Below are 46,591 nucleotides of genomic sequence, written 5' to 3'. Positions count from 1 at the left end.
CTCTGGCTCTGGCTCTGGCTCTGGCTCTGGCTCTGGCTCTGGCTCTGGCTCTGGCTCTGGCTCTGGCTCTGGCTCTGGCTCTGGCTCTGGCTCTGGCTCTGGCTCTGGCTCTGGCTCTGGCTCTGGCACAGTTTCAGGCGCGGGAGGTACTCTTTCAATCTCCGCCTCAGGAGAAATCGCTGCTGGCTGCCCGCTCTCTGCCTGATCATCGAGGATCGCGTTATCGACGCCCTGTTCCAGGGCGCTGTCAGTGTCCACCTGGCCATCATTCAGGCGATCATGCTGCTCTTGTTGTTCCTGCTGGGTATCATGCTTTTTCTTGCGTTTGAAAAAACCAAACATGGGTGTCATCCGACTAAAAAGGTGAACATTGTGCCCATCCTACCACCGCCAACCGAGACTTTGGATAAGTAGCCCGCTACAATCCGCGTTATGAAACGACAACGCTCATCCCGCTCATCCACTTCCCGCTATAAGCCCACCAGGCCGTCGGGCAAATTACGCATTATCGGCGGTGATTTTCGCCGCCGCCAGCTTCCTGTACTTGATCATCCAGGGTTACGCCCAACACCGGACCGGGTACGTGAGACGCTGTTCAACTGGCTTGGCCAACACCTGTATGGCAAGCAGGTACTAGACCTGTTTGCTGGCACCGGGGCTCTGGGCATTGAGGCCCTTTCCCGTGGCGCTGCAAGTGTTACCTTTGTAGAGCGCGACCCTCGGGTTGCCACGCTGATTGGTGATAATCTAGCCACCCTGGGGGCGAGCCAGGGGCGGGTGGTAACCGCCGATGCCCAGGTATTTCTCAGCCAGCCGGGCCACCCCGTTGACCTCGTTTTTCTCGATCCTCCATTTCACCAGGGCCTTGCCGCGCCATGCTGTACCGCACTGGAGGCAGGCGGCTGGTTAGGTAACGAGGCGATGGTCTATCTGGAAACCGAATATTCAATCACTCCTCAAGTGCCCAGCAACTGGCAGCTTCACCGGGAAACCCAGGCTGGCGAAAGCACAGCACGGCTCTATCAACGCCTGCCGGTGTAAAGCGCTTGCTGCAAACGGGTAGCGGCGTTACGCTCGCCTCCCTACTATCCTATTTTATCTTTACTGGCAGGCATAATGCCTGCTGCCGTACCCCGGAGGTATGCATGAGCCTAGAGCTGTTTAACCAGTTAGAACAGAAAGTCACCGACACTGTTGAGGCGTTGGAGATGCTGAAATTGGAAAATGAAGAGCTAAGTAGCGAGAATGCTAAGTTAAAACAGGAGCACGAAGAGTGGGAGCGCCGTCTACAGGATGTGCTGAGTAAATTTGACGGTATGGACAGTACTAACGCTTCCTGACCGTTCCGTTTAACACCGACGCGACATTAACAGCGCATCCTCACGCCCGGCTGCACCTTGCACTGCCGGGTAGTAGCCTTTGCGACGACCATCCTCTGTAAATCCGTAGTGCCGGTAAAGCCGAATCGCCCGCTGATTACTCACCCGCACCTCCAGCAGCAACCGCTCGCTCTCCCACGTCTGGGCACAGGCGATAACAGCGCTCATCAGCCTGCCACCCACGCCTTTCCCCCATACTTGTGGCGCGACGCCAATGGCCTGTAGTTCGGCATCAAAAGGTAACCGGGTAATCATGGCATAGCCGACCAACGCGCTCTGCTCCCAGTAGCCCATTACGGCGGTGTCATTGTCAGCCAGCGCATCATCAAGCTGTTGCCGCGTAGCGCCACTGCCAGCCAGCGCTTCCAGATCATGCAATACAGCACTATGCGCCATTTCGAGCTGGCTAATCACGAGACGTTTGCCACTGTTCCCCCAAGGTAACCAGTTCCGGCCACAGGGTTCGCTTGGCCTTCGCAGATTGGGCGAGTTGCTCAAGAGAAGGCCCTTGCCAGACAGGTAACGCCAAGGTGTGACTCTGCCCCTGGTTGATGGCCAGCGCCTGGGCAAGGGGTGAATCTTCGTTGTTTTCCGCCGCCCCCCACCATAACACCCGTTCCAGCTGCCAGCCCTGGCGTCCAACTGCACCAGCGATAAAGGCAGCAACACCCTCTCTGGCTTCTTCCAAGGGCTCTTCAGGGGTAAAGGCATTTGCCATGGGCGGCCATTTGAAGTGCGTCACCTCCAACTTATCCCCCCTTAACACCCCCACTGCATGCATTATATTGGCGAGCAGTTGCTGCTCCAAGGGGGATATCTCGCCTTCATGGAGACTAAGCCAGCACCCACCCAAACAGATGCATGAGAGGCTAAACTGCAACGGCTCGGCAGCGGGTGCCGGATGAGGAACTGGCGTAACGGGTATATCGGCAGGTGCACTCTCAGCAATGGAAGGCTGATCAAGCAGCGCACGCACCGCAGAGGGTGATACCGTGCTCGCCGGTGCATCTGCCTTGCGTTCTACCGGTGCCTCACTGCGCGGTGGGGCAACATCATCCAACAGTGCATGCAACCGTTCCCTGGGCGGTGCAGCAGCCGGGGCGTCCTCCCACTCACACGCCTCGGTGGGTAGCGCATTGGGCAGTTGATACCGGGAACCCCATGTCATAATGCCCATGGCTTCCAGGTAATGCCGACGAATAACCTCTGGGGTCACTGGCCGCCGCCACGGCAGTTGGGGGAGTTGGGACGTTCACCGCCCCTGGCCTGCCACTCTTGTGGCGTATAAAGGTGCAACGCCAATGCATGTACAGGGCCGGAAAGTTCATCCGCTAACAGGGCATAAATCTGCTGGTGGCGCTTGACCGGCATGATGCCATCAAAGCTGTCGCTCACCAGCGTGACTTTAAAATGGGTTTCGGAGTTCGCTGGCACGTTGTGCATATGGCTTTCGTTTTCAACGTGCAGCACGTCGGGCGCGAGCGCCGCTAACTTCTGCTCTATCTGTGTCTGCAACGCCATGAGAGACCTCCTTCTTTCAGAAACCGTTTTATTGTACGCCCTTACTTGCCAACAGACGATGCCCGGCGCTCAACGAGCGCACGCTGGGCAAGTGTTATACGCGAGAGACTGACAAGCAGCGCCAGTAGCGTGGTGCCAGCACCCAGCCATAGGGTGACCTGGATAGGTGAACCCAACGCCAAGGCCGCTCCCACCAGGGCCACCCCAAACGATTGCCCCACTGTTCGGGTCGTGCTCATGACACCAGAGACATTGGAACTGCGCTCAGGGGGTAGACTACCCATCATTTCGCGATTATTCGGCGGCTGAAACAACCCAAAACCAATGCCACAGAGGGCCGTGCGCCACAAGCTGCCCGCTACCCCCGTGGACTCATCCACCAGGGCCAGCGCCACCAACCCAATAATCAGCAATATCAGCCCTGTACTTGATAGCCAACTGGGATTCACCCGGTCGGCCAAGCGTCCGGCCAGGGGGCCAACCAACATAATCGCCAGTGGCCAGGGAGTGAACAACCAGGCGGTTTCAAGGGGTGAGAAACCCATTTGCTCCTGATAGAAAAACGACAGGGCAATGAAGGTAATTCCCTGGCCAATAAACGCGAGCCCAGAAGCCGAAACGGCCAGCGTAAAGCGCTTTTCCTCAAAGACACTCAACGGCAGTAATGGGTAGGACGCCCGCTGCTGGCGCTTCACGAACAGATAGCAAGCCAGTACGGCAAACAACGCCCAGCCGGCGCTTTGCCACCACGGCGCCGCATGACCCACAGCATCCATGGTAATAAAAAAGCTTGCCAGCATCAGCATGGAAAGCAACGCTCCCAGAAAATCGAAGCTTCCCTGGCGCGGCTTATCTCTTGGCAATGCCCGGCTGGCAAGCCAGAGTGAGCAAATGCCTAGCGGCACATGCATGGCAAATAACCACGGCCAATCCGCGTAGGAGAGAATAACCCCACTTAGCGTCGGGCCAGCCGCGTACCCCCCGGCAACCACCAGGGCACTTAACCCCAGTGCACTGCCCAGGAGCCTCGAAGGAAAAATGGCCCGATAAAGCGATGGCCCAATGGAGAGTGTGGCGGCGGCCCCCAATCCCTGCATGGCGCGAAACACCAGTAATGTTTCCAAATTGCGCGATAACGCAGCGCCAAGGGAAGCGACCACAAATATTGCTATCCCGAACAGATAAAGCCGCCGACGGGTAATCAACTCGCTGATGCCAGCAAATACCAGCAGAAAGGCGGCACACACGACCTGGAACAGGTTAGTGATCCACACGGCGCGGGAGGCGGGTATATCCAGATCAGCGGCAATGGTGGGCAGGGCAAGGTTGATCATGGTGGTATCCACCACCGCCATCAACGTACCGGTAACCAGCGCCAGCACCGCCAGGGCGCGCTCTGGACCTGGCAGGCCATCATCCCCTGGCCGAGTTTCAAACAGTCGCATGAAGGGCAGTTCCTAAACAGCACCATTAAAACAGCGAAACCGGCCTGGGCCGGTTTCACGATACGCGTTGACTTAGGCAACCATTGGATAGCGGCTATACACTAATCCTGCTCATTATCCAGCAGCAGCGCATCATCAACATCCGAGATTTCCAGGGCAGTTTCGTCGTCGAGGTCAATCGCGAGATAGCTATGTTCAATACTCAGAAAATCCTGAAACAGCGACCAGTCGAGTTTTTCTGGCCATTGACGTTCGTCTTCTTCCCAGGCGCGCAGTTCGGTCTCAAGAATTTCCACATGACGTTCGCGGACAAACGTCTCAAGCGCTTCGGGGGTATCCATCTCGGGGATCAGATACACCGTGCTTTCATGTTCGACGTCGTCCAGGGTCAGGTCGTCGTCTCCCATGGTGGGTTCGAGCGCATTGATCCAGTCCACGAAGGTCTGGGTCGGCCTGACGCTCAGGGCAGAGCGATTTAGCAGTTTCATGGGATTCTCCTCGCCGTCGAAACGTTGACCATTATGGGCGCTAAATCGCGCCCTTACCAACTTTTCGTCGGCTACCACCCGGCTAGCGGCATTTAGTCTACCTCTGGACGCATGGCGGGGAACAGCAAGACGTCACGAATGGAGGGGCTGTCAGTAAACAGCATCACCAAACGGTCGATACCAATGCCCTCACCTGCCGTTGGCGGCATCCCGTACTCCAGCGCGCGAACGTAGTCGGCGTCAAAGTACATGGCCTCAAGGTCACCGGCATCTTTTTCGGCGGCCTGCTCGCGAAAGCGCTCGGCTTGATCTTCAGCGTCGTTCAGCTCCGAGAAACCATTGGCAATCTCACGGCCCCCCACGAAAAACTCAAAGCGATCAGTGACGAAAGGATTGGCATCGTTGCGGCGGGCCAGCGGGCTGACCTCAGCCGGATACTCGGTGATGAACGTTGGCTGATCCAGCTTGTGTTCGGCCACTGCTTCGAAGATCTCAGTCTGAACCTTGCCCAGTCCCCAGCTCTCCTTCACCTTAATGCCCAGTTTTGCTGCCGCAGTACGGGCAGCGTCGAGGGTGTCGAGATCCGCATCGCTGATACCGTCACCATGATCCAAAATCGCTTGGCGCAGGGTTAGACGATTAAAGGGCTTGCCGAAATCGTAGCTGGTGCCCTGGTACTCAATCGTGGTGGTGCCTAACACTTCCTGAGCCGCCGTGCGCAGCATGGCTTCGGTCATATCAAGCAGGTCGCGGTAGTCCGCATAGGCCCAGTAGAACTCCACCATGGTGAACTCAGGGTTGTGCCGCGTCGATAGCCCTTCGTTACGGAAGTTACGGTTAATCTCAAACACTTTTTCGAAGCCGCCCACCACCAGACGCTTAAGGTAAAGCTCCGGGGCAATGCGCAGATACATATCGATATCCAGCGCATTATGGTGGGTGATAAACGGGCGGGCCGCGGCGCCACCGGGAATCGGCTGGAGCATCGGCGTTTCGACTTCCATAAAGCCACGGGCTTCAAAGAACCGGCGCATGGAACTGATCACCGCAGCGCGGGTCTCAAACACCTTACGCGATTGTGGGTTCATGATCAGGTCAACGTAGCGCTGACGATAACGCGCTTCCTGGTCGGTCAGGCCGTGAAATTTGTCTGGCAGCGGGCGCAGGCTTTTGGTCAGCAGTTGCGCTTCCACCATCATGACATACAAATCGCCCTTGCCTGACTTATGCACAGGGCCACGGGCAGCGACGATATCACCAATATCCCAGCCCTTGATGTCCTCAAGCACGTCTTCCGGCAGGCCTTTCTTGTCGACATAAAGCTGAATCTGGCCAGCCACATCCTGAATCACAATAAAGGGGCCACGTTTGCGCATGACGCGCCCGGCTACCGATGCGTGGTGATCAAGCGCTTCCAGCTCCGCTTTCTCCTTTTCACCCAGCAGGTTTTGCAGTTCAACGGTCAGGCTGTCACGGCGAAAGTCGTTCGGAAAAGCGCTCTTACCCTGCTCAGCGGCACGCTCACGGCGAACCGCAAGCTTGGCGCGGCGCTCAGCGATCAGGTGGTTTTCATTGTCGAGAGAAGACGCGTCTTGGTTGGCCATCGGGCACCCTATTGATGTTCAAACGCTAAAAAAATACCAGTCCACTGATAAACCAGTGTGTTAATCAGAGGCCTCTACAAACCCTGCTTAAGGCTGGCGACGATGAATTGATCCAGATCGCCATCGAGCACTTTATCGCAGTTACTGGACTGAACGCCGGTACGCAGGTCTTTAATGCGCTGATCATCCAGTACATACGAGCGAATTTGGCTTCCCCAGCCGATATCCGCCTTGGAATCTTCCGCTTCCTGCTTGGCCGCATTGCGCTTTTGCATCTCAAACTCCCACAGCTTCGCTTTCAACTGCTTCATGGCGAAGTCGCGGTTGGCATGCTGGCTGCGCTGGTTTTGACACGCCACCACAATACCTGTCGGTTCGTGGGTAATCCGTACCGCCGAGTCGGTGGTGTTAACGTGCTGCCCCCCCGCACCACTGGAACGGTAGGTATCTACCCTCAAATCAGAGGGGTTGATCTCAACCTCAAAGCTGTCGTCGATTTCCGGCGACAGAAAGACCGACGCAAACGAGGTATGGCGGCGTCCGCCGGAGTCAAATGGGCTTTTACGCACCAGGCGATGAACGCCGGTTTCCGTGCGCAGCCAACCGAATGCATGGTCGCCCTGGATATGCAGCGATGCCGATTTGATGCCCGCCACTTCACCAGGGGAAATTTCAATGATCTCTGTTTTAAAACCGTGGCTCTCTGCCCAACGCAGGTACATGCGCAACAGAATGTTCGCCCAGTCCTGGGCTTCGGTACCGCCAGAGCCTGACTGGATATCGAGATAGGCGTTATTCTCATCCATCTCGCCCGCAAACATACGGCGAAACTCAAGCTTCTCAAGGGCAGCCTGCAGGCCATCCAGCTCTTTACGCACCTCGTCAACGGTGCCTTCGTCCTCTTCCATTTCCGCCAGTTCGAGCAGGTCACGGCTGTCTGCCAGCCCCTGATCCAACTCATCAATGGTCGCCACAATGGCTTCGAGGGAGGCACGCTCTTTACCGAGTTTTTGTGCGTAGTCCGGGTCGTTCCAGACATTGGGGTCTTCAAGCTCGCGGGAGACTTCTTCTAGCCGATCTTTACGCTCGGCATAGTCAAAGATACCCCCTAAGAACGTCTGTCCGCGCAGACAGGTCCTTGATCTGGTTGTGAATCGGGTTGGTTTCCAACATGGATCGCCCTAGCCTTGGTCAGTAAATAGCTGAGTCTCACGCGCTTTAAAACGCGACTTAAAAGAGACAGGCGCCGCTGGGGTGGCTCACGGCCTGGTGCTAAACACCAGCGCGAGCTACCCCAGCGGCGAAATTCTGAGGCCGTATTGTAACCAAACCTGACGCTTACCGCATCCATTCACCTCATGTTGGCTTAACGCGAAAAACCCGGCCTGGGCCGGGTTCGAAACCGCTGATCAAAGCTCAACAGGCCACACTCATCACACCGCCCGTTTAGAAGCGGTAAGTAAGCTGGGCACCGAAACCATGAGCTTCGTTTTTGTAGTCGGCAGAGTAGGTCGAGATAACACCCGGCACCCCATCAATCAGTTCATCAGTACGTTCCTGATCGATACTAGTCCTACGCTCGGTGAGATAGGAGTAGGCGAAATCCAGTGTTAGCGCATCGGTGGGACTCCAGCCAGCACCAACGGAGAAAATTCGACGATCATCAGAGGGAATCCGCGCACTGCGGAACTGGTCACTAGTCGGCGTGTTATCGATCGTCACACCGCTACGCAGCACCCACTGAGGGTTGAGCTGATACTCGCCACCTACGGCAAACGCCCAAGCATTAGAGTATTCCTGTTGCTCATGCGTGATGGTTTGATTCTCGCTACCAGTGACAAGAATCTCATTGAAGCGGCTCCAGCGTGTCCATGAGACCCCCGCCATGAGCTTGAGGTTGTCACTCATCTCCTGCGTCACAGAGAAGTTCACCGTCTCGGGCGTTGTAAGGTCGAGGCTCGCATTATCATCCTGGGCAACCACATCTCCTTGGCCGGCGCCAATTCCGAACGGTGGAGGATTACCTAACGAGTTATCGTTAGCGGTCGCGCGGAAGTCGCCTTCGAGGGTATAACTGACCTTGGAGCGGTAGGTCAGACCAAACGTGGTCTCCGGCACCGGCTGGTACATGATGCCAAGATTATACCCCCAAGCCTCATCATCACCCTCTACGCGCGCATCCACTTCTCCGCCCAAAGCATGTGGCACCTGACGATAAAGTTTGCCATCCACGCGGTTATAGGTGATGCCCGCACCAATCGCCCACTGATCATTGAAGCGGTAGGAGACGGTCGGCTGGGCGCTCACCACCGTCAACTCGGTGTAATTACCAAGGTTACGCCCAAGGAACCCATCCTCGTAATCGGTCTTCGAACCGAAAGGCGCATAAACGCCAAAACCAAAGGCCAAACGCTCATTCACTGGTTGAGCATAGAAAGCAAAAGGCACAAAAGTGCCAGGCACCATATCGCCTTCTGTCGTACCATCAATGGGAGTTCCATTACGCGTGGCGCTCGCGTTATCGATATCGCTATTAACGTTAAGGTACGTTCCCCCCACTGTTACCTGTGCACGGTCTAAAAACGACATGCCTGCCGGGTTACCAAATACAATGGTAGCGTCATTAATGTTGGAGCTACGCCCCGCGTGACCATAGCCCTGACCACTGACGCTCTGCTCGTTAATTTGATATCCGCCTGCATTGGCCTGGCTGGCAAACGCCACTGCTGCTACTGCGGCCGCGAGGGTAAGCTTTTTAAAGTTATTATGCATAGTGGGCCTCTCTTCCCAATGATTCAGCGGATATATCCATCCGCCTCGTTATTCTTACACCTAAGTTTTCGCCCAATGCCTGCTTTGATTCAAGGGCAAACGAACGTTTTATTTAATTTTTTGCTTATACATTAGTCGCACGACTGTTTTAAATCAGTGTTTTAGGCATTCCGGCTGAAAATTTACGCACCGCTTGACCTATGTGTGACCCAAAGGTTTTACACTATTGACAGCCAAATCCATGATGGTGAGGGTGTTATGCAGATAGCCGCTATTAAAGTTAGCGAACTGGCAAAGCGCGGTGGGGTTACCGCTGAAACCGTTCGTCATTACACCCGCGAGGGGCTGTTAGCTCCCACCCGGCACCCTGACAATGGGTACCAGCTATACTCAACCGCTGACCTGGAGCGTCTCCACTTTATTCAGCGGGCACGCAAACTCGGATTTAGCGTGGCAGAAATTCGTGACATCCTGACTCATGCGGATCAGGGCGACTCCCCCTGCCCCTTGGTGCGCGATTTTCTCGCCAACCGGCTGCCACAGATTCGCGCGCGTATCGCCGAACTGGAAGCGCTGGCCAACCGTATGGAGCAAGCGTTAGAGAGTTGGCAAGACATGCCCGATGGCACCCCCGATGGCCATAGCCTGTGCCGCCTGATTGAGAGCTTTCCCGAGGAGTCCCCATGCAGCCACAAACGCTGATCCGCACGGTACCGGGTATGAACTGCCAGGGTTGCGTAAAACGCATGCGCGAGGGAGTTCTGGTGCTGGACCCTAATGCACAGGTAGAAGGCATCCCCGCCGACAAGCGCCTGGAAGTCACCAGCACGCTGGATGACGACACGCTGGACAAAGTGCTACGCGAGGCAGGCTATCCGCCCGACCATGACGCCGAACCTGACAGTGACAACGGGCACACAGATACGACCGTCACTCCAACAAGTCAGACACCGGATATAGCCACCACTCCACAACAGCGCCTGCTGATTAGCGGCATGACCTGTGCGGGGTGTGTCAAAAGCGTCCAAAGCGCGCTGAACAACACGCCCGGCGTCACTTCTGCGTCGGTAAATTTTGGCACCCATATTGCTCAGGTGAACGGCAGTGCAGACGCTACAGCGCTCATTAAAGCAGTTGCATCGGCGGGCTATGGTGCCGAGCCCGTTGTGGATATGCGCGCAGCAGAGCGTAGCCGCGAAGCCCAGGAAGCACGTACCTATCGACAGCGGCTGCGGGGCAGCATACTGTCACTCGCGCTCGCCATACCGCTAATGCTGAGCATGTTTGTCTACCATCCCCACCCAATAGGGGGTGGCCGCCTGTACTGGCTGGTGATTGGTATTCTCACACTGGGTATTCTGGCTTTTCCTGGGCGGCACTTTTTTACCAACGCCTGGAAGCAGCTGAGGCTCCATCAGGCCAATATGGATACATTGGTCGCCATGGGAACCGGTACCGCCTGGCTCTATTCGATGATGGTTGTTGTATTTGCCCCTTGGTTGCCAGGTGTCGCTCATGGCATCTACTTCGAAGCATCGGCGATGGTGACTGGGCTGATTTTACTGGGCAACGCCCTTGAGCTACGTGCTCGCGGTCGCACCAGCAGTGCTTTAAAACGGCTGCTCGACCTACAGGAAAAAACCGCCCGGGTGATTCGCAATGGCCAGGAGCAGGAAGTACCCATTGACGACGTTACTCTGGATGATCATGTTCGCGTACGCCCAGGCGAGCGGCTGCCTGTCGATGGCGTCGTGCTCAACGGCCAAAGCTATATCGACGAGTCCATGCTCACCGGCGAGCCACTACCCGTTCACAAATCTTCTGACGACGAGGTAAGCGCGGGCACCGTTAACGGCAACGGCAGCCTGGTCTATCGTGCCACCCGCGTGGGCACCGATACCCGCCTGGGGCGTATTACTGAACAGGTGGCCAGCGCGCAAAACTCTCGCCCACCGATTGGTGAACTGGCCGATAAAGTCTCTGGGATTTTTGTGCCTTCGGTGATGATTATCGCCGTTCTGACCGCACTGGGCTGGTTTAACTTCGGGCCCGAGCCTATCGTGATTCATATGCTGGTCACCGCCACCACGGTACTGATTATCGCCTGTCCCTGTGCCCTGGGGTTGGCAACGCCGATCTCCACCATGATAGGGGTAGGCAAAGCCGCCGAATATGGTGCGCTGGTACGTAGCGGTGAAGCACTGCAAACCGCCAGCCGCTTGACCACACTGGTGGTGGATAAAACGGGCACATTGACTGAGGGAAAACCTCGCGTTACTGATGCTATCGTTATCCATCCGGATAGCGTGCAGGTAATGAGCTGGGTCGCAGCGTTAGAACATCGCTCAGAGCACCCATTAGCCACCGCACTAACCGCTTATACAGAGGAAAGCAGTACACAACCGGCTGAACTTACTCACTTTGAAAGCGTTACCGGTGGTGGTGTTACCGGCCAGACCCAGGCCGGTGAAGCACTGCTGTTGGGGAATGCCCGCCTGCTGGAGCAGTCTGGCGTGGATCTTTCACCGGCTCAGGAGCGCGTACACCAGTTGGAGGCTCAGGCTCGCTCGTTGGTGTACCTCGCGGTTAATGGTGAGCTTGCCGCGCTATTCGGAGTAAGCGACCCGCTACGCGCGGATGCTGCGGCAGCGGTAAAACGCCTGCAGGATGATGGTTTAACGGTTGTGATGCTCACCGGTGATAACGAGCACACAGCCGCCGCCGTGGCCCGGGAAGTGGGTATCCGCGATTTCAGGGCCGGCATGACGCCGGATGAGAAGCACGCAGAAATTGAGCGCCGCCAGCAGGCAGGGGAAGTGGTGGGTATGGTGGGCGACGGAATTAACGATGCTCCGGCACTGGCCAGGGCCAATGTAGGGTTCGCGATCGGCCAGGGAACAGATATCGCCATGGAGAGCGCAGGGATTACGCTAATGCGCAGTTCACTGCACGGCGTGGCCACGGCCATTGAGCTAAGCCGCACCACGCTCACTAATATCAAGCAGAACCTGGTGGGCGCCTTTGGGTATAACGTGCTGTGCATCCCCATTGCCGCAGGCGTGCTCTACCCATTTACCGGCATGTTGCTATCGCCGATTATTGCAGGAGTGGCAATGTCGCTTTCGTCCATCACTGTGGTCAGCAATGCCAATCGCCTGCGGTTATGGAAGCCCACCCAGCAGGAGGTCTTATGAGCGTACTCATCAACCTCGCCGGCATCGGCCTGATTGCCCTGATCATCTGGTGGTTCTGGCTTAGCTGACCCCAATATAGCGCCCTGGCTTATGGTTCAGGGCAATAATCAGATTGAGTGTGAGCGCGCCCAGCACTGAATAGCCCACACGGTCCCAAGGCAGTTGGGTAAGCGCCACCAGCAAAATCAGCGCATCAATGCCCAACTGCACATAGCCTGCCCGCAGGCCGTGCTTATCTTGCAGATAAAGCACCAGGATATTGATGCCGCCAAGGCTTGTGCGGTGGCGAAATAGCATCAACATGCCAATGCCTATCAGCGCCCCACCCATCAGTGCGGCATAAAGCGAGGGTACATCCGCAAAGATCACCCAGCGCTGAGTCAGCTCTGAAAACAGCGATACCAACCCGATTGCCACAAAGGTGCGCAGCGTAAAGCTCCACCCCATGCGTTTGATCGCCAGGTAATAAAACGGCAGGTTAATGGCAAAAAACCAGGCACCGAACCCCCACCCTGTGAGGTAGTTCAGCAGCAGTGCCATGCCAGCCGTACTGCCGGTAAGCAGCACGGCCTGGGTGTAGAACGTGACCCCTAACGCTACAAACAGCGTGCCTAACAGCATCGCCATCACGTCCTCATAGGGTTTATGAGGGTCCTTGGGAAGATCTTCCACGCGCATAAGTACACCCTTTTTAGGATTATTTGAGTGGCTGCTGAAGCGGCCAAGGACGCGAGGATAGCGGAGAGTGTTAAACGGGGCTAGCGTGCTCCACCATCAGTTGCAGTGATTCGCGCCCACGCCAGCGGTTCCGGTTGAGTTTATAAGCACAGTGCAGCGTATCGCCAACCCCAAACGAGGGTAGCTCTCCAGGGGTAAGCGCCCGAAACCAGATCGCTTTGCTGGTGACCGCCCCCATGGATAGCTCCATCATCAAGTGCGAGCCTTCCGTGCCAACCGGGCGCAGCGCCTCAACCATAAAGCGGCCTTCAAACAGCGGTGGTTCAAACTCCCGCCCATAGGGGCCAAGCGCTTCAATATCAACCAGGGTGGCCAATGAAAGTTGCCCCGTTGATAGTTCGCCATCGGTCCACAGTCGTGGATAGAGTGGCTTGTCACCAAGTTGCTCGCCCACGGCCTGAAGAAAGGCCGCTTTAAAGGCCTCCAGGTGCTCCCGAGGCACCCCTACTCCGGCGGCTCCGCTATGCCCTCCAAAGCGCGGCAGCGCTTCAGGGGCTAACTCAAAGGTACGCTGCAACGCATTCCTCAGATGTAAACCATCAATGGAGCGCCCTGACCCCGTCAGCATATCGGGAGCGGCGGCCTGGGTGAGCACCAGCGCTGGGCGACCATAGGCCTGCACCAGACGCGAAGCAACAATACCCTGCACACCAGGGTGGCCATCTTCCAGCAGTACCACCACCGCAGGCTCGTTGGCCTCTAATGCACTGACGGCGAGATGGCGCGCCGCTTCCGCCATTTCTGCCTCAATCGCTTTGCGCGACTGGTTGTCCTGGTCCAGTACTTCAAGATGACGATTCGCCACACCGTCGCTTTCCGCGAGCATAAAGTGCAGCGCCGCATAGGGGTCGTCCAAACGGGAGCGGGCATTAATCCGCGGCCCCATTTGAAAGGCCAGGGTTTCCGCATTAAAGGGGACGCTATCCGCTCCCAAACGTGTGGCCATCGCCCTCCAACAGGCGGCATCCATCCGGTTAATCAGCGTTAACCCATGGCTGACCACCGCCCGGTTCGCTGGACTTCCCCCCAGAGAAACACAGTCCGCCACGGTGCCCAACGCGACATAGGAGAGCCACGGCGACAGCTTTGGGGTGGCCTCGGGTAGCGCTCCCCACTCAATCAGTACGCTGCGGGCCAGTGACATCAGCAACCAGGCCACCATGCATCCGGCAATGGTCTTATCCGGGTAAGCACAGTCATGACGGGTCGGGTTAACACAGGCGTAGGCAGAGGGGGGTGGGCCTTCCAACGGCAGCGCATGGTGGTCACTCACCACCACATCCATACCCGCTGCCTTTAACCGTGCGATACGCGGCTCATCGGAGCTGCCACAGTCGGCGGTAATCACCAGCGTTGGCTGTGGTTTCAGGCCCAGGGTACGCTCTACCAGCGGCAGGCTGATGCCATAGCCGTCGTGAATACGGTGGCCAATCAGGCTATGCAGTTTGTGTTCGGGCACACCAAATAACTCTACCAATGTGCGCCGAATCACCACATGAGAGGTAATACCGTCGACATCGTAGTCAGTCAGAATGCCTATGGATTCCCCTTCTGCCACCGCCTGGGCGATGCGCTCGGCAGCACGTCGTCCATCGGCCAGTTTTTCCGGATGCGCCAGATAACGCAGGCTGGGCGATACCAGCGGTGCCAGATCCCCCTGGTAGCCGGGTAGCCGTGAGGCCAGTAAGCGCGCTTGCAGCTCACTTAGGCCTTCTGCCTGGGCACGGGCATACACCTCCTCGTCCAGTGGACGAGGTTCTAAGCGGGGCCGGCTGGCGTTTCGTGTCAGCTCAATTATGTCGGCCATGACGCCTCAGCGCCGGTTATCGGCGACAAACTGCTGCACAGCGCTTAATTCAGCTGGCAACACCGTGTAGCGCTCTTCACGCTCCAGCAGATCGTCCATATGGGTGGGCAAGGGTACGCCCTGGAACCCTGCTTTTACCACGGCCTCGGCAAATTTCGCGGGATGCGCAGTGGCCAGGGTAATCACTGGAGTGACGGTATCCAGCCGGGCGCGCTCGGCGGCGCGATAGCCAGTGGCCGTATGCGGATCAAGAATCTCGCCGGTACGGTGATGGGCTTCGCGGATAACTTCCAGAATAGTGGCATCATCAACACTGTGGCTGGCAAACTTTTCACGCAGTTTGGCCAGCGGTGCATCGGCCAGTGCCGTAGGCTCTTGCTGGAAACGTTCCAGCAGCGCAGCCACGGCAGCACCATCACGGTCGTAGGCATCAAACAGTAGGCGCTCAAAGTTCGACGAGACGACAATGTCCATCGAGGGAGCGAGAGTCGCCGCCAGCTCTTTCTTGGAGAAATCATTGGCGGCCAGTGTACGGTGCAGAATATCGTTGGCGTTGGTGGCAATAATGAACTGCTTCACCGGCAGCCCCATCTTGTACGCCATGTAACCCGCAAAGACGTTGCCGAAATTAGCCGACGGCACGCAGAAGCTGACTTCCCGCTGGGGTGCACCCAGCGCCACGCCAGCAGCAACGTAGTAAACGATCTGCGCCATAATGCGCGCCCAGTTGATCGAGTTCACCGCCACCAACCGCGTTCCTTTCAGGAAGTCCTGATTGGCAAAGCTGGCTTTTACCATCGCCTGGGCATCATCAAAATTACCTTCAATGGCAATATTGAACACGTTGTCCGCCAATACCGAGGTCATCTGGCGACGCTGGACTTCCGAGACGCGGTTGTGGGGATGCAGAATAAAAATATCCAGGTTGTCACAATGACGGCAGCCTTCGATGGCCGCCGAACCGGTGTCACCCGAGGTGGCCCCCATAATCACTGCGCGCTCACCACGCTTTTTCAGGAAGTGATCCAGCAACCGCCCCAGCAGTTGTAATGCAACATCTTTGAACGCCAGCGTAGGGCCATGGAACTGCTCCAGCAAAAAATGACTGGCATCCAATTGCTTTAACGGAACCACGGCATCATGGTTAAACGTGGCATAGGCTTCGGTGACCAAGCGACGGAAGGTGTCGTCGTCTATCTCACCGTTCACGAACGGTTTCATCACCCGGAAAGCTATCTCTGCATAGGAGAGGCCAGCCATGCTGGACAACTCTTGCGCAGTGAACTCAGGCAGCGTTTCCGGAACATAGAGGCCGCCATCACTGGCCATACCGGTTAGCACCACCTCTTCGAAGGAGAGTGCGGGCGCCTGCCCGCGTGTGCTGATATAGCGCATGCGATTACTCCCCTTCATCCAGGCTTTCAACACGAATACGGGTGACAGGACCCGCAATGTCCGCCATGGCTTCAATCTCACGGATAGCTTCGTTCATCTGCTTCTCTTTAGTACGGTGAGTCAGCAGGATGATCGGTACCAGTTCGCCTTCGGTAGCCTCCTTCTGAATCAGTGCCTCAATGGAGATCCCCTGTTCAGCAAGAATCGTGGCCACCCGAGCCAGCACCCCAGGGCGGTCTACCGCGAGCAGACGCAGGTAATAGGCCGTAATGATGTCTTCCATCGGCATGATGGGAAGTTGGCTGACATCCTCATCAATACCGCTAAATGCCAGGTACGGCACCCGGTAGTGGTGATCAGTCGCAATATCACGGGCAACATCCAGCAGGTCAGCCACAACCGCCGATGCTGTCGGCTCAGCGCCGGCGCCAGCGCCGTAGTAAAGCGTTGGGCCAACCGCATCACCCATGATGGCGATGGCATTTTTAACCCCATGCACATTGGCCAGCAGGCGCTCTTTGGGAATTAGCGTGGGATGCACCCGAAGCTCCAACCCCTGGTCGGTACGCTTGGAGATACCCAGGTGCTTAATGACGTACCCCAGATTATTGGCCTGCTCGACATCTTCGGCGGTAATCCGCGAGATACCTTCGGTAAAGGCTTTTTCAAACTGTAGCGGTACACCGTAGGCAATCGATGCCAGGATGGTCAGCTTATGGGCAGCATCAATGCCTTCCACATCAAAGGTGGGGTCTGCTTCGGCATAGCCCAGCGCCTGCGCTTCGGCCAGTACATCTTCAAAGGCACGGCCTTCATCACGCATATGGGTGAGAATAAAGTTACCGGTGCCGTTAATGATGCCCGCTACCCACTCGATGCGGTTAGCCCCCAGGCCTTCCCGCAACGATTTAATGACGGGAATACCGCCCGCTACGGCGGCTTCAAAAGCCACGATGACGCCTTTTTCATGGGCGGCACGGAAAATTTCGTTACCGTGTACAGCAATCAGCGCCTTGTTGGCGGTCACTACGTGCTTACCGTTTTCAATCGCGGTCAACACCAGTTCCCGTGCGATGTCGTAACCACCAATTAACTCAACCAGAACGTCCACATTCGGGTTAGTTGCCACTTCAAAAACATCAGAGGTAGCGTTGATGCCGGTAATATCGCAGTCAGGGTGAATACTGCGGTGGGCAACCTGTTCAATCACAATCGGGCGGCCTGCTCGACGGCTAATATCGTCAGCATTACGCGTTAACACGTTAAACGTTCCGCCGCCGACCGTACCTAACCCACAAATGCCTACTCTTACCGGTTTCAAAATACTTCCCCTCTCCGTTGGGCACCCGTAAGTGCCGCCTCTTAAATCAGTGTCACAGCGTTGTCGTTCGTCACAGCAGATGACGTTATTCGTCTTCCAAGCCTAACATGGCAGCGAGCCGCTCGGGGGGTACAAACCCTGGTACCATTTGGCCATTGGGCAGCACAATAGCGGGGGTTCCCTGCACGCCTATTGCCATGCCCAATTCATACTGCTCAGCAACCGGATTGTCGCAGCTCGCGGTAGCCTCCAGCGCCTGACCTTGCTTCGCCTGGTTCATGGCTTCACTACGGTTATCTGAGCACCATACCTGTTTCAACGTATTGGCTGCAGCACTGTTCACACCGGCTCTGGGAAAGGCCATATAGTGCACTGCGATACCCCGCTCGTTAAGCTCTGGCACCGTTTCATGCAGCTGTACACAGTACGGACAGGTTGGGTCAGTAAATACCACGACAGTCGCTTTTGGCACTCCCACTCCCTGGAAGACAACCCGGTCACTATCCGGCACCGCAGCCAGCGCCGCTACCCGTTCCTGATTGCGTGCCTGCTCGGTTAAATTGACCAGACCATTATCCGCGTTTTGATAGAGGTCCCCTACCAAAAAATGGCTGCCATCCGCATTGGAGTAAAACGATTCACCGTTCTCCAGGCGGACGTGGTAAAGCCCCTCCATCGGTGTTGCACTAACTTGCTCAACCGGCATCGGCTGACCATTGACACTTAAATTTTCGGCTAACCGTTCAGCAATGACATCGGCACTGGCAAGCGTGGGCAGCAGGGCCCCTGCTGCCACCAGCCAGGGAGCAAGTAACTTTAAAACCGGGGCTTTACCTGGAGAAGGCGTCGAACATTGGCGCATTATAACTTCAACCTCGCGGGTGGTGTTCTGCATGTAGATGTTCCAGGCGTGCCTGGGCAACATGCGTGTAAATTTGCGTTGTGGACAGGTCGCTATGACCTAACAGCAGCTGTACGACCCGCAAATTGGCCCCATGATTCAATAAATGCGTGGCAAATGCATGGCGCAGCGTATGCGGCGACAGTGGTCGCGAGATGCCAGCGGTGAGGGCATGAGCTTTGATTCGATGCCAAAACGTTTGCCTCGTCATGGCTTTATCCGCCCGTCCCGGAAACAGGGCTGGTCGCGTAGGGTCCTGCATCAGTGCAGGCCTGGCGGTTTTTATGTAGTGGGCCAGCCACTCGGCCGCCTCTTCCCCCATGGGCACCAGGCGGTCTTTATCACCTTTACCACGAACACGGACGACCCCCTGGCGTAAATTCACTGCGTCACCGCTTAGCCCAACCAGCTCTGACACCCGCAGCCCACAGGCATACAGCAGTTCAAGCATGGTGCGGTCACGCACCCCCAGTGGCGTACTGATGTCAGGGGCGAGCAACAGCCGCTCAACCTCTTCCTCCTCCAGCGTATTGGGCAAACTTGGCCGTACACGTGGCAACGTAACATCAGCGAGGGGGTCGCTGGCAATATGCCCATATAGCCGGGCCCAACGGTAAAAACTACGCAACGAAGAAAGCAGGCGGGCATTACTGCGCAGTTGGTAGCCCTGCTCCCGACGCAACTCCAGCCATTCATTAAAACGCTTGGGCGAGGGAGTTAACAGCGACTCACCATATTGCTCAAGCTGTCTCTCCCACGCGCTTAAATCGCGCCGATAAGCCGTTAACGTATGATCGCTGACTCCTTGCTCCAGCCATAGGGCATCCAAAAAGGCATCGATAACGCTCATAGGCTAACGGTCTCTTAAACAGGGCAACAGCGTAATAGTCAAAAACCCCGCCCCGCAAAGCGGTGACGGGGTCTTGGTATCCGAGCGCAGAGCGCTCGTGAAAAGCGGCGATTAAGCCAGCTTTTCCTTGATACGCGCTGACTTGCCGCTGCGCTCGCGCAGGTAGTACAGCTTGGCTTGACGCACGTCACCGCGACGCTTGACTTCGATAGAGTCAACCAGCGGGCTGTAGGTCTGGAAGGTACGCTCAACGCCAACACCGTGGGAAATTTTACGCACGGTGAAAGCGGAGTTCAGGCCACGGTTACGTTTACCGATCACCACACCTTCAAATGCCTGCAGACGCTCGCGGCTGCCTTCCTTTACTTTTACCTGAACAACCACCGTGTCGCCCGGTGCAAAAGCAGGAATCTCTTTGGTCATTTGCTCGGCTTCGATCGCCTGGATCACCTTGTTCTTGCTGCTCATCTTCATACTCCTAAATAACGTAATGGCCTGCCACGCAGTTGTGGAAGGGGCAAACCGTGATCCCGGCGCTCGAAGCGAGCTACGCGGGAGTCGTTATGGGTGACACAGGTACGTAGGCTACTCGCCTTTTCCGCCCTGCACCGCCGCTCTGATCTACTTGTTCTGAACTGCTTGTTCTGAACTATTTGGTAGCCAGAGCGTGCTCCTCGATAAACTCGTCTAGAAGCCGCTGCTGCTCGGCATTCAGCTGCCTGTCTGCCAATAAATCAGGGCGGCGCTGCCATGTCCGGCCTAGCGACTGCTTTAACCGCCAGCGCTTAATGGCTGCATGATTACCGCTGAGCAGCACATCTGGCACTTGGCGCCCGTCAATTACTTCTGGACGGGTATAGTGCGGGCAGTCTAGCAGACCGTCATTAAACGAGTCTTCGATAGCGGAGTCCTGATGCCCCAATACACCGGGTATCAGCCTTGCCGCTGCGTCAATCAGCACCATGGCAGGCAGCTCACCACCACTCAACACATAGTCACCGATTGACCACTCTTCATCGATGTCACTTTCCACCACACGCTCATCAATCCCTTCATAGCGCCCGGCCACTACCACCAGTGGGCCTGCTGAGGCCAACGTCTTTACCCCCTGCTGATCCAGCTTACGCCCCTGAGGGGAAAGATAGATCACCGTTGGCACCAGGCCTGTCGCCTGCTGGGCTCGTTGCCGAGCATCGAGGATAGCGGCACGCAGCGTGTCTACCTTCATCAGCATTCCAGGACCACCGCCATAAGGGCGATCATCCACGCTGCGGTGGCGGTCGGTGGCGTAATCGCGTGGGTTCCAAAACTCCAGGGCAATCCGCTGCTTCTCGACAGCCCGACCCACCACGCCTTGCTGCGTAATGGCATCAAACATTTCGGGAAACAACGACACCACGCCAATCCACATCGCGGGCGCTACCGCCTGACTGCCTTCTTCACCGCTGGCCGCGATATCGGCTGCATCAGTTTCGGTGTGTTTGTTCAAAACTCAGGGTCCCAATTAACGACCATGCGGCCATCGTCGAGGCTGATATCAACAATCACATCGTCGGGCAAAAAGGGTAACAGTCGCTCGCGCTTGTCGATCGCGTCATTATCACCACGCACCACCATGACATCGTTTGCGCCGGTTTCAAACAGGTAGCTGACCTGCCCTAACCGTTCGCCTGACTGAGTGAACACCGTTAAGCCTTCAAGCTCATGCCAGTAATACTCATCGCCGGAAAGCACCGGCAGCGCATCTTTCGGCAGGAGAATGTCCGTTTGCGCCAGCGCTTCTGCTGCCGTTCGGTCATCCACGCCTTTTAGCTGCACCACAAGACCTTTGCCTTGCCGACGCCCCTGAACAACGGCCATGCGCGTTAGGCTTTCGCCCTGGCGCACCCACCATTCCGGGTAGTCCAAAATGCTGTCCATGGGGCTGGTGTAGGCGTATACCTTTAGCCAACCTTTAACCCCGTGAGGGCTGGTTAGCTTACCAAGCACCACATGTGCGTCGTCTATATGGCTAGTTTCAAAACGCGTCATCGACGACAGCTCCAGCTCTAACAGCACCTATTACCTAAGCGCCTATTACCTAAGCACTTATCACACAGCAACAGACTTACGCCTGTTTACGTGCTTCTTTAACCAGCTCAGCAACACGACCAGATAACTGGGCGCCTTGGCTCTGCCAGTGAGTAACACGATCCAGATCAACGCGCAGACGCTCTTCCTGGCCACGGGCAACCGGGTTGAAGAAGCCGATACGCTCAATGAAACGGCCATCACGGGCGTTGCGAGAGTCAGTAACAGTCAGGTGATAAAAGGGACGCTTTTTGGCGCCACCACGTGCCAAACGAATGGTAACCATACGATAACTATCCTTCGGTTGAGGTTACGAGAGTGTGAAATAGCGCATACCGCTAGCAGAACACTCATCATGCTGTTTTCTTGGTACAGAGCCCACTTAAACGTCAGTCACGCAAGTCATTGCCGCCATACCAGCAGAACCTTCAGCAAGGGAACTGACACTATGTTTGCACATATTTTGCCAACACCCGCGCATGAAGAGGCCGCATTCTACGCAAATGCGACCGGCTTGGAAAGCCTGACAGCCAGAAAACTCATAGCTCGTCAACCAGCCCGTCAACCTTGCCAAGCGTGCCCAGAGGCGGCTAACCGCCATTTAGCGCCAAGGCAAACCGCCTGGACCACCCATGCCGCCCATACCACCAGGGCCTCCGGGACCGCCAGGGCCACCGCCACCCATCATCCCGGACATACCGCGCATCATTTTTTGCATACCGCCTTTCTTGCCCGCCTTCTTCATCATTTTCTGCATCTGTTTATGCTGTTTCAGAAGGCGATTAAGATCGGGTACCTGCAAGCCTGCACCCGCTGCGATACGGCGTTTGCGCGACCCATTGATGATATCGGGCTTACGACGCTCTTTCGGTGTCATGGAGTTAATTAATGCTTCCAGTTTACCGAGTTCTTTCTCCGGCCCTGGGCCCTGGGCAAGCTCTGCCATTTGCCCCATGCCGGGCAACTTGCCTAACAAGCCCCCCATGCCGCCCATCTTTTTAAGCTGCTGAAGCTGGTCACGGAAATCTTCCAGATCAAAACCGTCACCCTTTTTGACTTTACTGGCTAGCTTGGCGGCTTTGTCTTTATCTACCGTGCGTTCGGCCTCTTCGATGAGCGACAACATATCGCCCATACCCAGAATACGTGAGGCGACACGATCCGGGTGGAAGGGTTCCAAGGCATCAACCTTCTCACCCACCCCCATAAACTTAATGGGTTTGCCGGTAATGTGGCGTACCGAAAGCGCTGCACCACCACGGGCATCACCATCCGCCTTGGTGAGGATCACCCCAGTCAGCGGCAGCGCATCATGAAACGCTTTTGCTGTATTGACCGCATCCTGGCCGGTCATGGCATCAACAACAAACAGCGTCTCCTGGGGCTCAATCGCTTTATGCAGCGCCTGGATTTCAGCCATCATCGCTTCGTCGATCGCTAACCGACCAGCGGTATCCACCAGCACCACATCGTGGAACTGAATTTTGGCGTGTTTGATCGCAGCCGTCGCAATATCCACTGGCTTTTGATCAGAGCGGGACGGGAAGAAGTCAACCTGCACTTCTTTAGCAAGCGTCTCAAGCTGGTCGATAGCCGCCGGGCGATATACGTCCGCCGACACCACCAGTACTTTTTTCTTTTCGCGCTCACGCAGGTAGCGGGCCAGTTTAGCCACCGAGGTGGTTTTACCCGCCCCCTGCAAGCCCGCCATCAGTACCACTGCTGGCGAGCCTTTCAGCGTCAGACCTTCGTTGGCCTCGCCCATAATCGCTTCCAGCTCTTGCTGGACGATTTTGACAAACTGCTGCCCAGGCGAGAGGCTTTTGGAAACCTCCTGGCCCACCGCACGCTCACGCACCCGCTCGATAAATGCTTTCACTACCGGCAGCGCAACGTCTGCCTCAAGCAGTGCCTTGCGCACTTCACGCAGGGTGTCTTTAATATTGTCGTCAGTAAGCCGTGCCTGGCCTTTAATCGACTTCAGCGTCTGGGAAAGACGCTCGCTCAGATTCTGAAACATGGGGCCTCTGCCTCCGTCGCTGTCGCCGGGCATATATACCGGACTTGTGTGGGGCGATTATACGCGCTCACGGCGTGAGTCTCCATGGGCACCCTATTGGCTATCGATGGCTGTGCGACACCGCCGTGATTGGTTATAGTAGGCTATACGCTCTAGTTTGATCGATTTTCACAGCAACGCGCTGCAAGGCGCACGGATAGCATCATGCAGGCGCTCCCTTTCGCCACGATCGCTTTGATACTTTATGTTGCCGCTGCCATTTGGCAGGGCATGACACTCTTTCGCCGGGTGCCTCCCCGCCAGGGTATGGTGCGTTTGCTCGCCGCCCTGGGGCTGTTACTGCACATCCCGGTGGTGATTCAGTTAGTGAGTGAGGCGCCGGGGCTACTCCCGGGCTTTACCACGAGCGTGACCCTATTGATGGCAGTCGCAGTTAATGTGGTGCTTGTCGCCAGTCTGTTCAAGCCTGTCCTGAATGCGGGCATCGTGCTGTTCCCCATCGCGGGCATTGCTCTCATTTTTGCCACATGGCTACCTAATCAAGGCAGCTATGGGGGCCTTACGCCAGGTATTCTCCTGCATGCCGTAAGCTCTGCGCTGGCCTTCGCTGTACTGGCGATTGCAGCGGTTCAGGCTGTACTGGTGGGGCTGCAAAACCAGGCATTACGCCACCATCATATCCGCGGTATCGTGCAGTCACTGCCCCCGCTTACCACCATGGAACGGGTGCTGTTTGAACTGGTGTGGGCCGGCATTTTGCTCCTTACGCTATCCATTGCCAGTGGACTTATCTTCCTTGATAACCTGTTTGCCCAACATCTGGCTCATAAGACCGTGCTTTCGCTGGGTGCGTGGGTAATTTTCACCACCTTGCTGGTTGGCCGTTATCGATTTGGCTGGCGTGGTATGCGTGCAGTGCGCTGGACGCTCGGCGGCTGTCTTTTATTGATGCTGGCCTATTTTGGCAGTAAGTTTGTACTGGAAATTTTACTTAATCGCTAGGCTTGCAGACTTGGCGATATTGCTCCTGAGGCTGCTGATCTTGACACGTTTCTTCCATACTTCTACAAATCGATCCTCATACGCCATAAAGGAACTTTAGACTTGAGCGACGACTTCCCTCTGGGGTTACTGTTCAGCCTGCTAGCCTTACTCATACTTCTATCTGCCTTCTTCTCCAGTTCTGAAACGGGCATGATGTCGATAAACCGCTACCGGCTAAGCCATCAGGCCAATAGCGGTGACCGCAGAGCCAAGCGCGTCATGCGGCTACTTACTCGCCCGGATCGGCTGATAGGCGTCATTCTTATTGGCAATAATTTCGTTAATAACCTCGCTGCGTCTATCGCTACCATCATCGCTATTCACTTTTTTGGCGATGTCTCCGGCCCAGCAATCTCCACTATACTATTGACCATTACGATTCTTATTTTTGCCGAAGTCACCCCCAAAACCTACGCTGCCATCAAGCCCGAACGCATTGCCTACCCCACTTCCATGGCCCTTGAGCCACTGCTAAAACTGCTTTATCCCCTTGTATGGCTTGTGAATGTGCTATCCAACGGATTGTTACGCCTAATGGGCGTAAAAAGCGTTGAGAACGGTGGCGACAACCTTACCCGGGATGAATTACGTACGGTGGTACACGAGGCAGGAACGCTTATTCCCTACCGCCATCGGGCGATGCTGCTGTCGATTCTGGATCTTGAGAACGTCACGGTGAACGACATTATGGTGCCCCGACACGAAGTGCTCGGTATCGACCTGGATGATCCACTTGACGATATCCTGGCTCAGATTCGCACCAGTCAGCACACCCGCCTGCCGGTATACAAAGGTGATATCAACAACATTATTGGCATGCTACATTTGCGCAATGCCGCCCGTTTTTTGTCCCGCAGTGAAGTCACCAAAGCAGCGATTGTACAAGAGGCCAGAGAACCCTACTTTATTCCGGAATCGACACCACTGCACACCCAATTGCTTAACTTTCAGAAGCAGAAACGACGCATTGGCATCGTGGTGGATGAATACGGTGATGTGGAAGGGTTGGTCACACTGGAAGATATTCTGGAAGAGATTGTGGGTGAGTTCACCACTGATGTGTCAGAAGACGAAGAGATTCATCAACAGGACGATGGTAGCCATGTCATTGAAGGCACCGCCAACATTCGCGAAATCAATAAAATGCTCGGCTGGCAACTTCCCACCGATGGCCCAAAGACGCTGAACGGTTTGATTCTTGAGCACCTGGAGGCCTTTCCAGAAGGCCCTGCCTGCCTGCAAATTGGCAATATACGTATGGAAATTCTGGAAATCAGGGACAACCTGATCACGTCAGCACGCTGCTGGCAAAAACTTCGTCTGACCCGTCGCTAAAATCTAGCTAACGGTGGGCGATCTCATTGTCACCTGCCGCTTTAAGCGCCCGAACACGCGCCTCCAGATAGCGTCGTAATGCCATTTCTTCCGCCTCCTGGGCCATGACCGCCGGGCCAAAATGCAGACTTACCGGGGCGCGGAAGCGGGAAGGCCATTTTTTAAGCGCCTTACCACCATAGTGGGACGTCCACGATCCCCACAGTCCTGCCAGACCAGCAGGAACCACTGGCACGTTATCACGGGCCAGAATGGTTTCCAGACCGCGGCGAAAAGTGTGAATCTCGCCATCTGGCGTTAGCCTACCCTCTGGGAATACCATGACAATTTCACCCTGCCGCAGCGCTTCACTCACATCATCCAGGGCACGTCGCAAGGCACCGGGGCTGTGCCGCTCAGACTCAATAGGAATGGCCCCTACCAGTTGAAACCACCATTTGAGCCAGCGTGACTCAAAGATGGGCTGATCCATAACAAAGCGTAGTGGCCTTGGACTCGCACCGCCCAATACCAGAGCATCCATAAAACTAACGTGATTACAGACAACCAACGCTGCCCCCTTGTTTGGCAAATGGTGTCGACCATGCACATGGAGCCGATAACAAAGGCGCATCGCTACATAGATCAGGCTACGCAGCACATGACGGACGGTCTTAACCCTCCATGTCACGTCACCGCCCCCTGGTGGCGCAGGCCTGCCAGGACAGTACTCATTAACTGATCAAGTAACTCATCCACTTTAAGCTGCTGCCCCTGCCAGTAGCCCAGTCGCTCATTTAATCCCAGCTGTACCAAACCGTGCACACTGCCCCATAACGTGCGGCCCAGGCGCCGGGCCTCCAGGTCATCCAGCGCGGGCTGATAGCACTTGAGCGATGTCTCAACCTGAGTGAAGAGCGCTTCGATCAGATCACTCTGACGCTGATTCAGTTCACCCTCCTGAGCCAGGGGGTAATCAAACAACAACTGCCACCGGTAGCAATCCTGTTCAGCAAAACGCCAGTAGGCGTGCGCAAGGGAGCGCAGCCATGGCTCCGGATCATCTTCTGCCAGACTGGTGATGGTATGCTGCAAGCGTGCTAACGTTTCAACGTTAACGTACTGCAATAAGTTGTTAAAGCTGCCATACAGTTTTAGCAGCGTGCTGGGCGCGCAGCCCACCTCTCTGGCCAGAGCACGTAGTGATAGACCATGGACTGGCTGTTTAGCCAACCACTCATCACAAGCGTGCATGACCTGCGCATGGAGGGCATCGGGCGCATGCTGTCTAGGACGGGCCATGGCGATCTCTTCGGGTCAACGGCAAACAGGAAAGAATGCCTCATCGCGCTTTTGCGTGAGCAAGGGGTAATATAGGATACCTCAAATCGAACACTGTTTTCGACACTAAAGCGCTACATTTAACGTATTCTTGTTCCCCCCCGCCATCCCACTATATTTTCCGGCTATTTCGCATAAGGAGTACAGGCATGACGGGACGCCTACACGTGCAACGTCTACCACTTTCCCGCCTTGTGCCATCACTCAATAGCGTGGAAGAGTTAATTGAGTCACCCAACCTGGCACCTCGCCAGCCTGTTTCGGCAATCCGCTTTGAGCAGGGAGAGCTCCGTCTACAGTCGCTCTTTTGGGGCTTGACCCCGCCATGGCTTAAGGTGCTTGACCACGCTCCCCACTGTGCCCGGGCGGAAACGCTGGGCAAACGGGCCATGTTTCATGAAGCGTTTAGTGTCAGGCGCTGTGTGATTCCGGTCAGCGGGTTTTACGTCTGGAAGCTGCAACCACGCAGCAAGCAGCCTTATCTGGTCACTCAAGTCAACCGTGGTCCTCTACTACTGGGAGCGCTGTGGTGCCGTTACCACACCACGCTGACCACCTTTACCGACTCTACCGCACTGATCAGCGTACCTGCTAACGCCTTCATATCGCCACTGGCTGACCGCCTGCCAGTGATTATTTCCCCGGACGCATTAACGCGCTGGCTGGATCCAACCACTGAGCTGCCTTCACTGGATTCACTATTAACACCCGCGCCTTTGGAACTGTTAGGCGCTTTTCCGGTATCAAAGCAAGTCAATAACCCTGCCTATCAATCATCATCCTGCGCTCACCCTTTAGGGCCGATGCTGCGATGGGCCGTGTCACAGGAGCCGTAATATTGCGACCGAATAAACTAATGCTCACCTTCTCTTTTACGCAACGAGCCGTTATTGGCATTGTGGTAAGTATCGCTTGGAGCGTGCCTGGCGCTTTTGCCGAGGACACACCCATTGCCGATATTACGACGCCAATCGTGAGCCCCTATGATAGCCGCGACTATCGTGTACTTACCCTGGAAAACGGTCTGAGTGCTTTACTGGTCAGTGATCCTGAGGCAGATAAAGCCGCCGCTTCCATGAACGTACGTGTCGGCAGCGCCCAGGATCCTGACGACCTGCAGGGGCTGGCGCACTTTCTGGAGCATATGCTGTTCCTGGGCACAGAACCCTATCCTGAGTCCGATGCGTATCAGCGCTATATTTCAGATAACGCCGGTTCCCATAACGCGTTTACAGCACAGCAGGACACCAACTACTTTTTTGACATCGAACCCTCCGCCCTACCGGGCGCACTGGACCGCTTTAGTGAGTTTTTCCTGTCACCACTCTTTAATGCCGACCACCTGGAAAGTGAGCGTAACATCGTTCATTCCGAGTATATGGCCCGCATCCGCGATGAGTCGCGCCGCGAAAACGATGTGCTGAACCAACTACTCAATCCTGAAAATGCAACGACGGGCTTTGCCGTTGGAAGCCGTGAAACCCTCGCTAACCCGCCAGAGGGAGAAGCGACCCTGCGGGAACGTGTCATCGACTTTTATCACCGTTACTATGACGCCAATGTGATGAATCTGGCTATCGTGGCCCCCCAACCCCTCGACACTCTCGAAGAGTGGGTGGTGGAACGGTTTGCGGATATTCCGGATAACGGCCTTGAGGTGCCGGTTATTGACGCGCCACTGGTGAATGCCGATACGTTGCCGCGCTATATAGAGCGTCAGTCACTGCAGGACCGCCGCCAGCTACGCTTCTATTTTCCCATCCCCGACCCTACGGACGAGTACCGTACCAAGCCGACACAACTGATTTCACACCTACTGGGTGATGAAGGCGACGGTAGCCTGCTGGCGGTATTGCGTGAAGCGGGCTTGGCAGATGCGCTCTCGGCAGGTGTTGGGCGCGGCGACGGCAAAGATGCACTGTTTACGGTTTCCATCAGCCTGACGCCGGCAGGCGCTGAGCGACTGGACGATATTGAAGCTACACTCTTTGCCGCCATTGAGCAGATACGTGACGATGGCATGGCGGCGTGGCGCTACGATGAGCAAAAGAGCCTTAGCGAGCAGGCTTTCCGCTTTCAACAGCATGGCGCACCCCAACAGGAAGCAACGCGTTTGGCAATGAGCCTATCCCGCTATCCGGTTGAAGACGTGCAGTATGCGCCTTACCGTATGGACGGTATGGATAGCGAGCGCCAACAGGTCTATCTGGATGCACTCACCCCAGATAATATGCTGCGCTTTTACTCCGCCGCAGACGTAGAGAGCGACACCCTTTCCCCTTGGTTTAACACCCAATGGAAAGAGCAGCTTTCAAGCGAGCCAGGCCGTGCACTTGGCGGGTTGGCGCTACCAGAACCAAACCCCTTTATCGCCAACGACTTAACACTACAGTCCGGCCAGGACGACCAGCCACACTTATTGGTAGAGACGCCAACGTTTACCGCCTGGCATATGCAGGATGCCCGCTTTAATACCCCAAGCGTTGAATGGCGTGTCAGCCTACAGCACCCCAGTTCCAGCTATTCAGCAGAAGAAGCCGTGCTAACGCGGTTACTGGCGAGTTGGCTGAATGATAGCCTGAATGAGTCCCTCTACCCCGCCTGGCTGGCCGGGCAATCGTTTAGTGCTTACCCACACGCACGGGGCATGACACTCTCCTTCTCCGGATGGCGTGATGGCCAAACCCCACTGATTGAGCAGGCCATTGAGCAGTTGAAAACCGCCGATATTTCTGCGAGCGCCTTTGAACGCGTGCGCTACCAGCTACAGCGGGAGTGGCGCAATGCTCCACAGGCGTCGCTTTATGGGCAGGCCAGTCGCGCCCTGGGTGAGGCACTGCTCACACCGCAGTGGTCCAATGCAGAACTGTTCAACGCCAGCCAGCGGCTGGAGCGCCAGCATTTGGAGCACTTCCGTAAACGGTTCTTGAATGGCTTGTATGTGGACGCCATGGCGGTGGGCAACCTGGATGAGGAACTGGCACGTGAACAGGCGGGCATCGTTCGTGATGCGCTGACGCCTCGCCTGACTCGAGGAGACATAGCCGAGTTAACACCCTTAGCCGTCAGCAGTGAGGCTGAAACACTTCATCCCCACAGCACCCGGGAAGAGTCACTGGTCATGCGTTACCTGCAAGGCCGTAATCAAACCGCCAAAGAGCAGGCCACTATCAGTGTGATTGCCCAGTGGCTGAATACCCCGTTCTACCAGCAACTGCGTACTGAAGAGCAGCTAGGCTATGTCGTTAATGCAGGCTACCTGCCACTGCTGGAAGCACCAGGCGTCGCACTGGTTGTTCAGTCTCCTGACACCGATAGCGATACAATCGCCGAACGCATGGATGCCTTTATGGAAATGGCTGGTGAGCGGCTTGAGCAACTAACGGATGAAGCGTTAGCACCTAATCGCCAAGCCGTACATGATCGGCTACGCCAACGAGACACCAGCCTACAGGGCATGGCTAACCGCCTCTGGCAGGCCACGGCATTGGATGATATCCGCTTTGACCGCCAAGAACAGCTGGCAAAACTAGCCCTTGAGGTAAGCATAGAGGATATCCAGTCGCTCTGGCCCTCCCTACTGTCACGCCAGTTGGACATTCGTTTTAACCCAGGCGACTCGCCTAGCAATATTGCCGCCTATCGCGAAGCGTTAGCCCCGTTGGCAAAGACGGCCGATGAACATTAAGTGATGACTGGCCGGCTCAGGCATCAAATGCCTGGGCCGGCATGATGGCCTCAACATACATCACCAATTCCTCCAGGACCTGTCTCTCACGATCCGTTAGTGATTGCTGATTATAACGTTCAATTTCCCGCGCAAAGGCTTTCAATGTAAAGCCAGCCAACGCCGGGTCATTGATACGCATCCACCGGAATGCCTCCCACTGCTTGCGCTCTTCTCCCTCCAGCGTTTCTGGATAGCTGCGAGCCCGATAGCGGAATAGCATCTCCTCCAAACGCGGGTCCTGGAAGGCAAACCGCTGCCCCACCAGAGCCCATGGATCCATTGCCCGCACCCGCTCCATCTGCTTTCGATCTGCCGCAGAAAAGAAGCTGCCGGAATAAAGCATTAAATCGGGGTCCTGGGGCGTATCCTGGTAAGCCGCGCTAAATACCTCCGCCACTTTTTGCGCCACACCGCTGGCTTCACGGAGGGTTTTCCAATGACGGCGGCATGCACTCACATCCAGCCCGAGCCGCTCGACAATCACGCCATACTCCCCTTTCTGCGGGCCCTCAACATCTTTTAACGCAGAAGCGGGAAACACCACGGGACAGCGGTTGATATGGATCACTTTAAGCGGAATGCGCGTTTCACCTTCGGAGAGGTCCTGCTGGCTGACAAACACCCGCTCACGAATCTGCTCCGCGCTCATTGTCAGCATATCGCCCGGATCAACACTTAAATCGTAAACGATGACGCCGTTAGGGTTTGTGGGGTGCTCAGCCAACGGCATGACAAGCGCACTACAACCACGACTGGCAGGATAGCGACGGGAGATATGCAAAAGCGGCTTGGCACTGGGCAAATCCAGCTGATTGGAAACTGCACGCTTACCACGCAAGCCTAATAAGTAATTAAACAGCTTTGGATTACACGCCTTTAACAAACGTGCCAGCGCAATGGTGGCACGCACATCCGCCACCGCATCATGGGCGCCCTCATGGGCAATGCCGTTGGCAGCAGTGAGGTGCTCAAGCTTAAAGCTGGGCGCGCCATCATCTCTTAACGGCCACTCAATACCAGCAGGGCGAAGCGCATAGAAAGCACGTACAACGTCAATCAGATCCCAGCGGGAGTTACCGTTTTGCCACTCACGGGCGTAAGGGTCGAGCAGGTTACGGTAAAACAGGTGGCGGGATACTTCATCATCAAAGCGCAGGCTGTTATAGCCCACAACACACGTTCCAGGCTCGCTCATATAGGTCTGAACCTGGTGTGCAAATTCTGCCTCAGGCAGCCCTTTGCGCCGGGCTTTTTGAGGCGTAATACCAGTGATGAGGCAGGCGACAGGATGCGGAAGGTAGTCGTCAGAAGGTTTGCAATAAAGCTCTATCGGTTCGCCAATTTCGTTCAGTTCGGCATCCGTTCGCAAGGCAGCAAACTGAGCGGGCCGATCCCGGCGGGGGTCAGCTCCAAAGGTCTCGTAATCATGCCAAAGAAAACTGGCAGGGGCGGCATTATGTGGCGCCATGTACTAGGTCTCCCATGAACTTACATCCCCATAAACAGGCATTCTGATGGGCATAAAAGTTCAAGCCTAGCACACCCGCGGCACCTCACGCCGCCACTCTGTCAACCTCCTTGTGCCACTTAGCTCTTGGGCAGGGTAACGTTCAGCTCAAGTACAGAGCAGTTGTCTTCGCTGTCCAAAGAGATTTGTATGGCGTCGTCATCCACGTGGACATAACGACGTATCACTTCCAGCAGTTCGCGCTCAAGCAACGGCATGTAGTCGGGCTGACCACGCTGACTGCGCTGATGCGCCACGATGATTTGCAAACGTTCTTTGGCCACCGAGGCGGATTTCTTGCGCTCACGCTTCAAGAACTCCAGCAGTTTCATCGACGACTACCCCCAAACATACGACTTAACAGACTCTTACGCTGCATTTCATGAAAACGCAGCGGCATATCTTCCCCTAACAGCCGAGAAACGGTGTCTGTATACGCCTGACCTGCATCGCTGGCTTCATCGTGGGTAACCGGTATGCCCTGGTTGGAAGCACGCAGCACTGCCTCCGATTCAGGAATCAGGCCCAGCAAGTCAATGGCAAGAATTTCGCGAATATCATCCAGGGTCAGCATGTCGCCGGATGTCACGCGGTATGGGTTATAACGGGTAATCAGCAGGTGTTCTTTAACGGGGTCCCGGCTCTGTTCCGCACGCTGGGTTTTAGAACCGAGCAAACCCAATATGCGATCAGAGTCACGCACGGACGACACTTCAGGATTGGTGACCACAATCGCCTCGTCGGCAAAGTACATCGCAAGCTGAGCGCCCCGCTCTATCCCTGCTGGCGAATCGCACAGGATAAAGTCAAAGTCCTCTTTTAGCTGCTCAAGTATCTGCTCAACACCCTCTTGGGTCAGTGCATCTTTATCACGGGTTTGCGAAGCCGGTAGAATAAATAGATTTTCTACCCGTTTATCACGGATCAATGCCTGGTTGAGGCCAGCTTCACCCTGAATAACGTTAACCAGGTCGTAAACCACCCGACGCTCACATCCCATAATAAGATCGAGGTTACGCAGCCCAACATCAAAATCAATCACCACTGTTTTTTTGCCGCGTAAAGCAAGCCCAGTCGAGATAGCGGCTGCGCTGGTAGTTTTACCGACCCCCCCTTTACCTGAGGTCACTACAATAATTTTGGCCAAGAGTCACTTCCTTCTTGAAGTCGTTCACCGCGAGCGCGTATCAACGTCGCTTCGCGCATAACGGGAACATCAATGTCATCAACACACGGCACACTGTAACGTATAGCACTTGCGGCGTCGCTACGCATGAGGCATCAACATACGCGCATGGGGATTACCCCAGTGGCTTGATTTCAAGCTGCTCTTTTTTAAAATGCACCTCTGCGGCACGGCCGAGCAGTTGCGAATCAATATCTTCCAGCCGCTTATAGTTACCCGCCACAGAAAGCAGCTCTGCCTCTAATTCACGGCAGTAAATACCTGCTTGGGTATTACCATGAATACCGGCCAGCGCGCGTCCACGCAACGCACCATAAACGTGAATACTGCCAGCGGCCAGCACTTCCGCTCCCGCATTAACCGCGCCAATAACCACCAGATCGCCCTCTGCAGCACTCACCTGCTGGCCCGAACGCACCGTTCCCCGGAACAGCCGTGTGGCTACCGCAGCACCTTCCGGCAGCGACGGTTCTGCCGTTTCATTTGCCGCTTCAGGTTCAGTGGTACGGCTAACGCTCTCCAGCATTCTGGCCCGCCCCTCCTCCACGGGTGCAAACCACCCCAGCCCCAATGCCCATGCCGACTGGCGCACTGGTTCAGCACCCCCGCGTACCGCCACGGGCAGCAGTTTGTGGTCACGGCACACAGCACAAATGCGCTCCAGCGCCAGGTGAGGCTCATCGAGTTTTTCCACGCTCAGCACAACCGGTGTATGCTGAAAGAAAGCGGGGGATTGCGATAATTTGCCAGCCAGCTGACGCCGTATATGCTCAGGGTCAGCACTGCTTAACTCCATGACGGTCATTGGCAGCATGCCGCCCTTGAAGGTGAAGGCTATGTCGGCACTATCGGCATTGAGGCTCATGGCCGAACTCCATGTCATGTTCAGGTAAGATATAAGGTAGCGCAATCTCGCGCCTTGCGTTGTAAAGCACCATCATTAATCGCAACGCATATTGCAAAGCTAAGCGACAGCGCCGGTGACTGCAACTGCTGATACACCGACGACTGATTTTTTTCACGCTACGCACCTCTCAGCAGGATGATCAATGCACGGACTGTTAAGACGCCTGTTCGCTCCTCGGTGGCAACACCCCGATCCCGAGGTGCGGCGTAAGGCACTCAATCAGCTAGACCCACAACAACCAGAACAGCGGGATGCGTTAACCGCCTTGGCTCAGGATAGTGATAGCAATATCCAACTGGCAGCTCTGTTAGCCCTGGACGATATCACCGGGCTTTTGGATGGCTATGCGAGATACCCGAAAAATGAGGCATGGTTTAACGCAATCTGCCAGCGTTTGACCGGTGCAGAAGGCCATATAGACCTGCGCCAGCGCCAGGAGATGGTAGCTGAGTTGTCGGAACCCCGGCTACTAAACGCTATTGCTCAGCAAGGAGACAATCTCAACCTGCGTCTATCCGCCCTCGAACAACTAAGCAATGACAACGACTTGATCCACCAGGCCTGCCACAACGGTGTGGCCGCCGTACGCCACCAGGCAGCTCAGCGCATTGAAGACGAAGAGAGCCTCAAGCGGCTGCTAAAGGAGGCGCGCCGGGATCGGCAGGTAATGCGTTTGGCTCGGGAAAAACTAACCCAGCTGCGTAATGATGCCGAGTGGCTTCATCAACAGCAATCACAACGTGAGCACCTCTTAAGCCAGTTGGAGCAGCATGCTAAAGCCCCCTGGGAGCCACTCTATGGTGGGCGTTTCCGCCACTTGGAGCGCGAGTGGCAGAACCTGAGCCACCCTCCCAGTGTTGAGCAGGAGCAGCGCTTCCACCAGGCGATGCGGGGCTGTCGCAAAACGCTCCATGACCATGAAGCCAGGGAACAGGCACATCAGCAAAGTCTGGTGCGGCGCGCAGAGGTAGAGAGCAGCCGTGATAAATTGCTGGAAGGATTAGAAGAAACGCTGAACGGCTTGTCCCATGCTGCGGAATTAACCGTTCAGGATATCGACAGCCTGCATGCACAACGCCAACTTCTGGGTCAACGCTGGCAGTCGCTGTCAGATCAACACCCTCCCAGCGAGCCAATGCAACAACGTTACTCACAGGCACTGGCCAGTTATGAGCGCTGTATGGAAGCCTGGCAACGCTGGCAAACAATTGAAACACCGCTTGAAAACGCCCTGGCCCATCATGACTACCCCACCATCACCGCACTGATGAAGCAGTGCTCCTGGCCAACGGAGTTAGCCCTTCCTGCGCTTTTAAAACGCTCCCAGGCAGTGCTCAGCGTTGACGTCACGGAAGTACCGCAACAGTCCTCTTCCCTTAGCTCCTTTAGCGCAGAGCTTGATAATTTTGAGCATCTGTTAGAGCGAGGGGAGTTTAAAAGTGCCAGCCGCCTGCACCAACGCCTTAAACCTTCGCTTGAAGCACTCACCACGCCAGACGCCAAACCCCATAAAGCGCGTCTTAAGCATCTCGGAGCACGGCTGGCGGAACTACGCGACTGGCGGGGATTTGTAGCAGGCCCCAAACGTGAGCAGCTGTGCGCCAGTATTGAGGCGCTGGCAGATGATCAGCACATGGCCGACGCGGCAGTTGATCGCCACCACCGCCAGTTAGTCAAAGAGTGGAAAGCCCTTGGCGATGCCGCCGCAAACCGTGAACAATCAGCACGTTTCCGCGCCGCTTCGGACCGTATTCATGCACGCCTGGTGCCCTGGCGCGAGCAGCTCAATCAAGAGCGTGAAGAGAATCTGCGCAGCCGTGAGCTTCTTTGTGAACAACTGGAATCTCTGCTTGACCAGCCCGCTGACGATGCCGACCCCGACATGCTGCGGGAAATCCGCGACAAGGCTCGCCAACAATGGCGCCACTACAGCCCGGTTCCCCGTGAACAGTCCGAAACGGTGGGCAGGCGTTTTGGCAAAATTCGCCACCGCCTGCAAGCACTCATTGACCAACGCGCCGAGCAAATTAGTCATCAAAAACGTGCGCTGATTGAGCAAGTGCAGATACTGCAAAACGATACGGAACAGCCACTCGCGAAGCGTATTGCACAAACCAAGCAATTGCAGCAGCAGTGGCGCCAACTCGGTCGGGCTCCCAAAGGAGAAGAGCAAATATTATGGAAGACCTTTCGCCATGCCTGCGATCAACTATTTGCCCAACGTGATGCGCATAAAAGCGAGCAGGCAGCGCGTCAGCAGCAGCAAATGGACGATATGCAGGCGCTCATTGAGCAAATGGATAGCTGGCAGCCCACCCAGGCCAGCGAGTCTGCCACGCTCGATGAATATCTCAGGCAAGTCAACCAGCTAGAGCCTCTCCCACGCAACCGGCGCAGCGATGGTATGCAACGGCGCCTAAGCGGTATTGTGCGTACCAGGCGAGAACGCTTAAGCCGACTGGCCGTCGCGGATACGGTACAACAGTGGCACGCCATTTTATCAACCGTAAACGCTCACCTCGCCGCTGACCAGCAAGCCCTGGCAGGTGGAACCGCACAGAGCGTGGATGCCGCTGAAGCATTGCCTGCTGCCTTTATCGATGCTCATCAGCAACGCAATCACAATCGTCTGACCACCCCCATGCCACTCACTGCTGAACAAACGAGGGCACTGGAGGATGATCTTGCACGCATGCGGGTACATCTTTCTCTTCTGGCACTCGGCAGCGTAAAACAGCGTGATGAGCCATTACGGCTGGCAATTCAGGTAGAGCGCTTAAACGAGGGGCTGCGTAGCGAGCGCAGTCGGGCTGATGAAATTGTTGATATCCTGGCATCACTTCTGGCCCTGGGCCCACTGCCCACTGCACTGTGGGAAAAGGAAGTGGATGAACTGGATAGCTTACTAAGCCGTTTGGCACAGGTACCACAACCCTGATTGCGCCAATATCCCCCAACGGCAGCGGGAGGCACCTAGCCTCCCGTTTGCATCTCTTCTCATAGGGATGAAACTCGTTAACGTTGCCTCAGAGTGCAACCTTTATCCCATGAACTGGCCACCGTTGATATCAATATTGGCGCCAGTAATAAACCCGGATTCCTTATCCGCCAGGAACGTCACTAAGCGACCAATCTCCTCCGGCGTGCCGTAACGTTTCACAGGAATGGTTTCACGTATGGCTTCCCTGACCTGCTCGGGAATTTTCATAATCATATCGGTGGCAATGTAGCCCGGCGAAACGGTATTAACCGTAATACCTTTGGTTGCCGTCTCCTGAGCAAGCGACATCGTCAACCCATGCATCCCGGCTTTGGCAGCCGAATAGTTCACTTGACCAAACTGCCCTTTACGGCCATTGATGGATGAAATATTAATAATTCGCCCGTAACCATGCTCCAGCATTATTTCGATAACGCTGCGGCAGGTATTAAAGACACTATTGAGATTGGTGTCGATGACTTCATACCACTGTTCATACGACATCTTTTTCATCGTGCCATCACGCGTAATGCCAGCACAATTGACCAACACACTGATTGGCCCATATTTCTCTTGAATGTCCTGGGCTCCTTCAAGGCAGGCATTGTGGTCGGAAAGGTCAACACCCGATAGCGCGATGTTGCTGTAGCCGTCGACTTGCTGGGTTTCCAGCCAGGCTTTAGCCTTGTCGGGATTACGATATCCCGCCACGACAAAATGACCCGCATCCGCCAACGAGCGACAAATTGCTGTTCCGATTCCTCCAGTTCCACCAGTTACCCAGGCGACGGGGGCTTGATTGACCATTGATTACCTCCCTGATATGACAAGCGGCTTGGACTGTAAGCACTGTTATGGCGTCGTAAGCCACTCTTGAAAAGGCGCCTTAGCGCTGCTATCACTAACAGTACCCCGCTTGTATCGTGCGACATACTGAACCGTAAGCTTTTTATTGTCTCTATTGAAAGCATAGCTTTACTCTCTCAATGTTGCAGCACGATGAAGCGTTCTACTAGCACAGCAACGTTTATCTTAAGGGTTGACTTGCCGTCAAAAATGCGTAGAATACGCCACACGTTGATGCGGGGTGGAGCAGTTTGGTAGCTCGTCGGGCTCATAACCCGAAGGTCATCGGTTCAAATCCGGTCCCCGCTACCAATATTTTGAAAGGCAGATCAGTTACTTACTGATCTGCCTTTTTTTGTGTCCACTTGCCTAATAACCGATACCCCCATAGCCCGGCAACTAACCAGGCTATTGCCTCACGGTGATGACATGGCATTTCGCCAGGTGGCTTACCTTGTGGGAAACACTGCCAATAACAACGCCCCCCCAATCGCTTAGTCCCCGGCTGCCCATCACAATCGTATCGACGCCAATCTCATTGGCGGTATCGAGAATCACCCGCACCGGATCACCTTGGGTAAGTTTTACTTCAACCTGTTGCGCACCTTGCTCTTGCGCTGCCTTAGCCGCCTGCATCAGCATCTGCTCGCCCGCTTTCTCACGCTCAGAGAGAGTGGCTTCAGCATTCACAGCACCAACACCCCATACCAGCGTAGTTGTATATGTAAGTGCCTCAGGTATATGCAACAAATAAAGTGTTGATGCATTTTTACTCAGCAGTTTACAAGCGACTAACAAAGCTTGTTTAGCATGTTCAGAGCCATCGACTGGAACTAGAATGCGCGTGTACATAGCTGATTCACTCCTCTTAATTGTGTCTTTGTTACTAAAGTCTTAGACAATATTTAGCTTTAAAACGTCTAAATACTGGTAGCGTTGTAACGCTTATTTAACTGACCTAAAAAGACCCGGAATACATTGCAAAAAGATACCGGGACAAACGTCGCGTTAAACAATGTTAATAACATCAGAATGTTGCCAGCTTGAAAGCAATGGAATGACAAATCCAATACCCTTTTAGCAGCCAATTATACCCTGGAGGTATCATGGAACTACGCCACCTCAGATACTTCTGTATTGTTGCAGAAGAGCTTAATTTTACTTGCGCTGCAGAACGTTTACATATGTCGCAGCCTCCATTATCACGCCAGATTAAGCAATTAGAACAAGAAGTGGGTGCCGAGCTGTTTGAGCGAAGTTCCCGGGGATTACGCCTAACCCCTTCCGGTGTGTTTTTCCAACAACACGCTCTACAGATATTGGAAAAAGCGGAGGCCACCATTGAGGCGACACGGCGCATGGCGCGCAGCAAACGTGCGCTATTCGGCATTGGCTTTGTACCTTCCGTATTTTACGGGCAGCTTCCAATGCTGGTGCGTGACTTACGCCAAATGGACAACGTTGAACTTGCACTGGCAGAGCTGACAACGGTACAACAAATTCAAGCCCTTAAAGCAGGCCGCATCGACATGGGCTTCGGGCGTTTACGCATTGATGACCCGGATGTTGAACAAGAGATTCTCTTCGATGAACCATTAATTGCCGCTTTACCTTGTGGTCATCCGCTAGAAGGCACCACCCCCAGCTGCGAAGAGCTGGCTCGCTATCCCCTGATTCTTTTCCCCGCCAAACCACGCCCTAGCCTCGCCGATATGGTACTGGGTATTTTCCGCCGCCAAAGCTTAAAGGTCGATGTGGTGCAGGAGGCTAACGAGGTTCAGACAGCACTTAGCCTTGTGGCTTCAGGCATTGGCATTACGCTGGTTCCTGAGCAGGTAAAACGCGTCCAGCGCGATGGCATTACCTACGTCGCCCTGGCAGATAAGAGTATTACTTCACCGGTGGTCTGCAGCCGACGGCGCGGCGAAAAGCCTTCTCCCATCATGCAGGAAGCCAATACTATTTTGGAAGTCCTCGTCGAAAACCGCCGCACTGGACGCTACCCCTAGCATTATGTCAGACCAAAGAACCGCCACGAGGCAACGGCTCTTCATGACTCACACGACAGTCGTTACTCTTGTTATTGGTTTTTACGCTTAAGTGAGGGAAAACGCCGGTGCAGAAGGTGATAAGCCAGCGCCCCCACAACCACTCCCCAAAAGGCGGAACCGAGCCCTAAAAAAGTGACGCCCGATGCGGTGGCAATGAACGTCATCACAGAGGCTTCCAGGTGGCTCTTTTCGGCAGCAAACGCACTGATATTGCTGATGATGGCCCCAATCAGCGCCAACCCTGCCAATATTGCAACGAACTCCCCAGGTAGCGAGGTAAATAGCGCCACAATGGTACCGGCAAAGGTACCGCCAATCAGGTAGAAGACTCCGTTCGCCACACCCGCAACATAGCGCTTGCCAGGGTCTTCGTGTGCTTCTTTGCTGGTGCAGATTGCTGCGGTAATCGCTGCGATCACCGTGGTGATGCCTCCGAAAAAGGCCGTGATAAACGACGTCAGACCCGCCACAGTAACAATCGGTTTGGCCGGGGTTGTGTAGCCAGCTGTGCGCAGAATTGCCATGCCAGGTAAAAACTGCCCCGTCAGGCTGACCAGCACGAGTGGAATAGCCAGGCTCAAGGTCGCGTTCCATGTCCACTCCGGGCGGATGAACTGTGGCTCGGCAAGCTGAAGAGAAACGCCCTCCAAGCTGGCGCCTTCCAAACCAACCGCTAAGGTGACACCAGTGACCAGCAACAGCACCAGACTATAGCGCGGAGTTAATCGCTTAAAGACGAGATAAGCGATAATCATACCAATCGCCAGCGCAGGCACGCTCTCCAGGGAGACAAAGACACCCACGCCAAATTGGAAGAGAATGCCTGCCATCATTGCACTGGCAATGCCTGGTGGAATCATCTGAATGATGCGGTCAAAAGAGCCTGTGATACCGATAATAAAAATAATCACCGCGGCCGTTAGGTAGGCGCCCACTGCTTCATTGAGTGACAACCCTGGAAACAGGGTCACTAAGAGTGCAGTGCCGGGCGCTGACCAGGCGGTCACCACCGGCACTTTTAACCATAGGCTAAGTAATATCCCCGAGATGGCGGCACCGATGGAGATACCCCAGACCCAGGACGTCATCATCGCATTCGATATTTCGGCGCTCAGAGCCGCCTGGAAAAAGATGGCGAGTGGGCCAGAGTACGAGACCAACACTGCCACAAAGCCAGCGGTGACCGCGGGAATCGACAGGTCCTTTTGAAACTGCTTATGAAACTGCATGCAACACATTCCCAATGTCGTTGAATTTAGCCGTTAATCCTTGCCGACGTTGTATTAGGCGACGCCAAGATAGGTTTCCAGAATGGTAGGGTCGCTTTTTAGCCCTTGCGAATCACCGCTATAGACCACTTCACCCTTAACCAGTAACAGATGTTTTTCAGCGATACCCAGCAGGTTATCGATATTTTTATCGACAATAATGGTAGAAATACCGGTCGCCTTAATCTCACGGACGATCTTCCAAATCTCGTCTCGAATCAGTGGCGCGAGACCTTCCGTAGCCTCATCAAGAATCATCAGATCAGGATTCGTGGTGAGTGCTCGGCCAATAGAGAGCATCTGCTGCTCACCGCCCGAAAGGAAGGAGCCATCATGATTGATACGTTGGCCCAACCGGGGGAACGTATCCAAAACACGCTCTAGCGTCCACGGGGTTTCTCCTCGCTCGTTAGGACGCGCGGCCATAATGAGATGCTCACGCACACTGATACCAGGAAAAATGCCACGCCCTTCCGGCACGTAACCAATCCCTTGACGAATCAGTTGCCAAGGGCGTCGTTTCGTTGCGGGGATGCCTTTAATAAAGACCTCGCCACGGCGCGGAGGAACAAAGCCGAGTATCGACTTCAGCGTGGTAGTCTTACCCATTCCGTTACGCCCCAACAGGCTTAGCGTCTCACCAGGCATCAGCGTCAGATTCACGCCATGCAGAATATGGCTCTCACCGTAGTAAGTATGCAGTCCACGCGCATCAATTAAGGGAGTCATCGATTTCTCTGCAGTCATGCGGTTGCCTCTTCATCATGACGCCCCAGGTAGACATCGCGTACCTTATCGCTGGTGCGTATCTGTTCAGCCGGACCACTCTCCAAGACACAGCCATCAACCATCACGGTGATGCGATCGGCCAGACGAAACACTGAGTCCATATCGTGCTCAATCAGTACCAGCGTGTACCGGTCCGTCAGGCTGGCAAGCAACTCGGTTACTTGAGCCGTCTCTTCACGCCCCATACCCGCCATCGGCTCATCAAGCAGCATGAGTGAAGGCGCCGTCGCCAGCACCATAGCGATCTGCAGTTGGCGCTGCTCGCCATAGCTCATATCAGCGGCTGCCGTATAAGCCCGGTGAGTTAATTGGCAGGTGTGCAACGACTCCAGCGCTCGCTCACTTACCTCGCGAGCCTGGTGGCGGGAGCGCCAACTGCCAAAAACGCCGCCCATATGTATACGCGCAGCAAGCTCACAGTTCTGCAGGCAATTAAGACGTGGAAAAATGTTGGTCTTCTGATGACTGCGGCCAATCCCCATACGCGCTATCTGCCGCGCGCTTTTGCCCTGAATCGGCTGACTGCGATAAAGCACCTGGCCTTCAGAAGGTGGAATTTCACCGGAGAGCAAATTAATCAGAGTGCTTTTACCAGCCCCATTAGGGCCTAAAATAGCGTGTATTTCATTGATCTTAATATCAAAAGTAACGTCGTTGACCGCCACTAAACCACCGAAACAGCGGGTTAATCCATGAGTGGCTAATATGATTTCATTGCGCATCACTCAGCCCTCCTTACTTTGGGTGACGGGTTGAGCAGTGGCAGACACATTTGCCTCTTCAGGTAGGGTTTCAGCTGTCGTTTGAGGCTTGCGTTGCCAGGGGGGTGAGATAATCAAACCCGCAATACCACGCGGCAGCACTAATACAGCGGCAATGATGGTCAGCCCCATCAGTATCGGCCAGTGAGCCGTCATATGCTCGTAGGTAAAGAGCAGAATCTCGTAGGCAAAGGCACCTAGAATAGGGCCAAAAATAGTCCCCATTCCCCCAAAAATCAGCATCATTAACACCTCACCCGAGGTGTGCCAGCCAAGTTGGGACGGGTTTGCAAAGCCATACTGCATGGCTGCTAACATACCGGCGATGGACGCCATGACGCCTGAGATGACAAAAGCGATCAGTTTATAACCACCGGTTGCGTAGCCTAATGCCTGCATACGGTGCTCATTGTCATGAATACCGTCGAGCACCTGTCCGAAGTACGAACGTGTCAGCCAGCGTAAGAAGAGATAACCGATCAGCAGCATACCCAGGCAGAAGTAAAAAAAGCTGTAGGGGTTATCAAGGTCCAACAATGTGTTTTCCCCTATCGCCAAACTTGGCCGGAACATAATGAACACCCCGTCGGTTCCACCCGCAAACCGGGAGGTGCTAACGAAGTAATAAAGCATCTGGCCAAACGCCAGGGTCGTCATAATAAAGAAGATGCCTTTAGTGCGGATCACCAGCACGCCGATTAACAATCCGACAAGGGCAGAGATGCCCATCACCAAAGGCAGCATCCACCACATTGACGCGGGACTAAAGTCGGGGCTGGCCCATGCCAGTGTATAAGCCCCCAGACCGAAGAACAGCGCATGGCCCAGGCTTACCAAGCCCACAACGCCCACCAGCAGATCCAGGCTCATTGCAAACAATGCAAGGATCAGCATGAAGGTCAGTTTTTCCAACATAAAATTGGCTTGGCTACCAAAAACAGCCTCTCCCCACAGAGGAAAAGTTGCCACTAAAGCTGTCAATACCAGCATGATGATCGCGACGCGCTTGGGATATCTATGCAACATTTTTATTCTCCTCACGCGAACAGGCCGCGTGGTTTCACTAACAACACCGCCGCCATAATCAGATAGATCACCATACTGGCGAGACTCGGTATCAGTACGGAACCAAATGTGGTGGCCATACCAATAATAATGGCGCCCCAAAATGCTCCTTTAATAGAACCGATACCACCGATGACCACGACCACAAAACACGTAATAAGAATGCTGTCGCCCATGCCAGGGGCGATAGACGTCAGCGGTGCGGCGATCATCCCGGCAAAGGCGGTTAACGCAACCCCAGCACTGAAAATCAGCGTAAAGAGGGTGCGTACATTGATGCCTAAGCCTTCCACCATGTCGCGATTGACCGCTCCTGCGCGGATGACGATGCCCAGACGGGTATGGCGGATCACCCAATAAATGATTCCAGCCAAAACCAAACAGACACCCATCACAAACAGCCGGTAAACCGAATAGCGAAGGTTGTCAGTCAGTTGAATGCTGGAATCAAACGGTGCAGGTATGGGTACGCTGTGCACATTGCCGCCCCAAATAATGCGCTGCGCTTCGTTGAGCACTAAAATCATGCCAAAGGTCAGCAGGACCTGATAAAGGTGGTCGCGCTTGTAAAGCGTATCAAGAAACAGACGCTCGATAACCAGCCCCAGTGCCGTCGCAATTGGAATAGCAATCACAATGGCCAGCCAAAAATTACCCAGCCGCATGGTCAGGTCATAGACCAGGTAAGCACCAATCATATACATGGCGCCGTGCGCCAGATTGATGATCCCCATAATGCCGAAGATCAAGGTCAAGCCACTGGCAATCAAAAAGAGCAGCAGGCCATACTGCAGGCCGTTAAGCAGCTGCACGCTGAAAAATGCGAGATCCATAAGGCCCCTCCGAGAATCATCATGAGGGGCGAGCCATACCCGCCCCAGAGAGCTTAAAGACGCCGTTACATCTGGCAGGCTTCATCGGGTACTTCTAGATTCTCGGCAGCGATAGCGACTACTTCGTGCTTACCGTCTCGTATCTCGCGCAGGTAGATATTTTGAATGGGGTGGTGGGAATCAGAAAAACTCAAAGGGCCACGTGGACTTTCCAACTGAACATTGGCTAATACATCTATCAACCGTTCCTGGTCTGACGTATCTCCACCTAATACAGAGAGCGCTTGAACCAGCATCATGCCCGTATCGTAGCCTTGTACCGCATAGGTATCAGGCATTTCACCGTAAGCACTTTCATAGGCGGCAACAAATGCCTGGTTCGCCTCGTTCTCAAGCGTTTCTGCATAGTGCAGCGTGGTCATCACGCCCTCGCCTGCATTGCCTAACGCGGCCAAATTACCTTCGGTAAGAAATCCCGAGCCTAACAGCGGTATACTCTCGTTCAAGCCTGCCGACGCATAATCCCGCACAAACCCCACACCGCCCCCGCCAGCAAAGAAGGTGTAAACAGCGTCTGGTGAAAGGCTGGCAATTTGAGTCAGATAACTTTGGAATTCAGTACTGGGGAACGGCACCAGGATTTGTTCGATGATCTCACCACCCTCAGCGGTAAAGGCCTCTTCAAACCCGGCAAGGTCTTCTTTTCCACCCGCGTAGTCCCATGTGATGGTCACTACCCTGCGATGCCCCTGGTCGTAGGCCACCTTGCCCATTGGATAGCTGTCTTGCCACATGCTGAACGAGGTACGGAAAACGTTTGGCATGCACAGCTCATTCGTCGCGGCCCCCAGCCCCGCATTCGGAATGATCATTATCGCACCGGTCTGTTGGGCAACTCGCAGCATGCCCATTGCCACACCGGAGTGCACTGGCCCGATAACGAAATCAACTTCGTCCCGATTAACGAGACGGCTCATATTTTGTGGCGCTTTGGAGGGATCAGCCTCTGAATCCAGTAGGATGTACTCCACTTCACGGCCACCCAACTGGCCGCCTTCCTGTTCAATGGCAAGCTTCAGGCCATTCGTGATGGCTTCACCAAGCGCCGTGTAAGTGCCGGAATAAGGCAACATCAGGCCCAGCTTCACTGGATCATCATTGGCTATTACGTTTGTTGTTGATACCAGAGTGGTCGCACTCAATAGTGCGGCCAGGGAGAACTTGTTAAATGTTTTCATTGTGTAGTTACCAGGGCTTCGTTGTTATTAAATTGTTTTTGGCTGCATGGTTATTGCAATAAGTGACATCCCTGTCTTATGAGAACGTATCAGACGTGATACACATCAATGACCTGATGGATATAGTCGTTATTCAACTGCACGACTTTTCTTGTGATCAGCGGATGCTGGCCCGAGACATCCAGCGTGTAGAAGCTCGTGCCGAAGAAGCTGTCGGTCTTTTGGT

General features: G+C 55.1%; 43 protein-coding genes, 1 tRNA gene and 1 pseudogene. 11 read left to right on the top strand and 34 right to left on the bottom strand.

From position 1 onward, the window contains the following. A pseudogene (locus tag HP566_RS12855) lies at nucleotides 1-342 on the bottom strand (signal recognition particle-docking protein FtsY); the annotation flags it as partial. A gap of 90 nt (nucleotides 343-432) precedes the next feature. Between HP566_RS12855 and rsmD the strand changes: the two are divergent. Both rsmD and HP566_RS12845 read left to right on the top strand, forming a co-directional pair. Continuing rightward, nucleotides 433-1,041, top strand: coding sequence for a 16S rRNA (guanine(966)-N(2))-methyltransferase RsmD (gene rsmD, locus HP566_RS12850; protein WP_249977659.1), 609 nt, complete (start codon nucleotides 433-435; stop codon nucleotides 1,039-1,041). Between the two features lie 104 nt (nucleotides 1,042-1,145). After that, the gene (locus HP566_RS12845) at nucleotides 1,146-1,340 is read left to right on the top strand and encodes a cell division protein ZapB (RefSeq protein WP_249977658.1); all 195 of its coding nucleotides are present in this window, start codon (nucleotides 1,146-1,148) and stop codon (nucleotides 1,338-1,340) included. A 9-nt stretch (nucleotides 1,341-1,349) separates the two neighbouring features. Here the strand turns inward: HP566_RS12845 and rimI are convergent, their stop codons facing one another. From rimI to HP566_RS12805, 8 genes are all read right to left on the bottom strand, one after another. Continuing rightward, the gene (gene rimI, locus HP566_RS12840; RefSeq protein WP_249977657.1) at nucleotides 1,350-1,793 is read right to left on the bottom strand and encodes a ribosomal protein S18-alanine N-acetyltransferase; all 444 of its coding nucleotides are present in this window, start codon (nucleotides 1,791-1,793) and stop codon (nucleotides 1,350-1,352) included. Further along, on the bottom strand, nucleotides 1,786-2,595 hold the full coding sequence (locus HP566_RS12835; RefSeq protein WP_249977656.1) for a hypothetical protein: 810 nt from the start codon (nucleotides 2,593-2,595) through the stop codon (nucleotides 1,786-1,788). Before HP566_RS12835 ends, rimI begins: the two co-directional genes overlap by 8 nt. Next, nucleotides 2,592-2,900 (bottom strand): BolA family protein, encoded by a 309-nt coding sequence (locus tag HP566_RS12830; RefSeq protein ID WP_249977655.1) that lies wholly within the window; start codon nucleotides 2,898-2,900, stop codon nucleotides 2,592-2,594. The genes HP566_RS12835 and HP566_RS12830 overlap by 4 nt, the downstream gene beginning before the upstream one ends. Before the next feature lie 41 nt (nucleotides 2,901-2,941). Beyond that, nucleotides 2,942-4,345, bottom strand: coding sequence for an MFS transporter (locus HP566_RS12825; RefSeq protein WP_249977654.1), 1,404 nt, complete (start codon nucleotides 4,343-4,345; stop codon nucleotides 2,942-2,944). A gap of 101 nt (nucleotides 4,346-4,446) precedes the next feature. Beyond that, complete coding sequence (locus HP566_RS12820) at nucleotides 4,447-4,833, bottom strand: hypothetical protein (RefSeq protein WP_249977653.1); 387 nt, start codon at nucleotides 4,831-4,833, stop codon at nucleotides 4,447-4,449. Between the two features lie 92 nt (nucleotides 4,834-4,925). Beyond that, nucleotides 4,926-6,437: a lysine--tRNA ligase gene (gene lysS / locus HP566_RS12815; protein ID WP_249977652.1), complete on the bottom strand. Its 1,512-nt coding sequence runs from the start codon at nucleotides 6,435-6,437 to the stop codon at nucleotides 4,926-4,928. Between the two features lie 74 nt (nucleotides 6,438-6,511). Then, nucleotides 6,512-7,610, bottom strand: a protein-coding gene (prfB, locus tag HP566_RS12810; RefSeq protein WP_340163076.1) for a peptide chain release factor 2 whose coding sequence is annotated in 2 segments (ribosomal slippage) — nucleotides 6,512-7,534 and nucleotides 7,536-7,610 — 1,098 coding nt in all. Because the reading frame shifts where the segments join, the coding sequence is not laid out codon by codon here. Between the two features lie 273 nt (nucleotides 7,611-7,883). After that, complete coding sequence (locus tag HP566_RS12805) at nucleotides 7,884-9,209, bottom strand: OmpP1/FadL family transporter (protein ID WP_249977651.1); 1,326 nt, start codon at nucleotides 9,207-9,209, stop codon at nucleotides 7,884-7,886. Nucleotides 9,210-9,482: 273 nt separating this feature from the next. Here HP566_RS12805 and HP566_RS12800 point away from each other — a divergent pair, with 273 nt between their 5' ends. Both HP566_RS12800 and HP566_RS12795 read left to right on the top strand, forming a co-directional pair. Beyond that, a complete protein-coding gene (locus HP566_RS12800; protein ID WP_249977662.1) occupies nucleotides 9,483-9,911 on the top strand; it encodes a MerR family transcriptional regulator in 429 nt (142 codons plus the stop codon). After that, nucleotides 9,893-12,403, top strand: a complete 2,511-nt coding sequence (locus HP566_RS12795) for a heavy metal translocating P-type ATPase (protein WP_249977650.1) — start codon at nucleotides 9,893-9,895, stop codon at nucleotides 12,401-12,403. The genes HP566_RS12800 and HP566_RS12795 overlap by 19 nt, the downstream gene beginning before the upstream one ends. Nucleotides 12,404-12,463: 60 nt before the next feature. On the opposite strand, the gene HP566_RS12790 is transcribed toward HP566_RS12795, so the two are convergent. The 11 genes from HP566_RS12790 to ffh form a co-directional block, all read right to left on the bottom strand. Continuing rightward, nucleotides 12,464-13,081 (bottom strand): YitT family protein, encoded by a 618-nt coding sequence (locus HP566_RS12790; RefSeq protein ID WP_249977649.1) that lies wholly within the window; start codon nucleotides 13,079-13,081, stop codon nucleotides 12,464-12,466. Between the two features lie 70 nt (nucleotides 13,082-13,151). Then, entirely contained in the window at nucleotides 13,152-14,948 is a 1,797-nt protein-coding gene (locus HP566_RS12785; RefSeq protein WP_249977648.1) for a single-stranded-DNA-specific exonuclease RecJ, read from the bottom strand. 6 nt (nucleotides 14,949-14,954) lie between these two features. Further along, the gene (gene thrC, locus HP566_RS12780) at nucleotides 14,955-16,343 is read right to left on the bottom strand and encodes a threonine synthase (protein ID WP_249977647.1); all 1,389 of its coding nucleotides are present in this window, start codon (nucleotides 16,341-16,343) and stop codon (nucleotides 14,955-14,957) included. A 4-nt stretch (nucleotides 16,344-16,347) separates the two neighbouring features. After that, a complete protein-coding gene (locus HP566_RS12775) occupies nucleotides 16,348-17,664 on the bottom strand; it encodes a homoserine dehydrogenase (RefSeq protein WP_249977646.1) in 1,317 nt (438 codons plus the stop codon). Between the two features lie 85 nt (nucleotides 17,665-17,749). Then, on the bottom strand, nucleotides 17,750-18,559 hold the full coding sequence (locus HP566_RS12770; RefSeq protein ID WP_249977645.1) for a DsbC family protein: 810 nt from the start codon (nucleotides 18,557-18,559) through the stop codon (nucleotides 17,750-17,752). Continuing rightward, complete coding sequence (gene xerD / locus HP566_RS12765; RefSeq protein WP_249977644.1) at nucleotides 18,534-19,415, bottom strand: site-specific tyrosine recombinase XerD; 882 nt, start codon at nucleotides 19,413-19,415, stop codon at nucleotides 18,534-18,536. Before xerD ends, HP566_RS12770 begins: the two co-directional genes overlap by 26 nt. 111 nt (nucleotides 19,416-19,526) lie before the next feature. Then, nucleotides 19,527-19,883: a 50S ribosomal protein L19 gene (gene rplS, locus HP566_RS12760; RefSeq protein WP_249977643.1), complete on the bottom strand. Its 357-nt coding sequence runs from the start codon at nucleotides 19,881-19,883 to the stop codon at nucleotides 19,527-19,529. A 181-nt stretch (nucleotides 19,884-20,064) separates the two neighbouring features. After that, nucleotides 20,065-20,826 (bottom strand): tRNA (guanosine(37)-N1)-methyltransferase TrmD, encoded by a 762-nt coding sequence (gene trmD / locus HP566_RS12755; protein WP_249977661.1) that lies wholly within the window; start codon nucleotides 20,824-20,826, stop codon nucleotides 20,065-20,067. 74 nt (nucleotides 20,827-20,900) lie between these two features. Further along, complete coding sequence (rimM, locus tag HP566_RS12750) at nucleotides 20,901-21,446, bottom strand: ribosome maturation factor RimM (RefSeq protein ID WP_249977642.1); 546 nt, start codon at nucleotides 21,444-21,446, stop codon at nucleotides 20,901-20,903. Nucleotides 21,447-21,522: 76 nt separating this feature from the next. Beyond that, entirely contained in the window at nucleotides 21,523-21,771 is a 249-nt protein-coding gene (gene rpsP, locus HP566_RS12745; RefSeq protein ID WP_009098555.1) for a 30S ribosomal protein S16, read from the bottom strand. Nucleotides 21,772-22,086: 315 nt separating this feature from the next. Beyond that, on the bottom strand, nucleotides 22,087-23,505 hold the full coding sequence (gene ffh, locus HP566_RS12740) for a signal recognition particle protein (RefSeq protein WP_249977641.1): 1,419 nt from the start codon (nucleotides 23,503-23,505) through the stop codon (nucleotides 22,087-22,089). Nucleotides 23,506-23,709: 204 nt separating this feature from the next. On the opposite strand from ffh, the gene HP566_RS12735 reads away from it, so the two are divergent. Beyond that, nucleotides 23,710-24,507: a cytochrome C assembly family protein gene (locus tag HP566_RS12735; protein ID WP_249977640.1), complete on the top strand. Its 798-nt coding sequence runs from the start codon at nucleotides 23,710-23,712 to the stop codon at nucleotides 24,505-24,507. Nucleotides 24,508-24,609: 102 nt separating this feature from the next. Then, complete coding sequence (locus HP566_RS12730) at nucleotides 24,610-25,884, top strand: HlyC/CorC family transporter (protein ID WP_249977639.1); 1,275 nt, start codon at nucleotides 24,610-24,612, stop codon at nucleotides 25,882-25,884. A gap of 7 nt (nucleotides 25,885-25,891) precedes the next feature. On the opposite strand, the gene HP566_RS12725 is transcribed toward HP566_RS12730, so the two are convergent. Together HP566_RS12725 and HP566_RS12720 are read right to left on the bottom strand one after the other, a co-directional pair. Then, nucleotides 25,892-26,554, bottom strand: a complete 663-nt coding sequence (locus tag HP566_RS12725) for a 1-acyl-sn-glycerol-3-phosphate acyltransferase (RefSeq protein ID WP_249977638.1) — start codon at nucleotides 26,552-26,554, stop codon at nucleotides 25,892-25,894. Further along, nucleotides 26,551-27,165 (bottom strand): TetR/AcrR family transcriptional regulator, encoded by a 615-nt coding sequence (locus HP566_RS12720; RefSeq protein ID WP_249977637.1) that lies wholly within the window; start codon nucleotides 27,163-27,165, stop codon nucleotides 26,551-26,553. The genes HP566_RS12725 and HP566_RS12720 overlap by 4 nt, the downstream gene beginning before the upstream one ends. 188 nt (nucleotides 27,166-27,353) lie before the next feature. Here HP566_RS12720 and HP566_RS12715 point away from each other — a divergent pair, with 188 nt between their 5' ends. Together HP566_RS12715 and HP566_RS12710 are read left to right on the top strand one after the other, a co-directional pair. Beyond that, the gene (locus HP566_RS12715) at nucleotides 27,354-28,040 is read left to right on the top strand and encodes an SOS response-associated peptidase (RefSeq protein ID WP_249977636.1); all 687 of its coding nucleotides are present in this window, start codon (nucleotides 27,354-27,356) and stop codon (nucleotides 28,038-28,040) included. Between the two features lie 20 nt (nucleotides 28,041-28,060). Next, nucleotides 28,061-30,892 (top strand): insulinase family protein, encoded by a 2,832-nt coding sequence (locus tag HP566_RS12710; RefSeq protein WP_249977660.1) that lies wholly within the window; start codon nucleotides 28,061-28,063, stop codon nucleotides 30,890-30,892. Nucleotides 30,893-30,908: 16 nt separating this feature from the next. Here the strand turns inward: HP566_RS12710 and sbcB are convergent, their stop codons facing one another. From sbcB to minC, 4 genes are all read right to left on the bottom strand, one after another. After that, the gene (gene sbcB, locus HP566_RS12705; protein ID WP_249977635.1) at nucleotides 30,909-32,402 is read right to left on the bottom strand and encodes an exodeoxyribonuclease I; all 1,494 of its coding nucleotides are present in this window, start codon (nucleotides 32,400-32,402) and stop codon (nucleotides 30,909-30,911) included. A 119-nt stretch (nucleotides 32,403-32,521) separates the two neighbouring features. Continuing rightward, nucleotides 32,522-32,773, bottom strand: a complete 252-nt coding sequence (gene minE, locus HP566_RS12700) for a cell division topological specificity factor MinE (protein ID WP_016915987.1) — start codon at nucleotides 32,771-32,773, stop codon at nucleotides 32,522-32,524. Then, a complete protein-coding gene (minD, locus tag HP566_RS12695; RefSeq protein ID WP_249977634.1) occupies nucleotides 32,770-33,588 on the bottom strand; it encodes a septum site-determining protein MinD in 819 nt (272 codons plus the stop codon). The genes minE and minD overlap by 4 nt, the downstream gene beginning before the upstream one ends. Before the next feature lie 154 nt (nucleotides 33,589-33,742). Beyond that, nucleotides 33,743-34,492, bottom strand: coding sequence for a septum site-determining protein MinC (minC, locus tag HP566_RS12690; RefSeq protein WP_249977633.1), 750 nt, complete (start codon nucleotides 34,490-34,492; stop codon nucleotides 33,743-33,745). Between the two features lie 184 nt (nucleotides 34,493-34,676). On the opposite strand from minC, the gene HP566_RS12685 reads away from it, so the two are divergent. Then, entirely contained in the window at nucleotides 34,677-37,472 is a 2,796-nt protein-coding gene (locus tag HP566_RS12685; RefSeq protein WP_249977632.1) for a DUF349 domain-containing protein, read from the top strand. 102 nt (nucleotides 37,473-37,574) lie between these two features. On the opposite strand, the gene phbB is transcribed toward HP566_RS12685, so the two are convergent. Further along, nucleotides 37,575-38,321: an acetoacetyl-CoA reductase gene (gene phbB, locus HP566_RS12680; RefSeq protein ID WP_249977631.1), complete on the bottom strand. Its 747-nt coding sequence runs from the start codon at nucleotides 38,319-38,321 to the stop codon at nucleotides 37,575-37,577. 274 nt (nucleotides 38,322-38,595) lie between these two features. Between phbB and HP566_RS12675 the strand changes: the two genes are divergently transcribed. Next, a tRNA-Met gene (locus HP566_RS12675) sits at nucleotides 38,596-38,672 on the top strand. Between the two features lie 96 nt (nucleotides 38,673-38,768). Here the strand turns inward: HP566_RS12675 and HP566_RS12670 are convergent. Beyond that, nucleotides 38,769-39,212: a universal stress protein gene (locus HP566_RS12670; protein WP_249977630.1), complete on the bottom strand. Its 444-nt coding sequence runs from the start codon at nucleotides 39,210-39,212 to the stop codon at nucleotides 38,769-38,771. A gap of 254 nt (nucleotides 39,213-39,466) precedes the next feature. Between HP566_RS12670 and HP566_RS12665 the strand changes: the two genes are divergently transcribed. Then, complete coding sequence (locus tag HP566_RS12665) at nucleotides 39,467-40,369, top strand: LysR family transcriptional regulator (RefSeq protein ID WP_249977629.1); 903 nt, start codon at nucleotides 39,467-39,469, stop codon at nucleotides 40,367-40,369. 71 nt (nucleotides 40,370-40,440) lie between these two features. Here HP566_RS12665 and HP566_RS12660 read toward each other — a convergent pair whose 3' ends face one another. From HP566_RS12660 to HP566_RS12635, 6 genes are all read right to left on the bottom strand, one after another. Beyond that, nucleotides 40,441-41,640 carry a benzoate/H(+) symporter BenE family transporter gene (locus HP566_RS12660; RefSeq protein WP_249977628.1) on the bottom strand — a complete coding sequence of 400 codons (1,200 nt, stop codon included), beginning with the start codon at nucleotides 41,638-41,640 and terminating at the stop codon, nucleotides 40,441-40,443. A gap of 54 nt (nucleotides 41,641-41,694) precedes the next feature. Next, on the bottom strand, nucleotides 41,695-42,426 hold the full coding sequence (locus HP566_RS12655; RefSeq protein ID WP_249977627.1) for an ABC transporter ATP-binding protein: 732 nt from the start codon (nucleotides 42,424-42,426) through the stop codon (nucleotides 41,695-41,697). After that, nucleotides 42,423-43,190, bottom strand: coding sequence for an ABC transporter ATP-binding protein (locus tag HP566_RS12650; RefSeq protein ID WP_249977626.1), 768 nt, complete (start codon nucleotides 43,188-43,190; stop codon nucleotides 42,423-42,425). Before HP566_RS12650 ends, HP566_RS12655 begins: the two co-directional genes overlap by 4 nt. A gap of 3 nt (nucleotides 43,191-43,193) precedes the next feature. Further along, nucleotides 43,194-44,255: a branched-chain amino acid ABC transporter permease gene (locus HP566_RS12645; RefSeq protein WP_249977625.1), complete on the bottom strand. Its 1,062-nt coding sequence runs from the start codon at nucleotides 44,253-44,255 to the stop codon at nucleotides 43,194-43,196. An 11-nt stretch (nucleotides 44,256-44,266) separates the two neighbouring features. Beyond that, nucleotides 44,267-45,127 carry a branched-chain amino acid ABC transporter permease gene (locus HP566_RS12640; RefSeq protein WP_249977624.1) on the bottom strand — a complete coding sequence of 287 codons (861 nt, stop codon included), beginning with the start codon at nucleotides 45,125-45,127 and terminating at the stop codon, nucleotides 44,267-44,269. Nucleotides 45,128-45,192: 65 nt separating this feature from the next. Beyond that, nucleotides 45,193-46,365 (bottom strand): ABC transporter substrate-binding protein, encoded by a 1,173-nt coding sequence (locus HP566_RS12635; protein ID WP_249977623.1) that lies wholly within the window; start codon nucleotides 46,363-46,365, stop codon nucleotides 45,193-45,195. Nucleotides 46,366-46,591: the final 226 nt, after the last annotated feature.

This window comes from Vreelandella olivaria, assembly GCF_023507745.1.
GTDB lineage: Bacteria > Pseudomonadota > Gammaproteobacteria > Pseudomonadales > Halomonadaceae > Vreelandella > Vreelandella olivaria_A.
This window is presented reverse-complemented; position numbering and strand designations above follow the sequence as displayed.

What these genes read in the sequence shown, in the direction of transcription:
- rsmD (WP_249977659.1), top strand. Translation starts at nt 433, where the DNA reads ATGAAACGACAACGCTCATCCCGCTCATCCACTTCCCGCTATAAGCCC.
- HP566_RS12845 (WP_249977658.1), top strand. Translation starts at nt 1,146, where the DNA reads ATGAGCCTAGAGCTGTTTAACCAGTTAGAACAGAAAGTCACCGACACT.
- HP566_RS12830 (WP_249977655.1), bottom strand. Translation starts at nt 2,900, where the DNA reads ATGGCGTTGCAGACACAGATAGAGCAGAAGTTAGCGGCGCTCGCGCCC.
- HP566_RS12825 (WP_249977654.1), bottom strand. Translation starts at nt 4,345, where the DNA reads ATGCGACTGTTTGAAACTCGGCCAGGGGATGATGGCCTGCCAGGTCCA.
- HP566_RS12820 (WP_249977653.1), bottom strand. Translation starts at nt 4,833, where the DNA reads ATGAAACTGCTAAATCGCTCTGCCCTGAGCGTCAGGCCGACCCAGACC.
- lysS (WP_249977652.1), bottom strand. Translation starts at nt 6,437, where the DNA reads ATGGCCAACCAAGACGCGTCTTCTCTCGACAATGAAAACCACCTGATC.
- HP566_RS12805 (WP_249977651.1), bottom strand. Translation starts at nt 9,209, where the DNA reads ATGCATAATAACTTTAAAAAGCTTACCCTCGCGGCCGCAGTAGCAGCA.
- HP566_RS12795 (WP_249977650.1), top strand. Translation starts at nt 9,893, where the DNA reads ATGCAGCCACAAACGCTGATCCGCACGGTACCGGGTATGAACTGCCAG.
- HP566_RS12790 (WP_249977649.1), bottom strand. Translation starts at nt 13,081, where the DNA reads ATGCGCGTGGAAGATCTTCCCAAGGACCCTCATAAACCCTATGAGGAC.
- HP566_RS12785 (WP_249977648.1), bottom strand. Translation starts at nt 14,948, where the DNA reads ATGGCCGACATAATTGAGCTGACACGAAACGCCAGCCGGCCCCGCTTA.
- thrC (WP_249977647.1), bottom strand. Translation starts at nt 16,343, where the DNA reads ATGCGCTATATCAGCACACGCGGGCAGGCGCCCGCACTCTCCTTCGAA.
- HP566_RS12770 (WP_249977645.1), bottom strand. Translation starts at nt 18,559, where the DNA reads ATGCAGAACACCACCCGCGAGGTTGAAGTTATAATGCGCCAATGTTCG.
- xerD (WP_249977644.1), bottom strand. Translation starts at nt 19,415, where the DNA reads ATGAGCGTTATCGATGCCTTTTTGGATGCCCTATGGCTGGAGCAAGGA.
- rplS (WP_249977643.1), bottom strand. Translation starts at nt 19,883, where the DNA reads ATGAGCAGCAAGAACAAGGTGATCCAGGCGATCGAAGCCGAGCAAATG.
- trmD (WP_249977661.1), bottom strand. Translation starts at nt 20,826, where the DNA reads ATGTGGATTGGCGTGGTGTCGTTGTTTCCCGAAATGTTTGATGCCATT.
- rimM (WP_249977642.1), bottom strand. Translation starts at nt 21,446, where the DNA reads ATGACGCGTTTTGAAACTAGCCATATAGACGACGCACATGTGGTGCTT.
- rpsP (WP_009098555.1), bottom strand. Translation starts at nt 21,771, where the DNA reads ATGGTTACCATTCGTTTGGCACGTGGTGGCGCCAAAAAGCGTCCCTTT.
- ffh (WP_249977641.1), bottom strand. Translation starts at nt 23,505, where the DNA reads ATGTTTCAGAATCTGAGCGAGCGTCTTTCCCAGACGCTGAAGTCGATT.
- HP566_RS12735 (WP_249977640.1), top strand. Translation starts at nt 23,710, where the DNA reads ATGCAGGCGCTCCCTTTCGCCACGATCGCTTTGATACTTTATGTTGCC.
- HP566_RS12720 (WP_249977637.1), bottom strand. Translation starts at nt 27,165, where the DNA reads ATGGCCCGTCCTAGACAGCATGCGCCCGATGCCCTCCATGCGCAGGTC.
- HP566_RS12715 (WP_249977636.1), top strand. Translation starts at nt 27,354, where the DNA reads ATGACGGGACGCCTACACGTGCAACGTCTACCACTTTCCCGCCTTGTG.
- HP566_RS12710 (WP_249977660.1), top strand. Translation starts at nt 28,061, where the DNA reads ATGCTCACCTTCTCTTTTACGCAACGAGCCGTTATTGGCATTGTGGTA.
- sbcB (WP_249977635.1), bottom strand. Translation starts at nt 32,402, where the DNA reads ATGGCGCCACATAATGCCGCCCCTGCCAGTTTTCTTTGGCATGATTAC.
- minE (WP_016915987.1), bottom strand. Translation starts at nt 32,773, where the DNA reads ATGAAACTGCTGGAGTTCTTGAAGCGTGAGCGCAAGAAATCCGCCTCG.
- minC (WP_249977633.1), bottom strand. Translation starts at nt 34,492, where the DNA reads ATGAGCCTCAATGCCGATAGTGCCGACATAGCCTTCACCTTCAAGGGC.
- HP566_RS12685 (WP_249977632.1), top strand. Translation starts at nt 34,677, where the DNA reads ATGCACGGACTGTTAAGACGCCTGTTCGCTCCTCGGTGGCAACACCCC.
- phbB (WP_249977631.1), bottom strand. Translation starts at nt 38,321, where the DNA reads ATGGTCAATCAAGCCCCCGTCGCCTGGGTAACTGGTGGAACTGGAGGA.
- HP566_RS12670 (WP_249977630.1), bottom strand. Translation starts at nt 39,212, where the DNA reads ATGTACACGCGCATTCTAGTTCCAGTCGATGGCTCTGAACATGCTAAA.
- HP566_RS12665 (WP_249977629.1), top strand. Translation starts at nt 39,467, where the DNA reads ATGGAACTACGCCACCTCAGATACTTCTGTATTGTTGCAGAAGAGCTT.
- HP566_RS12660 (WP_249977628.1), bottom strand. Translation starts at nt 41,640, where the DNA reads ATGCAGTTTCATAAGCAGTTTCAAAAGGACCTGTCGATTCCCGCGGTC.
- HP566_RS12655 (WP_249977627.1), bottom strand. Translation starts at nt 42,426, where the DNA reads ATGACTGCAGAGAAATCGATGACTCCCTTAATTGATGCGCGTGGACTG.
- HP566_RS12650 (WP_249977626.1), bottom strand. Translation starts at nt 43,190, where the DNA reads ATGCGCAATGAAATCATATTAGCCACTCATGGATTAACCCGCTGTTTC.
- HP566_RS12645 (WP_249977625.1), bottom strand. Translation starts at nt 44,255, where the DNA reads ATGTTGCATAGATATCCCAAGCGCGTCGCGATCATCATGCTGGTATTG.
- HP566_RS12640 (WP_249977624.1), bottom strand. Translation starts at nt 45,127, where the DNA reads ATGGATCTCGCATTTTTCAGCGTGCAGCTGCTTAACGGCCTGCAGTAT.
- HP566_RS12635 (WP_249977623.1), bottom strand. Translation starts at nt 46,365, where the DNA reads ATGAAAACATTTAACAAGTTCTCCCTGGCCGCACTATTGAGTGCGACC.